Origin of the sequence: Taibaiella lutea (assembly GCF_008629695.1) — a bacterium.
GTDB classification, from domain to species: domain Bacteria; phylum Bacteroidota; class Bacteroidia; order Chitinophagales; family Chitinophagaceae; genus Taibaiella; species Taibaiella lutea.
The window spans coordinates 205332-263002 of sequence record NZ_VWSH01000001.1; the positions used below are offsets into that span (position 1 = coordinate 205332).

Consider the following 57671-nt stretch of genomic DNA (forward strand, 5'->3'; position numbering starts at 1 on the left):
TTTTATCATTAATCTCATTTATATGTGCGAGATTTACAAGTCCCATAGCCGCATGGAATTCTGAATTCTTCCCATTAATTCCCAGTTCAGCAAATGACTCTGGCCCATTAAAACCAAAGTTTCTTATAAAAGCTAACTTTTTTAATAATTCAGGGCATTTTGTAATTATGAGCCCGCCTTCACCAGAATGATATAACTTTGTTGCGTGAAGGCTACATGTAGAAATATCACCATATTCAAATATGGATTTACCATGAATTTTAACACCAAAGGCATGTGCTGCATCGTAAATCACTTTTAGGTTATATTTTTTTGCAATTTCCTCTATAGCAAGAACATCGCAGGGGTTACCATAAACATGAGTAGCTAAAATGGCACTGGTTTTATTAGTTATAGCAGCTTCAATTTTTGATGGATCTATGTTTAATGAATCTTTATCTATGTCAACAAAGACCGGTTGACAGCCTTCCCATACAATACAACTTGTTGTAGCAACAAAAGAGAATGGGGTTGTAATAATCTCACCTTTCAAACCTAAAGCTTTTATTGCCATTTGTAAAGCAATTGTACCATTAGTCACAAAAAGTAAGTGTTGAACATTTAGATAATCCTTCAACCTGAGTTCTAAATCATTTGCTAACGGCCCCATGTTGGTAAGCCATTGTCTTTGCCAAATGCCGTTCAGATATTCCTGATATTCTTCTTTAGGAGGTAAATATGGTTTGGTTACTGGTATCATTCTAAATTTGGATTATGCACGTTTGAGTATTAACTGTCTGAAATCATTCAAAGCAGCCATTTTACTAAAATAAGAATATAAAAAAAATAGTGCATAGTATAAAATTGTAAGTATTAGGACTGTTATCAGATTTGATAAATGCATGGGCACAAATAAGTATGTATTTATAAGTGTAACTATTGCTCCAATTATACCGGCTATTATTATTGTAGGCCCAATTTCTTTCAATTGCTCCCAACCGGAGTAGTCAATAAATTTACCACTATACCATGTGTTAACCACAAATGCAAAAATAGATGTAATAACCTGAAGAATTAATAAAGCATAAATACCCCAAAATACAGCAAAAAATATTCCAACAGTAATGAAAAGCTTCTTCACAATTTCAAGTCTCAAGAATAAATCTGATCTACCCTTTACTTTTAAAATATTGAGATTATAGGAATGGAATGGATACAAGATACCATTAATACATAAAAGCTGAAAAAAAGGAACAGATGGTAACCATTTTTTTGTAAGTAATAAAATAAATAACGGCTTGGCAATAATTATCAGTAGAACCATTAAAGGAGCAATCCAAAAAATCACCTGATGCATTAACATTTGATAGGCCTTCTTCAATTTTCCTTCATCCTTTATTGCAGAAAACATAGGATATGTTACTTTTTCCAAAGCACGTGACATATTACTTACAGGTAGCATTTGCAAACTTTGCGCTCTTGTAAAATAACCAAGCTCAGAAGCATTAAAAAAACGTCCGATAATTACATTATAAATATTGCTGTAAAAAGTATCTAAAAGCCCGGAAAAAGTTAGTTTATAGCCGAAATTAAGATGATATTTTAAACATGCTTTATCAATTTTCAAATCAGGCACCCACCCTGCAAAAATCCAATGCTGCAAAGCAAATAAAAAGGATTGAACTATTGTCATCCAAACCAGGCTCCAAACTCCATATCCATTTTTCGCAAGAAAAATGCCTACAATCCCTCCTAAAATAACTGATGGCAATTGCATATACATCTGAACTTTAAAGCGCATTTCTTTCGTCAATTTGGTAGTTTGCACACCCACAAAAGCTGTTATAATGAAGGTTATAGTATAAACCCTCATTATAGACGTTAACGCTGGTTGCTTAAAGAATAAAGCTATCAAAGGTGCACAAAAGAAAAGTATTACATACAACAAAATGCTAAATATAATATTGACCATAAAAACTGTAGAATAGTCCTTCTGGTCAGCATCAGATTTTCGAATCAGAGAAGATGTCATTCCGCTATCCATCAGGCTATTTCCCACGGCCATAAAAATAGTTAACATTCCAATTAGCCCAAACTCGGCGGGCATTAATATACGCGCAAGTATTAAACCTGTAATTACATTTATGCCCTGGACACTGACTTGCTGTGTAAATGTCCAAATAAGGCCGGATATGGCCTTCTTTTTAATGCTCATTTTGATATTTAATTCAGTTAGCATATACACATACCTATACGTGCATATGTAAAGATTCAATGCTTCAATTAGTATCTTAAACTATAAATCTTCTCAATAATATCAACCACTTTCAATCCTTCCAAGGCATTGGTAGATATTGCTCCCCTTCCCTTTAAAACATCCGCGACATTTTCAATAACATAATGATGGTTGGCTGCTGAACCTTTATAGGCGCCATAATCATTACCTGGATTTGTAGGCGCAAGTTTCGGCATTTCATAATCCCTGACATGACAATATTCCACCTTATCCATATATTGTCCTCCAATCTTTACAGAACCATTTTCCGCAATAATAGTCATAGAGCTTTCAAGATTCGTATTCCATACTGATGTAGAGTAGTTCAGACTACCCATTCCACCATCTACAAAGTCAAAGTTCACAAAACCACTATCTTCAAAATCTGTCAGATTACTATGATTGAAATCATTAAACTTACCTTGTACATTCTTAATATCACCAAAAAGCCAATACATGATATCGATAAAGTGCGAAAACTGGGTAAACAGTGTGCCTCCGTCCAAATCAGCCTTACCGTGCCATGAGTCGGACTTATAATATCTGTCATCCCTATTCCAATAGCAATTTAACTGCACCATATATATTTCACCCAATTTACCTGTTTCAATAAGTTCTTTAATCCAGACTGAAGGTGGTGAATAACGGTTCTGCATAACTGCAAAAACCTGACGATGTACCTGTAAAGCTTTAAAAATAACTTTTTCAGCATCCTGACGGTTCAATGCCATAGGCTTTTCCACCACAACATGCATTTTGGCATCTAATACTTTTAATGCCTGTTCTGCATGAAAACCATTCGGAGAAGCAATGTTCACGATGTCGCACGCTATACCTGATGCCAAAAATGCATCCAAAGAATTGAAAAATGGTACGTCAAAAATTTCGATTGCCAGGTTTTCTTTTGGTTTTACATCAATTAAGGCGACTAATTCGCTTTCCGCATTGCGGCTTATCATTTCAGCATGGCGCTTTCCTATATGACCGCAACCGATAACGGCATATCTTATTTTATTGGTTAGTGCATCCGGAATCCGTATTCCTTTCTTAACCTCAGGAATTAAAGTCAACGTATCCATAATGAAGCAATTTTGGTTTTGTTATTGGTATTCAGTTTATTTTATTCTTATCACCGCTTTATTTTCAGTAAAACGGTATTCCTGTCCCGATTCTTTACATGTTGCGATTCCTTCAGAGTTAAATTCAAGCCGATGCCCGTATTCACTCATCCAGCCTATTTGTTTTGCGGGGTTGCCCACCACCAATGCATAGTCGGGGACTGTTTTTGTGACTACTGCTCCGGCACCAATGAACGCATATTGACCAATGTCATGTCCACAAACGATAGTAGCATTTGCGCCAATGCTTGCACCTTTGCCTACCTTGGTACGACTATATTGCCCTCTGCGGTTAACGCCACTCCGAGGGTTAGTAACATTTGTAAATACCATAGAAGGACCAAGGAATACATCATCTTCACAAATAACACCTTCGTAAATAGATACATTGTTTTGCACTTTTACATTTTTCCCAAGAACTACGTTTGGAAATACGACACAATTTTGTCCGATATTACAACCTTCGTTAATAGTACAGCCTGGCATTATATGACAAAAGTGCCATATTTTAGCCCCGGCTTTTATATTGCATCCGTCATCGATAACAGCGGTTTCATGTACAAAATAATCCATGGGGTTAGTTTCCTTTTTTAAAGCTATTCAATGTATCAATGATATAAGTTAATTGCTCATCCGTCATTTCGGTATGAACAGGCAAGGATAAAACCTTGGTACAAAGATCTTCAGATACAGGAAATGCTCCTTTTTCTAAACCTTCCTGTTTGAACGCCGGTTGCAAATGAAGCGGCAACGGATAATAAATCATAGAAGGTATTCCTGCCATTTCAAGGTGTGATTTTAGCAAATCTCTGTCTGATGCATTTTTCAACTTTAATGTATATTGATGAAAAACATGATCAGAATTCATAACACGGGCAGGTGTTTCCAGCCATTCGAGTTCTTTGAATGCCTTATCGTATGTCTCTGCTACAACATTTCTGGTGCGCGCATAATCATCAAGATATTGTAATTTTATCCCTAAAATTGCTGCCTGTATTGTATCCAATCGTGAGTTGACGCCCACTATTTCATGGTAATATTTTTTTTGCTGACCATGATTGGCTATCATTTTAATTTTTTCAGCCAATGTTTCATTATTGGTAAACAAAGCACCACCATCTCCATAACAACCTAAATTCTTTGAAGGGAAAAAGGAAGTACAACCAATATCACCCATTGTTCCGGCTTTTGCTATTCTGCCATCAGAAAAAGTATATTCAGCACCTAAAGCCTGAGCCGCATCTTCAATTACATATAAATTATACTTTTCAGCAAGTTTTAATAAAGGCCCCATATCCACGCATTGACCATATAAATGCACCGGAACAATTGCTTTTGTTTTTGGTGTAATAGCCGCTTCAACTAATTCTGCCGTTATGTTAAATGTATCCGCGTCCACTTCTACCATTACCGGTTGCAACTTTAATAGTGCTATGACTTCCGTAGTTGCAGCATATGTAAAACAGGGTACAATTATCTCATCTCCAGGCTGTAAATCCAATGCCATTAGAGCAATTTGCAATGCATCGGTTCCATTGGCACAAGGAATAACATTTTTCACACTAAGATAAGCGCCTAACTGCGACGCAAACTCTTTTACCTGTGGCCCATTAACAAAAGCTGCAGAAGCAATAACCTTCTGAATACCTGCATCCACCTGTGCTTTGATCTTATTATATTGACCTACAAGGTCCAACATCAGAATATTCATAACCTTACAATCTTGCGTCTACCAGGTTTCGATCCAAACAAGATTTAATGTCATAAATAATACTATCTTCTCCTTTCTTTAGCTCATTGAAATCATAAGTCAAAAACTGATCATGAGAAACAGCTAAAATAATCGCATCGTATTTGGATTCAATAGCATCTATTAATTGAACACCATACTCTTCCATTACTTCATGCTTATCAGCATTAGGATCATAAACATCTACATCCAGGCTCATTTGAACCAATTCTTTGTAAATATCAATTACTCTGGAATTGCGGATATCCGGACAATTTTCTTTAAAAGTGAAGCCTAACAATAATGTTTTAGCACCTGCTACTTTATGTCCTTTACTAATAAGCAGTTTTACAACTTTATTGGCAACGAACATTCCCATATTATCATTCACCCTACGCCCCGAAAGAATAACCTGAGGGTGGTATCCTAAAGATTCTGCCTTATGCGCCAGATAATAAGGATCAACTCCTATACAATGCCCACCTACCAGACCTGGTTTATATCTAAGGAAATTCCATTTCGTAGCTGCTGCATCAATCACATCATTGGTATCAATACCGATACGATCAAAAATGAGCGCTAATTCATTTACAAAAGAAATATTGATATCTCTCTGCGCATTTTCAATAGCTTTACTTGCCTCTGCAACTTTCATGGAAGGAGCCAGATGGGTACCTGCAGTAATTATAGAAGCATATAACTCATTTACTACCTTGGCGATTTCAGGTGTTGAACCAGATGTTACTTTTTTTATTTTGGTAAGCGTATTTACTTTGTCACCGGGATTTATTCTTTCTGGAGAATAACCACAGAAGAAATCTTTATTATACGCCATACCACTGAACTTTTCCAAAACAGGTACACAATCTTCCTCTGTACAGCCGGGATATACAGTGCTTTCATAAATAACAATGTCTCCTTTTGAAAGTATTTTACCAATCATTTCCGAAGCCTTCTTCAAAGGCATCAAATCAGGGCTTTTGTATTCATTAATAGGAGTAGGTACTGTTACAATATAAATATTGCAATCTCTAATGCCTTCGATATCGGCTGAAAATCTGAAAGGATTGGAAGCATTACTTATTAATGACTTTAATTCAGCCTCATCAGCTTCGAGCGTACGGTCATAACCTCTTGACAATTCGTCAATTCTTTGCTGGTTTATATCGAAACCGACAACAGAGTATTTTTTTGCAAACTCAAGCGCTAATGGGAGCCCAACATATCCCAGTCCGATAACGGCAATCTTATGGTTCATTTGTGATTTTGGTTAAAATTGATTATTGGTTTGATTTTTTGCTTTTTTTTCTTCTTTTGAAAATGCTACGCCTTTTAGTATTAGAATCATCAATGCCATATGATCCATAGCCATAACCATAGCCATAACCATAGCCGTAACCATAGCCATAACCATAATAGCCCCCCCCATATCTTTTTGCAGTAATATCATTAACTATAATATTTAGTTTTGGCATTCTATTGTCTTGCTGAAGATTATTAGGAACATTAAGTTGATTTTTCTTGGTAAAATTAAGTCTTACTAAATATAAAGTAACATCAACATACCCACTCAAAACTTGAGGATCAGTTACAAGATTTGGAGTAGTATCAACAATTATATAATCGAACCGCTCTCTTAACTCTGTAAAAAGCGTACTTGTAACAGCATTCATTAACAATTCGGTAGGATTGGGTGGAATTGGACCTGCTGGAAGAATATATAAATTAGAATCGATACCAGATGGGTATATAATCTCATCAATTGTAGCATTTCCAATAGCATAGTTACTGTAACCTAAGGTGTACTGCAATCCAACTGTAGATGCTACTTTTGGTTTCCTTAAATCCATTTCTATCAGTAAGACTTTTTTTCCGGTAATAGCAAATGTAACAGCTAAATTAGCCGAAATAAAGGATTTACCCTCCCCGCTTTCAGTTGAAGTTACAAGTATGACCTTTTCACCTTTATCAACTAATAAATATTGCAAATTAGTCCTTAATGCTCTAAACTGTTCAGCTACAATCGTTCTTGAAGTCCTGGATATTACAATAGTATTTTCTTCATTGCTGTGACCAATCTCTCCTACAATCGGAACAGTAGTATTTACTTCGATATCTCGTTTGCTTAAAATTTTTGAATTTAAAAGTTCTTTAAGAAAAACTATTAAATAAGGTAATATTAATCCAAAGACAAAAGCAAAACCGATAGTCAATGGTCGTTTAGGTTTTGTAGGACTTGTATTTGCTCTGGCAGAATCTATAATTCTGGCATTAGCGATTGTTGATGATTTCGAAATTGCTGTCTCTTCTCTCTTTTGTAATAAGAATAAGTACAATTCTTGCCTGATAGATTGTTGACGACTATAATCTAAATATACCCTTTCCTTCTCCGGAACTTCCCTAATACGTCCTTCCATCACTGCAATATGGGATTTCATAACATTAAGGGCAGTTTGAGCACCAATTCTAACAGAAACGATACCATTAAGTAAATCAGCTCTCAGATTTCTGATTTGGTCGTCCATATTCAAAATCATAGGATTATTTGCAGTAGTTGCCAACATTAATCTGGAACGCTGCATTAATAAGCTATTATATTGCGCTATTATGGAATTTAAGGTTGGATCTTGTACGACCAAAGAGGCCGGCACTATTCGAGGATTTTCTTGATTATCACGTATGTATTTTTCAAGTGACTCAATTACTTCCACCAAAACCTGTTGTTTCGCTAAATCATTAGCATTTTCACTTGAACTTTGTACCAAAGCCTGTGCTTGCTGTGACAGATCCGTTAACTCATATTTCTGCTTAAAACCTTGTATTGCTTTTTCAATATTTGATAATTGATCTCCTACTACTACTAAGCGAGAGTCAATAAAAGCCATAGAACTATCCGCAATTTTATTATTATCGTCAACATTAGCCTGCATGTAGACTTTTATCAAATCATTTATTATCTGTTCACCTTTTTCAGGAACAGATTCTTCGATTGATAATGTAATGGCGTCAGATTCCTTGTTTGTTAATTCAGCCCCAATTCCTTTTACATAACTATTGGCTACACCTTCTGGATTGTATATTTCAATCGAATATTTATCAAAACTATTAAATCGCTGTAAATTCCCTTTTGCAATAACCACTTTTCCAACAGGCAATAAAAGCGAATCCCCCCATTTTGCACGATAAACAGTTTCATTTTCGTCTGAAAATGCAATTCCGTTTTTGTCATAAGAGATTTCATACTTCGCTACTCCATCTTTTAAGCCTTTTGAACTAAAAGTTACGAAAGAAAACAAAAATGGACTTTGTTTTCCATATATCTCTACAGATTTGAGGCTACCATGTTTGAATAATTTAATATTTAATTGTAAATCGCTAACAACTTTTCGTATTAAAGAATAACTTTTAATTATTTCAAGCTCATTATTAACATTACCAGCACTAGATAATAGACCTATACTTTGAAGCATGCTTGTCTGGCCATTATTACTACCCCCAAGCTGACTTTCATCCTTTATTAGTATTTTAGCATTTATATCATATAACGGAGTACTAAAATATAAATAAATGTACGATAAGAAAACAGTGCAAAAACAACAAAAAAGCATCCAAGGCCATAGCTGTTTTATTTTATATATTATTTTACTAAAATCTATTCCTTTTTCTTCATTTAGGTCATCCCATTTTCGGAATGATGAAAGTTTATCTTCCATTTTAAAAATCTATTGAGCTTCTTTTAAAAAAACGTAAAACTATAGTCGGGCAATCAGAACAACAATTAAAGAGAGAGTTGATGTAAAAAGTGCATAATATCGCAACATAGCAGTATCATTTGCTGAAGCCTTACCTTTACTTGGTTGGACATATATTACGTCGCCTTGCTTTAAATAAAAATATGGAGACTGATATATATTTGAAGATGTCAGATCAAAACGAACAATTGTCTGTTTCCCGTTTTCCTTTCTAGATAATAGGACATTATCTCGCAAACCAAAAATTGTCAAGTCTCCTGCTTGTCCAATGGCATCTAAAATACTGACTCTTTCTCCATTAATTAAATAAGAACCGGGTCTACCCACTTCCCCAATAACAGTAATTTTGAAATTTGCGATCTGGACATTGACAATTGGATCTTTGTAATAACTTTTTGCTTTCTCTCTGATAGCTTCTTTTGCTTCAGCCGTGGTCAGGCCCCCTACTTTAATTTTACCTGCTATAGGTAATTCAATTATACCGTCATCATCCACTAAATATCCAAATACAGCATTTGTATTGCCATTAGGAGCAACTGAAGCAGAAGCCCCTTGTTGAGGCGTCGTATTATAATTATTTCTTAAAGAGGCATTTAAATCAGGATCTATAGTTTGTATTGTAACATTTAATATATCACCATTTTGAATTGTTATATCCTCAATTTTAGTGACAGGGATTTGTATGCCGTTTTTATAAACAATATTGGAGGAATCAGAAGATATATCTTGAAAATAGGATATTCTTTTATTGCTGACGCATGATGAAATAGAAAATAAAATTACAAATAATAAACTAACTAAATAAAAGTTCTTGATGATACGGCTTTCAGTAAAATAATTCACTTGCTAATGATTATATTTTTATTAAAATATAGGCTCTGTCGAATCAAATAGTTAATTGACAGAGCCTTAAAATAATTCATTTGAAATTTAAATAAATCAATTTCAAATTATTGACAGAACGTCGCAATCTGATCTTGAGGAACTACTATTGTCCTTTGATAATTTACAGCATCTACATTGCGAGTCTTAAGGAAAACCTTATTACCACCCCAGATAACTTTAAAATCATATGTTGAATTCAAGCTTAAATTGGTAGTTGAAAAATAACCTTGCTGTACCTGACCTAATAATTGATAAGCACTACCAGAACCTGTAGCACGATACCAAACATCCACTGTAGGCCTAACAATAGGATTAGTAGAGTTATTAGGACATTGTCCCTGAATATCAAAATTGATTGGAGTCAATACAGGAATGCTCAATGTAATCGTTGGTGTGCTACCACACAATGCGCCGGAATAAACACCAACCGGATTACCATCTCTCACCATGAAATTTGACTGGCTGTTAGCAGCAGTATTTCTATATACTTTAACATTCAAATTGCCGGTAGGTACATTATCAAAAGTAACTGTTCCGCCATTTGCAACCTGAACAAGGAATCCTGAAACAAGAGGAATATTAGGTTCATTCGCAGCAAATATATCCACTAAAAAGCTCTCTGATGATGCTAAACCCGTGTTAAATACAATTGAAGAACTGTTACAAATATCTTCCATTACAGCTAAGTTGTAATAAGTAAGGTGGGAAGTAGGAAAACTTGCTTCCAAGCCGTTTGCACCATTCGTAATTGTTGCAACCTGCTCATAACTCCATTGACCAGTTGCAATCTGATAGCTCCAAACCGGTATTGTCTGGCCTGCAGCAAACAAAGTCCCGGTAGCTGGGTTAATTTGTGTGCCATCAATACCCATATGTAAAGTAATAGGTTGTGAAAACGTTTTTACATCCGTGTTACCTACAGCCATTGTAATATCAGCAAAACCTGCAGTACGGAAACGGCCTGCAACTGTATTACCACTTGCATCTTTAATATTATCAGAAGCTGTTCCTCCGGGGAATGCACTTAAAGATCCAGGATCTGTAGAACCAAAACTTACAACAGTACTTGTTAAAGTTGAACCGGTAATAACATTACCTGCTTCATCCTTGAAAGAAGTACCTGATGGAATATCAATGGACACGACCTGATCACCCGGTTGAGCATCTGCAGGAGGAGGAATCACTACATCTGTAGCTGTACTACCACCTGTCAAAGGAGTACTTGTTTGTTGTACATTTACACCACTTGGCGGGTTATCAATATTAACCATGCTTACGTTAACCAATTTGATAGGTTGACCCGCTTTAATTGTAATAGGAATAAGCGCTGTTAAATAACCAGGGGCTTCTGCTTTAACTGTAAAAGTAGCAGGGTTTCCTTCAGTTGGATTTGCTTTATACAATAAACCTAATGATATAATTCCATCAACTACATTGTAAGTTTTTACACCGCTAATCTCGTAAACATCATTTGCATTCTGACCGGTAATTGTAAGTGTAATATTGGCAGGCGCTTTAGCTGTTTTCGGATCATAGAAATTCATAGTAACCGTGTGGTCAAACGGTTTAGGATTAATACTGAATGTAAAATCCTTTGTAGGTTTGGTACATTGCGTAAAACAAACACTGAATAATGCTACTGCTATATATAATATTTTTTTCATCTTGTATTTTTGTTAGATTTATTAAGTCGTTGGTTTTATACTTAAAATTTGTAATTAAATCCTAACTGAAGTGTCGGCAACCAACGATAATTTTTAAGGTTATCTGCCAATTGCTGACGATTTGTTTCATTACCTACCAGATAACCGGTAGTTGACATATTTACTTCAGGGCGTGTTAAAGCATAATAAGTACCCAAATCAAGTGATAAACCAAAATGATTGGTGCTGATCAGATTTTGCCAGCCTAATCCGGCATATAAACCAATTGTATTCAAACTAACTTTACTTTCAACATATCCCATACGTTCAGGATCATCGTTGATATTGATATCACCATAATAGTAATCTCCGACAGGAATAGATCTGGCTGTACTTTTACCGCCCATATAACCTGCAACACCCGCAGTAAGGTGGAAATTAGGACCGAAAACAAACCAATCTCCAAAGAAATGAAGCTGGAACGCTTGAGTTTTATAGTCTGTTTTTACAGTGTATTGACCAATTTCATCAGTTTTACTGTAATTGAATTTTGGGATATAGCCAAAACCTGCTCTTAAATTAAATCGTTTGTTCAGGTTACCGCAAAACTCAAGACCAACTCCTGAAGTTCCTACTGACAGTCCTACAGATGTCGGTTGAATGAAAAAGCCTTTCTTTTCTTTTTCAACTTTAGCTTCACCTTTTGCACCTTGCATAAGGTCATCCTGTGCTGAAGCAGTATTGAAGCAAAATGCCGCTGCAAGGATTGTCATAGCCGTTAAATAAATTTTTTGCATAATTGGAGTTTTAATAATTGCTGATTTTGGATTTAATGATAAAGTTTGGTTATGGTTTTATTTATAGAACAAAAAAATTATTACAACACAATAAGTGCAGCCTCATTTCCGATCTGCACTCTACATCAGTGTTTAAACTTTCCCGAATATCTCTTTATTATTGTCTTTAGCTAAAGACAATAAATCAAACATAAACCATTGGGAAAATGGCAAAAATTTTGGCATATTTTCAAATTTAATTGACTATAATATGGGTTTGATATTATCTGTCAATGATATAAAAATAAAACGATACGTCATTCCGTCTGATAGAAAAACAAACCGTAAAGAACAAATCAAAAATGATTTATTATGTATCCAAAAACGAAATTAATCTGAAACACTAGTTGATGTGATTTCACTACAGTGAAAGGATTAAATCTTGTATTCTGGTCAATTGGCTTCAGGAGTGGTCAATTCCCGCTATTGGTCTTCTGCAAATAAATAAAAACAATTACATTATCAACAGAATCTTTCAATTTCAGCACAAATGTACTACAATATTCCAAAAGAGCAAACTTTTCAATTTTTCTTTACAGAAAGAAAACAATAGAGTAATATAAAATTCCATTTAATATATTTAAGTGTAAATTTTTATTATAAAAACAAATACAAATAATAAAATTAAATATTTTTATTTAAAAAAGGATATGCTTTTAAAGTTTGTATAACCGAAGGCTGATAGATACTGAGTAAAGCCCCAAGATGCCGCTCATGATGAATATCGGTACCTGCAAATTCGTATAAACCTTCTTTCAATATTTTTTCGGCAAATAACTTGATATGCTTACCGTAATATCCTGACAATGCAATTGTATTTAACTGAAATAAACAACCTGCATCTTTTAGTTTCTGCAAAGTGTCAATAGATGCATCAATATAAAAGTTATAACGTTCCGGATGTGCCAACACAGGTTTATAGCCTCTTGTCTGCAATTCAAAAATCACCTGCATTAAATTACGATCCTCTTGTACAAAACCCATTTCAAACAAAACATGTTCTCCATCTAAAGTCAACAATTGCTCATTTGATGCAAGTTTTTTCATTAAACTTTCGTCAATCATGTATTCGGCAGCAGCATGTACTTCCAGATTAATACTATTTTCTCTTACTGCATCTTTCAAATTTTCAAGACCGGTAAGTATTGTTGATTCTGCATTTGGAAAATAATCGAGACTTATGTGAGGTGTTGTGACAATTTTTGAAAATCCGGCTTCTTGCAGCTTTTGCAACAATGATAATGATTGTTCCATATCTGCCGTACCATCATCAATGCCCGGAATCAAATGAGAATGCATGTCCGTTTTAAGGAAAGACCAATTTACAGAAGGTATATCACTGGGTTGTTTTTCTTTTTTTTTGAGGAAGCCGAACATTATAGTATTGTGTAAATTGGTTAAATCTAAATTCAAAATTAATCAAAAATAGACAGTGAAAATAATTTGTGATGATATAGCTTCAAAATAAGGAGTCTCTCTAATAATCATAAACGATAAAAAAAAGCAACACAACCCAAACATGTGGCTTTCTTGTTGGATTATAAAAAATAACGCTTATTTTTATCCGCATTTAATCATTAATGCGATAATCCAATATTTAACCTTGTATGAAAAGATTTTTCAAGCTTCTTGGAATTATTATTTTGCTTTTGGTCATAATTATATTGGTAGCCGGCTTTTTTATCTCTCCAAAATTTCATTTCGAAAAAAGCATAGTTATAAATGCCCCAAAAGAAGAAGTATGGAAAAATATAAGCACATTTTCCAATTTTGAAAAATGGGATCCATGGAGTATTCAGGATCCGAAAATTCAAAAATCTATTTCCGGAACAGACGGAACACCCGGCGCAACATATAGTTGGATCGGCAATGATGATGTCGGTACCGGAAGCCAGACTTTTATAGAGATTGCGCCATTCGATCACATCAACATCGATCTGGAATTCAAAGAACCATTTGAAAAGAAAGCTGCAGTAAAATATATCTTATTGCCTGATGGGAACAAAACAAAGATTACATGGTCGTTTGATACAGAATTCAGTTATCCATGGAATGCAGTTAGTAGCTTGTTTATGAATCTTGATAAAAGAATGGACAAAGACTTTTCGACAGGCCTTGCAAATCTTAAAAAGCTTTGCGAAAGCAACGTAACATACATTACTTACAATTGTAAAGAATCGGTAAAAACACTTCATTAAAAGAACACAATCATCGATTAATTTTCAGACCATATCGTCCGATTTTATTTTTTGTCAGTCAGTAGCAACTAATGAAAATATTAGTACATTTGTTATACATCCATTCTTAACTCCAAAAAAAATGTAATCATGAACAAAGCAGAACTAATAGATATGCTTGCTAAAGATGCATCGCTTACAAAGGCACAAGCGAACGAAGCGCTTGATGCGCTGACAAATGGCGTAGTGAATGCCTTGAAAAAAGGTGATCGTATTACACTTGTTGGTTTTGGTACTTTTTCTGTTTCAGAGCGAAGTGCTCGTAACGGACGTAACCCACAAACGGGTGCGGTTATAAAAATTAAAGCTAAGAAAGTTCCCAAATTCAAGGCAGGGAAGGAGTTTTCTACAAAAATTGGAGGAAAAAAATAAAAATCTTACTATATAAGTATTAAGAACCCATGATTATTTCATGGGTTTTTGTATTTTCGCGCATTATTAATTTCAATTAAAAACAGATTACCATGGGTAGAGGTGACAATCGCACTAAAAAAGGAAAAATCTTCAGTGGCACTTTCGGTAACGTTCGTCCGGCTAAAGTAAGAAAAACAGCAGCAGCTAAAAAAGCAAAAGCTTAATAAAAAAACCTTCCTAATCCGGAAGGTTTTTTTCATTGGAAGCAGTTGATATTTATACGTTAAGGACTTTATTAATAGTTTATGGTACGCAAAAACTAAATATCTTTGTATTAGAGTAATCAGAACTCTGTAGCATTTATGAAAAGCCCTTTGTACAAAATAAAAAATTATATTGAATGGCAAGCCTTTGGCGTATGCAGTGCTTTAGGCGAAAAACTCGGCATTGCCACTTCCCGCATAAGGTTATGGTTTATTTACATTTCTTTTCTTACGTTAGGTTCACCGCTTATCATTTATATGATTCTTGCTTTCTGGATGAATATTCAAAATTACATCTGGCAGCATAAGCGCAATCCTTTGCGTTGGAGATAATAATACTTATGATTAAACGGAAAGCGTCCTTTGTAATAAAGGACGCTTTCTGCTTAATTTAACTACTGATATAAATTTGACAACTACCAAATTTTCACTCTTAAACTATCGGCGATAAACATACCATCACCTTGTTTAACATTATACACTTTATAAAAAGCATCGACATCAGAAAAAGGCCCGTTAACTCTGTATTTCGCCGGAGAATGAACGTCGGTAAGTAATTGCTTTGCCATTGATTCTTTTCTGATATTATACAACCAACCTAACGAATAACCCATAAAGAAACGCTGACCTGGAGTTAATCCATTTATTGATTCACCTTTCTTATATTGTTCTTTCTTTGTAAAAGCATCCCAGCCAAGCAATATACCACCAAGATCGGCAATATTTTCACCTTGCGTGGCATTCCCGTTTATATGCATGCTATCAACAGGAATATAGCCGTTAAACTGGCGAATTATCAAAGCAGCACGGTTATTGAATTGTATTTCATCTTCTTTAGTCCACCAGTTTCTTAAGTTACCATTTTCATCGTATTGACGTCCCTGGTCATCAAAGCCATGTGTTATTTCATGACCAATAGTTGAAGCAGCTGCATAACCATAGACCAATGCATCATCCAAATCTTCATCTCTCATACCAGGAACAGTAAAGATACCGGCAGGCAACACTATTTCGTTATTGGAAGGGTTATAATAAGCATTATAGGTTTGCGGCGTCATATCCCATTCATCTCTGTCAACAGGTTTGCCGAGTTTATTGACACTATAGTTATGCCACCATTCATTGGCTGCAATAACATTTCTGACATAAGGCTGGTCTTTAATTTCCATAGCAGAAAAATCTTTCCATTTATCTGGATAACCTACTTTCTTTTTCATTTTCTCCAGCTTAACCAACGCCTTTTGCTTGGTAACTTCACTCATCCATGTAAGATTTTTAATTCTGTCTTTCAAAGCACCTCTGATATCTTCAACCATATCACTATATCGCTTCTTTGCTTTTTCATTGAAATATTCTTTTACAAAAAGTTGGCCCAACGCCTCTCCTATTGCACCTTCTTCTGTATCCAAAATCCTTTTCCAACGTGGCTTTTGTGCTTTTGTACCATTCAGCAACTGATCATAGAAAGCAAAGTTTGCATTCTCGATATCTGCATTTAAATAAGAAGCCGTCGAATTCAATAAACACCATTTAAGATAATTTTTCCATGTATCTATGCTTTCTGTTTTTAATGCAGCATTTACAGCCTTAAAAAACTCAGGCTGGCCCACAATCACAGTATCGATGCCTTTTACATTCAACAATGGCAACCAACTGTTCCAGTCAATATCAGGTGTTATACTTTTCAGATTGCTTACAGCATATTTGTTATAGTTTTTATACGGGTCACGAAGATCTTCCAGCTTCCTGCTTGCCTTTGCCAGCGTTGTTTCCAGCTTCATGATGTCATTGCTTATCTGTTTTGAATTCCCGGCAGAAGCAAGGCCCGCAAGCATAAACATCTTTTCAATGTGTGCAGGATACGCTTCCCTGATTTTTTTTGTCCGTTCATCATTATTAAAATAATAATCCCTGTTTGGCAAACCTAATCCACCCTGGCCTAAATTGAAAACCATCTTTTCGCTATTCATTTCATCCTGCGCAACACCATCGTCAAACATAGCTTCAATGCCTTTCTTTTTCAAATCAGCAACTACTTTCAATACGTCTGCTTTTGTTTGTATAGCATCTATTTCATTCAATTCTGGCCTTAAAGGTTCAATACCATTTTTGTTAATCGCTACAGTATCCATGCCGCTTTTCCAGAAATTGGCAATCTTTTGCGATGTAGCATCATTCGGTTTTTTAAGCGCATCTTCATTTATGACTTTTTTTCTTTCATATAAATCTTCATCAACTAAATGTGCTATCCCCCAGCTTTTCTGATCGTCCGGAATCGGATTATTTTTCAGCCACCCTCCATTTGCATATTCAAAGAAGTCATTTGCAGGATTGACAGTCGTATCCATATTGGAGACCAGAATATCTTTCTTCCCTTCGTGACTTTGATTCTGATTATTGGAACAAGAGGCGGCACCAATTGCTACAAGCCCCAAATACAATGATTTTTTAACGCTAAGCATTCAATTAAAATTTTAATTTTGAATAAGATCTGAATTTGAATTCTCAAAGATAAATTTTAAGAAGTTAAATTTCATTTTTTAATGTTGGTCTGAAACTAATTTCAATAAGCCCATCCATGTTTTTTAAAAGAACAACACTTTTTATATTATTCCTTCCTTTATTTCTGAATGCACAGGAAAACTATTCCAACCGATGGAAAGAAATAAGCAGAACAGACCGCAAAGATAAATCTGTGGCCTATACCGATACTATGCGGATAAATAACGTAACTAAGGAGTCTTTAAAAATGCGCAGAGGTTCTTTCGAATATAGTGGTACCATAAGTAATGATCTTTTAGAAGTAGGCGAAGAACAATATCAAATTATTAAACAAGACGAAAAAGAAATAAGAATCGGCGATGAAGATTACATTCACATATTTGCAAGAGAATCCAAAGACTTGAGTGCAGCAGATGCAACGGCTGCCATTAATGAAAGAACTTTACCATTAAAGCCGGTAAGCTCAATAGATACATTTCTTTTAAAAGGTGAATGGCAAGCCTATAGCAGAAAAAGGAAAGATGGCCCCGGAAAAATAAATTATAAAGAGCTTATAAAAACCCTTTCCTTTCATCCTGATTTAACCATGAATAATTATGGCATAGTCACAATAAATAATGGCATTTCCATGTTTCCAATCAGAGCATTGAAAGGTTCTGATATAATTATATCGGATGATAATAATAAGGAACATCGTATTATAGTATGGAAGCTTACAAAAGATGAATTGATCGTCGAAGACGATAGCGGTATATTGTACTACATGAAACAGTTTTAAATTCTATTCTAAAAATAAAATACGACCATGAAGGTCTTAACCGGCATAGCGAAACTTTTTACACTACTATTAATCTTTGGCAGTTGCGCCGTTACAAAAAAACAAGTAGTCTCTTATAATACCAGTTATACTATCATTGATAGTAGCATCCATCGTGACACTACATTTGAAACATTTCTGAGTCCATACAGAAAAAAGATGGATACCATCATGAATGAAATTATTGGCTACAGCGATGTGCCTTTATCTAAAGCACAACCTGAATGTACTTTAGGCAATTTCATGACAGATGCACAATTGCAATATGCACAAAAAAGATATCCGAAGGTTGTCATATCTGTTATTAATTACGGCGGCATTCGTTTACCGTATGTTGGGCCCGGTGCTATTTCCAAAGGGAAAATTTATGAAATAATGCCATTTGACAACATGCTCACGATAGTGGATATTCCGGGAAAGACATTGAGACAATTTTGTAATCACATGGCATCTTACGGAGGTTGGCCAATTACAGGTCTTACTTATTCTATTAAAGGGAAAGAAGCAGAGAATATATTGGTAAACGGGCAACCTGTAAATGATCAGATAATTTACGAAACAGCATTATCTGACTACATTGCCAATGGAGGTGACAACTGCGATTTTCTGGCTGATTGCAAAAAAGAATATCTCGATGTTTTTATCAGAGACATTTTAATAGAGCACATAAGAGCATTACAGGCAAAAGGACAAAAGCTTCATGTAGAACTTGAAAAAAGAATTCGATATGCAGAATAGAAGAGATTTCATAAAACAGGCCACAATAGGTGGAGGATTACTAATGGCCGGAGGTTTTCCGTTTCAGGCACTGGCAGGAGCGACTGAAACAAGGTTAACAATTTTACATACCAATGATGTGCATAGCAGGCTCGATCCTTTTCCGATGGATGGCAGCAAATATCAGGGGCTTGGAGGAGTAGCTGCAAGAGCAAGCGCTATAGAAAAAATAAGATCGCAGGAAGAACATGTACTGCTTTTGGATGCCGGCGATATTTTTCAGGGAACACCGTATTTTAATTTATATAAGGGCGAACCTGAAATTAAAGCAATGAGCATGATGCAATACGATGCAACTACAATGGGGAACCATGATTTCGATGCAGGCATTGAGGGCTTTGCTTTGCAGTTACCACATGCAAATTTTCCTATTCTTATTGCTAATTATGATTTCAATAATACTCCTCTGGAGGGTAAAACCCAGCCATATAAAATTTTCAAAAAGGGAAATTTGAAAATCGGAGTGTTCGGTCTTGGGATTCAATTACACGGCCTGGTTCCTACAGAGGCTTACGGCCAGACAAAATATATGGATCCGATTGAAAAAGCAAAAGAATATAGTGAGCTATTAAAGAAGAAGAAAAATTGCGATTTTGTTATATGCCTTTCCCATCTTGGTTTTCAATACAATGGCAATAAAGTAAGCGATTGTATAATTGCACAGGAAACCGAATATATTGACTTAATCATTGGCGGGCACACGCATACATTTTTAGATACCCCCACTATAATAAAAAATAAAAAAGGAATTGACGTAATTGTCAATCAAATGGGTTGGGCAGGTGTCAGATTAGGCAAACTTGATTATGTATTCGACAGCAAAAAAAATGTCAAACTCTCCAATGCCCAAACTGTAATTCTAACCAAACAAACAATAGGTTGATAATTTTTTTTTTCAACAAAATGTTGAGAATTTCGCATTGAGGATTCAGGAATAACGAAAGAAAAATTTGGCTTGCATTTATTGAATATTATTTCATATTTTCAACCAAGTTTTACGGAGAAAAAATCATTTTAAATTTACAGATTTTGGTATGTCTTTTGATTAAAAATACAATCAGAAGCAAAAGCCGTCTTCGTTATTTTTTGAAAAAACAAAACCATTATACCGAAAAAAGCATTAAAACAACTTTACCCCCTTTAATAATTTAAATGACTCCATCCCAACAAAACATTAATACATCTAATACAGACGCGGTTACAGCCTGGGAGAAATGTCTTGGTATCATCAAGGACAATGTAAATTGGCGGGCATTTCAAACATGGTTTGAGCCTATAAAGGCTGCGGCTCTTGTAAATGGCGTTTTAACGATACAAGTACCGAGTCAGTTCTTTTATGAGTGGCTTGAAGAACACTATGTAGAATTATTGGGTAAAACGATTAAAAGAGTTTTAGGACGCGAAGGCCGCTTGGAATACCGCATCCAAATGGAAGCAAACGCACAGCAACGTCAGCAACAACCTGCTACAATGCAGTTGCCCGGCAGTGCACACCCTAAGGCTCCTAAAGATAATAATTATGTGAATCTGGACTATGTAATGGAAGATCCATTAAAGATCAAAAATCCATTCATTATTCCGGGAATGAAACGGGTACAGATTGATCCCCAGTTAAATCCTAATTCTACCTTTGATAATTATATTGAAGGCGAATGTAACAGATTGGCAAGAACTGCCGGTGTGCATATTGCTCAAAAACCCGGTGCTACTGCATTTAATCCATTAATGATCTTTGGAGGAACAGGCTGTGGAAAAACACATTTATTGCAGGCAATAGGTAATGAAGTACGCAGGCTTCATCCTAATAAATCCGTTTTATACGTAAGTACAGAGAAATTCATCAATCAGTTTATTGATCATTCAAAAAATCAGGAAGTCAATGATTTTATTCATTTCTATCAATTGATTGATGTGTTGTTGTTGGATGATATTCATTTGTTTGTTAGTGCAACAAAAACACAGGATGTATTCTTTGCAATCTTTAATCACTTGCATCAGAATGGCAAGCAAATTGTATTGACAAGCGATACGCCCCCTAAGGATTTGGAAGGCATGCAGGAACGTCTTTTAAGCCGTTTCAGATGGGGATTACACGCCGAAATCCAATCACCTGATTATGACACACGCAAAGCCATTCTGGAAATGAAAATGCGCAATGAAGGATTGGAAATTCCGGAAGAAGTGGTGCAATATGTAGCATACAATGTTCAAAACAATGTGCGCGATTTGGAAGGAACCGTTATCTCGCTTTTTGCACAGGCAACTTTGAATAAAAAAGAGATTGACCTCGAACTGGCAAAACGTGTGTTGAAGAATTTTGTAAAATCTTCTTTCAAGGAATTGAGTATTGAAGATATTCAAAAGATGGTATGCAATTTCTACAACGTTACTTACAATGATCTGCTGTCTAAAACACGTAAACGCGAAATAGTACAAGCTCGTCAGATCACAATGTATCTTGCAAAAAAATTCACAAGAAACTCATTAAAGTCAATAGGAGAACACTTTACAGGTAAAGATCACACAACGGTTATTCACTCTTGTCAGACTGTTGAAAACCTTATGGATACTGATTCTGCCTACAAAGAGAAGTTGCTGGAAATTCAACAAAAAGTACAGCTGGCGGCTATGTAAAGAACATTAAAGAATTTATACGAAGAAGGGAATTGCTTACCGCAATTCCCTTCTTCGTATAACAGAACCTGATATTACACTGTTATGGTTTTCCTTTTCCAGCAGACAATAAATTCATCATAAGTCTTATTGACCCTACATTTCCTGCAGGTAATTCTCTGAAAAAAACCAATGGTGAATAGATATATTGCCCTTTTCCATAAGGAGTGTAAATAACCGCGCCATTCAAAGGTTTTTCATCACCATCATGCATAGAGAATAAGGATTTATAATTGCTTTCAAATCCGGAAGGAAAATAAATGCCCCTTTCCTGAACCCAATCTTTAAAATCACTTTCTGTTATCTCATTCGGAAAATGCATCAGCGAAGAAGTTGTATCTGTAAAAGTTACTTTCGCCTCTTCATCGGTCACTCTGTCTCTTGAAATAATAAACGGATAAGGACCATATTGTTTGGTTTGCAGATTGCCATTAGTATTATATTGCATCAGAACCGTACCTCCTTCTTCGACATATTTCATTAAAACAGGCATCCATGCTGCACTTTGTTTATCAACATTCAATGCGCGTACGCCTACAACAACGGCATCATACTGCGCTAATGATTGTGCATTGCTTAACGAACTTTCTGGAATTATTTCTACTTGTAACCCTGCTAACTTCAATATATCATCTACATAATCACCTGCACCTTCTATGTAGCCAATTTTCTTAACTGCCACATTCCAGTTTTTCTTAACCAAATGCATCCAGGAAGCTGTAAAATATTGTAAGTCGGGCAGATGCGGGTATTGAATTAAATGCTGTGTTTTATCATAAACCTTACCTCTGGCTTTTACTGAAACCATGATGTAATCATCTTTGGCAGCATCAGTAAAAGTGGTGGTGGGAATGTCCAGCGTATAAGTAGTATCCTGACCTTGAACCAGGTTACTTATTGCCTTTGAGATGATTACTTTATCTTTATATGTAACCTGAAGGATTGGGCTATCAACAGCTTTGAATACCTTAAGATGTACCCATACTTTTTTACTCTTACCCTTTTCATAAATAAAAAGATTATGATAAGGTTCAACAGAAACGGCAGGAACAATTCTTAATTGCTGTACAACATCGCCTTTTACGGGATCTAATTTCTTGTAAGAAACCGGAACAGATGCACCAAATTGCTGGCCATTTATTTCGAAAAAAACACGGGCATTAGGGTTAGAAACAGCTTCCGGCAAACCGTTGTATTGAGGCTCGTACTGATATGCAGAATTAGCTGCACCATATTTCATCCAATAAGGTTGTGTAAGCTGTTCCGGGTCGTTAATTGTCATTTTGAAAGAATACTGATACAAAGAATCCGAAACCATCTGAATTGCAGGCATGCCGTTTCCGTCTGCAATTCCGCTCAAACTAAAAGATTGCAATTTTACAGGAACAGCGCTTCGTGCAATAACATTCATTTTTACAGGAATAATCGCTCCTTCAGTTTGCTCCTGCTGATCTGTAAGTGCTTCTACCATTATACCCGCACAAGAAACGATGATATCATTTAGTTCTTCAAGTTTTTTTCGTTTCCAAAAATCATCTTTTACATTACTTCCAATCTCTTTATATATTGCTGTAAGTTTTGGAATGCTTAAAGATGGATTATTAAAGTCGAAATCAGTAAGAACCTGTTGGATATGCTGCCCTATTTCAGGATGCCCTACCCTGTTCCAGGTGATGTCAATATCATCGTATAAACTGTTTGCAATCGGGCTGCCACCTAATAATTTAAAGTAATCGTTAGCAACACCTACCGTTTGCGGCGTACCTGCACCCTGGCTTTTATGAACACTTCTGCTTCTTCCCGCCATTTCACCATAACCTTCGCCAAGCAAAGGATCGTATTGGTTTATCGGAAGCTTGAATTGGTCTTCGCTTGTAGTATTATTATCACCAAATCTGAAAGAATTAAAGAGTAATCTTTTAGGCAACCAGATTTCTTTATCATCCGGATGTTGCTTTTTGTTTGCCTCCAATTGTTGATAAACATCCCCTGCAACAATAGCGGAAACCGTATGTTGCCCATGTCCGCCTTCTCCTGTTGTCGGAAACCTGCAAATCACAACATCCGGCCTGTATTTCTCAATCATTTGCTTTACGTCAGCATCCAGATCTGTCCGGTTCCAGAATTTAAAAGTTTCTTCCGGAGACTTTGTAAAACCAAAGTCAATAACATGGGTGAACAACTGTTCAGCACCATCAATTTTTCGGGCTTCCATTAATTCGTGGGTACGAATCAATCCTAAAACGCTGCCTTGTTCATTTCCTAAAATATTCTGGCCGCCATCGCCTCGTGTCAGGGAAAGATAGATGGTCTGCACATGATCGTGATGCACTAAATAAGACAACAACCTTGTGTTTTCATCGTCGGGATGCGCGGCAACATACATTACAGTTCCCAACACATTTAGCTGTTGCAGCTTTTGAAAGATTTCGGAAGAAGGCATGGGCCTGTATTGCTGTGCCTGAATAGCATTACCAATAAGCGACAACAAAAAGAGTGAAAAGATTTTTCTCATTAATGGTATAAATTTAAGAACCCCAAAGCAAAGCTAAGGGGTTCAAAGGTCTTAAACAAAGATGCTTGTAAGCATTGATTTTTCTTATCGCATGATGTAAAGCTTGCCATATCCGTTTTTGAAAAATTTATCAACGGTTGCATTGGCTCTATGCTCAACATCTTCACCTCTGATGGACGTAATGACTCTGTACAAATACACGCCATTACCAAGCATTTGCCCATACTCGTCTTTACCATCCCAACGATAATCTGTTATATTTCTACCCACATGCAAATTACCCAGCTCTGCCTTCTTTATTTCACGTACAACTTTACCTGTAACAGAAAGTACCTGAATTTTAAATTGAGAAGGTACTTCGGAGCCCGTCAGTGTAAATACAAATTGAGTTGCTGTTGAAAAAGGATTCGGATAATTCAACACATTTGTAATGGAGGGTGTATTTTCAACTGTAAAATTAATTTTATAAGCAAGAGAAGTGTTACCTGCTACGTTTCCTATTCTGTCTTTACCTGTAACCACAAGCTGATAAACACCATCTTCTGTTAAATTAGGCCTGTATTCTATCCTGGCTTCGTTCTTTGTGCCATTGACGTTTGTGGCCGGAATAAACTTACAAGTGTTGCCATCTATTGGTATTTCAACAGGAGTAGATTGATCAGGGTATAATAACTGAACCTTTAACAAGGAAGAATCATCCAATGGAAGAAATTTATTTTCATCTCTGAGCAGCACACGAATGAACGGTTTTGCAGAAACAATGTCTTTATCCAGAATATGAATGCCATCAAAAGTTACATCCAGCAATGGATTTTGTTTATCGGCAACAACATATTGGCTCAAATAACCCAGATTATTGGGATGATATTGTTCCGGTTGGTCATTATCAGGATTAGCTTCTACCAATAAGAAGTCTTTGCCATGGTAATTGGAAATATCATAATTCAACGTCACGATTAAAGTGTCATTTCCTGATAACGGCTTATATCTGCGTGGTGTATCTAAGTCGTGTTTAATGCCCGATGCGTCAATCAACTTATATTGCACCAACATGCTATCCATAGGATAAGGAGTCAGATTTTCAATTGCTATCTCAAACTTACTTTTCTGACCTTCACCTGTTGTATCATTATGAACAAAGTGGGCTGCGGCATTTAAAGCTGCTTCAGGAACAGGTGAATATAATACTCTCCAATAATCCAGATAAGGAGCTGAGCGCGCAAAACTATCGCTATTATGCCATACCAATTTCAAATTAGGATAGATTGCGGCATTGATAAAAGCCAAAGAAGTATCTGTTGATGAGCCGCGATATAACAATGTTTCATTACTGATCGTATCAAGGCCAATTACATCTACAAAGCTTGAATCATATTGAGGAGCATTGTCGGTTGCTGATGTTTTCCATTTTAAAGCTTGCCATTCTTTTGCCGGGCCTACAATTTTAGAAGTTACATTCCCACTGTCCGTATTACTCCTGAAAGTAGCAGTGAATTCAATTTTATCGGTTCCACCATTACTGATTTCCTGCGTTACAGGGTAACTATTATCTCCCTTTTTTCTAAAAAACGCAAATGCTCTTTTGAAAGTAAATTGGTCTATCATGTCAAAACCAAGATTCTTTATAGCATGATAAAGTGAATTCCCTGCTCCATATGTAGCAGTATCTGCCTGCCATTTATCAGCAGTTTGCTGATCCCATATCGCACCCGGAGGTCCATCATAAATCAAATTTTTAATCAGTATATAATCTCCGGCCGGAATACTTTCTATAAATAACCTGGCTCTGTTTCTGCTGGCAGAATCACTGGTTAAGTATTCGAAAACATAGCGGGGAACAGGAGCACTACAATATATAGAACCCTGGGAACCTTGTCCTACGAAAGAGCCCTGTCCTATGCCAGGCTGTCCGGGAAGCGGGTAATTAGCCATTAACTGTCCTGAAACGGAATCAATAACAGCAATCTGCACAGAACCTGTATAACCACAACCTACTCCACCAAATCTGACATCATTTAGTGATTGATCCATATTTTGATAATCGTTCAATAAAGGACTAATGACCTTAGCAGACACTTTCAGCGTATTGATTATGCCATCATATTTAAATTTCCTGGTTTGGGGAACCAATGCCAGGCCTGTATATGGTTCGTCTTTCAGATATTGGAAATAATGTGATTGATTCCAACCATCTGAGCCATTAGCCAGATAGACAAAGGAACTATAGTTCCAATTATTAACTCCATTAACCAAAGAGTCTGGTGCAGCCCTCCAGTAATATACAGTACTGTCTTTGTAAACAAGATTTGGTTTCCATTTTATAACGCCACCCATACTTGTAATAGTAGTGCTTTGCTTTAAAAAGCTATTAAAATTCTCTGTTGTATCAATTTCCAGTTTATAGTTTCTTATTGGTGCAAAAGCGTTGAGAGTGGAAGCTTTTAGTGTAATGTCCTGCTGATGCATTATCGCAAATTCTTTAGGATAAACAGGGATGATACTTTCAGAATAAATATACAATTGGTAAATAACTTCGTTATTATCCTCCGACAGTTCGTCGTATTGCTCTTTTGAATCAATCTTTATGGCATAATTGTTTAAACCGATATCAGTCGTCTCATTCAGAGGAACTTTAAACGTAATAGTATCTGTGTTGAACAGATTAGTCACTCTTATAGAATCCTGAAACAAGACATTATTATTTCCCGGAAGCGTATGTCTTAATCTAACCCAAACACTATCTTCAGTTGCTTTACCAAGGTTATACAAAACAACTTTTAAATCAAAACTATCAATTGCCGTAGTCACATTTGCCGGTATTGTATTTACGCCTGATTCTTCTATAGCAAAATCAGTTTTATCAGGATTATACGTCAATAAGCCGGGGTCTCCTTGATAGAGCTGGCATTGTGTATGAATGTCCATAAAAACATCGTTACCCAAAGTTTGCAGGTATGCTATATTATCTCTGTATTGCATACCCATTCTTTTACCATAGCTTTTATAAGCCATTGAACGATAAAGTCCCGTCATGTAATTGGGTAAAGTACCTGTGAAACCGGTATTGTCGGCTGCTATCATTGCAATGGCACCACCGTTAACTGAAGTAATATATTGCTCACTTATTGTCTTTATAGAGCTATTGGAAAAAATATATGCAACCTCACAGGCATAAGCTCCAAACACCGGGAACTTCGGACTGGAATGATACACATCCGGAGAGTTAAGATTATAATCAAAACCGGCAGTGGAACCATGACCATAAAATGATATAAAGCTGACACCGTTGCTAATTAAACTATCAACTACGGGATTATCAACATTTTCAACAGGATCGGTTGTTGTCTTTTTTATAGTTGTAACTGTCGCTCCAACAAGTGTATCTTCAATAATACCTTTACAATTATTCAAAGCAGGCAATAATTGCTGTTCCTGTAAATTCAGATCAGATGAACCTGCAATATGCAATCCTCTTTTTTTCCATAGGTCATGTTCTACTGTCGGTTTGGGTAATCCCGGTTTTATAGCCGTCTCATAGTCCTTTACTTTCGATAAATAATTGCCTATCTCCTGGTTACTCCAGGCCGATAATCTTCCGGTAGCTAAAAGAGGGGTCTGATCATTATTAAAACTTGAAAACAAATTATCAGAACCGGGATTTCCCCACGTCGGAATACTTGGATAATTGACGGCACTGACCTGAGTTGTCACATAATCAGATCCGCGCCCTATTATAAACAAATATTCAGGTTTTACTGTCCAGACATTATTAGCAAAATTGATGAAGTTGCGTATGCTCAAAGGATGTTGATCATGACCATAGGCAAATTGATCATACAATTCTGTTACATCCACTACTACTGACTGAAAAGAGCCGCCATCAGAACCATTTCTGTATTGTTTGTATTGATTAACGTAGTCAGGCGAGGCATTTATATAATCTTTATGGCTAAGGATAATATAATTTCCCTGATTAGCGGTAAGAGCATAATTTTTGAATGGAACGCTTTTCAAGTCTAAATTATCTGATATGGATGCTACATTAGTAAGGAATACATCTCTTGGCATTATAGATATATCCAGATAGAATTTGAGTAAGCCACCCGACTCTGTCCCGATATAAATCTTATTATTTGTCCTGTCGTACAGACGTGGCGATTGCCCCCCTGTAGAAAATCCGCTTATTTCAATATATCGGTCAGATGAAGGTATCTGAAACGATGCCTGTGTGGAAAAATTCCCGGAAAAATCATATGTTCTCGGGTATTTTATTTTTCCCAAAAAAACGTAAAATGTACTGTTATCAGAAAAAGTCAAATTATTGGAACCCGATAAACCGGAACTTACAAAGCTTTTAACTTTCTTTACTAATTGAAAATTACTGACAAAGGAAGTGTCGAAAAGAGCATTGCCATTAAGAGTGATATGCTTATTTAAGGATTGTCCTACACTGGCTTCTGCAAAATTAAAAGAAACTTCTGAAGCCGGACCTGATGCATAAACATTAGGTGTATTTAATACCAGATTACCGGAGGTACTGCCAAAATATGCCCATCCTTCTCCCAAATCAAAATCCGAGGAGTAAAATCCTCCGGAATAATACGACTGTCCGGGATCGAAAGAATATTTTGAAAGATTGGAAGGATAAACAGTTGTCCAACAAAATGAAGCGGCAGGAGGCGGCACTCCCGGAATAGCATTATTTATCAGGCTGTAACGAAAATGTGTAGAAGCATCATAAGTAAGGAAATAACTAATCGTATCCTTCACGGAGATTACTGTGCTTTCGATATCAGGTTGAAAAAAAGGCCCGGAATACAAAGCCGTATCAATGATACCATCCACTTTTGTACCATAAAATTCTATATAATCATTTACTCCCAATGTTCCATTTGTTGAGACATATATGGGTAACTGCTGACCATCACGATATAAAGCAAACTGACTTCCTGTAACAGCACTCATATTATTGGCAGCGAGCTGAGCTTGCGTAATCCTGTATATTCCTTCTTTGGTTATTTTTAATTTGTAATAAGTGTTATCAAAATTGATCCAGCTATTGCTATATTGCGCATGAACATTTTGTATAAATAAACCTGCAAAGAAAAACAGGATAAGGAGTGAAATATTTCTTGATATAATTTTTCTCATCTGGTAAAATTGAAATGAATAGGACTTGAAATTTAATTTGTTCCTTTTACATCCGGTTTCGGAGTAACAGGTAACGGACTTGAGTTACTATCCGCAGGCTTTTTCTTTGCCTTCATAATATCCAAACGAATAGAAATCACATGTGACATCAGCGGATTGTCCTGCATCTGTAAACTTGTAAAGGCATAGTCAATAGCAAAACTTTTTACTTTAAAACCAACACCAATGGAAGGTTGAAAAACAGTATATTTCTTCACATTTAAAGTATCGGAATTATCAAGCGCTCTGTAAAAATTACCAACACCCGCACGCAGGAAAATAGTATTTTTATAACTGGCCTCCACACCCATTTTGGGGTCAATACTAATAGGATTACTTGCAATAAGCGTGCTTCTTTTACCATCCGTGGTTACATCAAAACCTAACTCAGCAAGAACCTGAAAATCATTATCCGGTTTCAGGAAAGTATGCGCCACACCAAAATTCAATCTTGGCATCATCACTTCATAGGATTTAATAGGAATTTCGTTACCGGTTTTACCAAAAACTTCTTTTTCGTGATCATTTAAATGAAAGGACCATGCTGTATAACTTGTTGTAATATCTTTCGCCGTTAACCCAAACCGCCAGCTTTTATATTTCATCTGAAAACCCAAATCCATTCCGAAACCCCATGCATTTGCCATGCTTCCCACGTTTCTGTATATAATTTTTGCATTGCCGCCTATGCTTGTTTCAATCAAAGGGTTTTTCTTAAACAAACTCAGTTTTTGAGCATAAGACAGAAAAACAGCGTAATCTCCTGCAGAAAATTCTTTAAGTTTGCTATCATCAAATGAACCATCGGGCTGCACATAATCCAATGTATAAGGAATATTATCTGTGGCAAAACGAATAAAAGAAATACCGATTGCGCGTTTTTTATCTTTTAAAGGAATAGCAACTGCGCCGTAATCATATTTAAAAATACCTGCAAAATACTCTGCGTGCATCAAACCCGCCTGAACATCAGATTCCATTCCTGTAAGACCTGCAGGATTCCAGTAAGCAGAATATACATCTGAAGTGGTAGCAGACGTTGCCCCGGCCATACCCAACCCTCTCGCACCGACACCAATATTCAGGTATTCATTTACATAAATACGCTTTTGGGCAAAACTCGAAAAACATGCAATAGAACTAAATAAAAAAAGTATTGTTTTCTTCATAATCGCTGACTATTGATTCAAGGGTTATTCTTCTAAACGTAAACAAGTAATAAAAATTGCTTTTATATATGCCTGCATAAAATAAATGCTCTCCAAAGTTAACGAACAACACATAGCATTCCAACTACTATTAATACTATGTCCATCAAAATCTTGCCAATTATATAAAACACCCCTATTTTTGCTAACAACCAGTATTTTTGATAACATAAATACCATTTTAAAAAGAGAAGTTTTGGCTACAAATTTTATTCCCGAATTACAAAAGAGAGGTTTATTACAAGATATCATTCCCGGCACAGAGGAACAATTGGCAAAAGAAATGACTTCCGGTTATGTGGGTTTTGACCCGACATCCGACAGTTTGCATATCGGAAGCATGTTACCTATCATTTTATTAATGCATCTGCAAAAAGCAGGCCACAAACCTTATGCTTTAATCGGAGGTGCAACAGGCATGATTGGCGACCCTTCGGGAAAATCGGCCGAGCGTAATTTGTTGGATATGGATACCCTGAGTAAAAACGTAGAAGGCATAAAGAAACAATTATCCAGATTTCTGAACTTTAACGACAATATTCCTAATAAAGCCGAACTGGTAAACAATTACGATTGGTTTAAAGATTTCAATTTCCTTGATTTTATCCGTGACGTGGGTAAGCACATTACAGTGAATTATATGATGTCTAAGGATTCCGTTAAAAACAGACTGGAAGGCACGTCAGGAATGTCGTTTACTGAATTTACCTATCAATTGATTCAGGGTTATGATTTCTATTATCTTAATAAAGAAAATAATATCAAGCTTCAATTTGGCGGTGCCGATCAATGGGGCAATATCGTAACCGGAACAGAAATGATCCGCAAAAAAGGCGGTAGCGATGCTTTTGCATTTACGTGTCCGTTGTTGAAAAAAGCAGATGGCGGTAAATTCGGCAAATCCGAATCAGGTAATGTATGGCTTGACAGAGAAAAAACTTCGCCTTATGCTTTTTATCAATATTGGTTAAATGTTGCAGATGAAGATGCGAAGAAATTAATTAAAATTTTCACGTTTCTGCCTTTATCTAAAATCGATGAATTAATTAAAGAACACGAAGGAGCAGAACAGCTAAGAATATTACAAAAGAAGCTGGCGGAAGAAATTACAATTATGGTTCATAGTAAGGCAGATTTTGATGCAGCAATAAAAACCACTAATTTCCTTTTTGGGAAAAACACCAATGAAGATTTGAATGCACTTTCAAAAGAAGAATTTATAGAACTAATGACAGGAGTTCCATTTGTTAGTTATAAAAAGGACTTATTAAACGAGAGTTTGGATATCATTCAATTCCTATCAGATACCGGAATTTTTCCGTCAAAAGGAGAAGCAAGGAAAATGATTCAAGGTGGCGGAGTGAGTATCAATAGAACGAAAATAAATAAGGATATAACTTCTTTAGACAAATCCTATTTATTAAAAGATAAATTCATGCTGATTAATAAAGGAAGAAAAGAAGTACATCTTGTAACTTTTGAATAATAATTATAAATGCGGAATTTAAACGTTCCGCATTTTTTATAAAAACCAGGTCTATGAAAATATTCACTGCTGCACAAATAAAAGCTTTGGATGCATTTACCATTCAGGAGCAGAATATTACTTCATCAGAATTGATGGAACGTGCAGCTACAGCTTGTTTTCAATGGATTACATCCCATTATCCTATTCAGAAACCAATTTTGGTTTTATGTGGCATGGGCAATAATGGAGGTGACGGGCTGGCACTTTGCCGGATATTAATCCAACATGGTTTTTCCGCAAAAGCAGTTATTCTGAAACACAGGGAAACTTTTTCTGATGATGCAAGTCACAACCTGACATCATTGCATCACCAGGCTCCTGATGATATCCAGATACTTGAACCCGGTTCTTTTGTAACAGGAATCGATGAGAATATCCTCGTAATAGATGCGCTTTTTGGAACAGGTTTGAACCGCGCTTTGGATGAATGGACTGCCGAATTCGTTCATGAAATCAATGAATTGCCAAACGAGATTATCAGTATTGATATTCCCAGCGGATTACCTTCCGATGTTTTGCCGACAAAGAATGCAGCCGTTATTGAGGCAAATCATACTTTAAGTTTTCAGTTATACAAACGCAGCTTCCTGCATCCTGAATCTTCAAAATTTACCGGCAAAATTCATTTACTGCATATTGGCCTGAATGAAAAATTTATAGAAGCGACACACTCTCAATACAAGATTATTGATAAACAAGTTGTGAAAGAGATTTATAAACCCCGCAATTCATTCGGGCATAAAGGAAATTTCGGAAGGGCGCAGGTTGTTGGCGGTAGCTATGGCAAAATCGGCGCTATAACATTAGCAGGCAAAGCATGCGCAAAAGCCGGAGCAGGATTGGTTTTCACACTCGCCCCATCCTGTGGCAACAATATTATTCAGACCACAAATCCGGAAAGCATGTTTATTGCTTCGGGTGAAAAATTCATAAATGAGATTAAAGTTAACAAATCTATAAATGCTATTGGAATCGGACCGGGATTGGACACGGAAGCTGCTACTAAAGAGGCTTTACTACAATTTTTAGAAACAAATGAAAAGCCCTTGGTAATAGATGCAGATGCGCTTAACCTGCTTTCTGAAAATGAAGAACATTTACTGAAACTGAAATATGCTGCAATCCTTACGCCGCATCCAAAGGAATTTGAACGATTATTCGGTACTGCGGTCGATACTATGTTTCAGGTTGAAATAGGCAGGGCTAAAGCCATGAAATACAACATTCACATCATTTTAAAAGGTCATCATACAGCAGTTCTGACTCCTTCGGGAGAATGCTGGTACAATATGACCGGTAACGCCGGAATGGCTACCGGTGGCAGCGGCGATGTCCTTACCGGCATTCTTACAGCTTTATTAGCTCAGGGATATACAACTAAAGACGCTTGCTTATTAGGTGTTTATTTACATGGCCTGGCAGGAGATCTGGCTGCCAATGAACTTTCAGAAGAATCACTAATTGCCGGAGATATTATTGATTATCTGGGAAAAGCATTTTTGACATTCAAAGATTAATCATTGCAAGACTATCCCTTATACAAGAAAGCAGCACCTGATAGGATGCTGCTTTCTTTACGAATTGTAAAATTATATTTTCCACGCATCCATTCCTGCGTCATCATCGTCGGCAGTAATAACGGAAGCAGTTTCTGATACGGTATTAGTAGTGGGTTCAGAAATGTAGCTTGTAGCAGGTTCAGCAGCAGCATACGTTTTTTCTCCTGTGTATTCGCTACCTTCTTCATTTTCATCATGATTGAAAGCATCGAAATCGAAATCAGGCATCAAATCAGTTTTAACATACTCAACAGTTTCAGTCAAAGCAGCTAAAAATTTATTGAAATCTTCTTTGTAGATAAACATTTTATGACGATCATATCCATCATCATTAAAACGCTTCTTGCTTTCGGTAATAGTGATGAAATAATCGCTTCCACGAGTTTCGCGAACATCAAAGAAATAAGTCCTTCTTTTACCGGCTTTTACTCTTTTACTAAAAATGCTTTCAGCATTTCTTTTCTCGTCAAAAGGTTTGTTGTTTTCGTACGCCACAGTTCAAATTTTTATAGTTAGTAAATTTTTTAGATTCGCAAAAATAAGGAAGTTAAGTATGTAACCAAATTATTTTATAGTAAAACTTTTGTAATTAATTAGACGATTCAAAACAAAAGGCGGCTCTTTGGAGCCGCCTTTAAAATCAATTTAGTAAAATTAGTTATTCAAAGCCTTTTGAACCAGGTCAGCAGCTTCGCTTAAAAGAGTAGCTGATTGAACTTGCAATCCGCTTCCCTCAATCAATTTCTTAGCTTCTTCAGCGTTTGTACCTTGCAAGCGTACAATGATAGGAATATTGATAGTTCCCATATTTTTGTATGCTTCAATTACACCCGCAGCAACACGGTCGCAACGAACGATACCTCCGAAGATATTAATCAAAATAGCTTTTACGTTAGGATCTTTCATGATGATACGGAAACCCGCTTCAACAGTCTGAGCATTTGCAGTACCACCAACGTCAAGGAAGTTAGCAGGTTCACCGCCGGCCAGCTTAATCATATCCATTGTAGCCATAGCCAGACCTGCACCGTTAACCATGCAACCAACGTTACCGTCCAGTTTCACATAGTTAAGGTTATGTTCTCCTGCTTCAACTTCTGTAGGATCTTCTTCTGTTTTATCGCGAAGGTCAACAAGGTTTTTATGACGCATTAAAGCATTGTCATCCAGACCCATTTTGCAATCTACAGCAATGATTTTATCATCAGCAGATTTGAACAATGGATTGATTTCCAACATTTCGCAGTCAAGGCCAACGTATGCGTTATATAAATTGGTAACAAACTTAACCATGTTTTTATGTGCTTCACCACTCAAACCAAGGTTAAAAGCAATATTGCGTGCCTGAAAACCTTGCAATGAGTAACCCGGTTTTACCCACTCTTTGAAAATCAATTCAGGTGTATTATGTGCAACATCTTCGATATCCATACCACCTTCTGTGCTGTACATGATTACATTTTGCTTTTTAGCACGGTCCATCAATACAGACATGTAAAATTCTTTACGCTCGCTCGGTCCGTCATAGTACATATCCTGAGCAATAAGGATTTTGCTTACTTTCTTACCGGCTTCGCCAGTTTGAATCGTAACCAAAGTATTTCCTAAAAGATTTTTAGCAACCGTTTCAACATCTTCAGCACTCTTCACCACCTGAACACCATGTTGACTTGGCACTTCTTTAAGTGTACCTTTACCACGGCCACCGGCATGTATTTGCGCTTTCACTACTACAAACTTACTTCCGGTATCCACAGCTATCTGCTTGTAGGCATTCACTGCTTCATCAACATTGTGTACTGCAATACCTTCCTGAGTAGGTACATTATATTGTTTTAAAAGTTCTTTGGCTTGATATTCGTGAAGATTCATTTTTTGAAAAATTTTGGCGAAGATAATGGATAATTCAAAAAATTTAACTTTTTTTCGCTTTTCATCCTAAGGATAGTATTGATTCTAATCTCAGAGAGGCATACATTCATGATATTTATTATAATTACCATTCTGTTATTCCTGAGCTATGCTATACTTATGCTGGTTTATAGACGAGGATGGATCCGATATTCTATGCCATTGCATGAAACTTTTCCCAATTCCGCGCAGAAAATATCCATTATAATCCCTGCCAGAAACGAAGCAGATAATATCGGAAAATGCCTGCATTCCATATTATCAAATGAATTTCCTGCTGCATATTTTGAAATAATCGTAATCGATGATTTTTCGGAAGATGAAACAGCTTCTGTCGCCGGTAAAATACTAAACAATAAAAACGGCCGTGTAATTGCATTAAAAGATTATCTGAGCAAAGATGAACGCATTAATGCGTATAAAAAGAAAGCGTTGGAAATAGCGATAATCATAGCTTCCGGCGATTGGATAATTACAACGGACGCCGACTGCATCGCGCCCAAAAATTGGCTGAAACAAATGCACCGGGCTATGCAAAATGAGCACACGCAATTCATTGCTGCTCCTGTTTCATTTATTCCTTTCAGTCGTCGCAACTGGCTATACTATTTTCAGTCATTAGATTTTATGACTATGCAGGGCATTACAGCCGCAAGCATTGCAAATAATATGGGCAATATGTGCAATGGCGCCAATCTTGCTTTCCGGAAATCAGCATTTAATGAAGTAGGCGGTTATAAAGACATAGATCACATAGCATCGGGAGATGATATGTTGCTGATGCACAAAATTCAAAGTAAATATCCGGATGGGATTTATTATTTAAAATCTGAACAAGCTATTGTTGAAACACCTGTTCAAGCCAATTGGAAAGCATTCTTAAATCAAAGAATACGCTGGTCTTCAAAAGCAGATAAATACAATGACAAGAAATTAACTGCGGTTCTTGCGTTGGTTTATCTTTTTAATTTTAATATTTTAGTATTAGTTATTGCTTCTGTTTGGAATTATAATTTGGTATTTTTATTATTTGGCACGGTTTTTGCTAAGGTTATAGTAGAACTTCTTTTTCTTATTCCTGTTGCAAAGTTCTATGGTAAATCAAATGAAATGATATATTTTACAGTATTGCAGCCAATACACATTTTATATATCGTCATGGCCGGTTTTTTAGGGAAGTTTGGAAAATATGACTGGAAAGGAAGAACAGTAAAATAACTTAAATACTAATTTTTAAAAATTCATTTCTATGCGAAAATTCATCTTCTTCTCCGTATTGATTATACTTTTAGCCGTTATCGGATATGTCTATTTTTCCTATTACAAAGTTTATGATTCCGGAGGAAGAGAAGGTGTATTATATAATTTTTCCATAAAAGGAACTGTTTTTAAAACTTATGAAGGCATCATTTTACAGCCGGGCATTCGTTCTGCCAAAGCCGGAGGACTAAACACGAATGAGTTTCATTTCTCTGTTACCGATGAGGTGGTTGCTGACTCGCTGAAAAAATGTATAGGCATGCAGGTATTGGTGCATTACAATAAATATTCAAAAAACCTTGCATGGCGCGGGGAAAACAATAATCTTGACAATAAGGAAGATGGCCAGTATGTGGTTGATAAAATAGAATCGGTAAAACCGTCGACAAATGCTTACAATAATTTTTAGGACAAATCCATATCATTAAAAATGGCTGCAACCTTTGTTGCAGCCATTTTTCTTACCGGAACATAGGATTATTGCGGAGGGTCGTATATTTGTGCGTTCAAAGAACATACGGCAAATACACTAAATATTTTGATGAAACATTTATTCAACGAGTTTAATCCTGCAAGTGCCTCTGAATGGAAAGTCCGGTTAGAAAAGGATTTGAAGGGCATTACTTTTGAAGAACTTTCTGTTAAAGACAGAAACGGCATAACGATACATCCTTTTTATACAAGCGAAGATGTAAATGTTGAATATAGCGTGGTAACCTCAAATCCTGATTGGAGTATATGCGAACAGATTGTTACCGAAGACGCTTCCGTTGCTAATAAACAAGCTTTAGAAGCATTAAATAATGGCGCTTCAGGTATTTCTTTCATTATTAAAAATGATGTAGAAATTGCTGCCCTATTACAAAATATAGAACTGCCATATATCTATTGCAATTTTAAAATTAATAATTCTGAAACATTTTTGACCAAATTTCAGGACTATCTGCAATCAAAGAATTGGAAATTGAATTGTTTTATCAGTAATGATTTCGTTGGAAACTATCTGGAAACTAATGAATGGAACAAAGAGCCTGAAACAAATGCTTTCCTTTCAACTTTTGAGACAACCAAACAATTGAGTATTGATGCATCTTTGTTTCAAAATGCAGGCTGCAACAGCGTTACAGAGCTTGCATATGCTTTGGCGCAAATAAATGAGTATCTGAACATATTGAATGAAAACAATAAGGTTTCATTACTTCAAAAAGTACATATCAGCATTGCAACCGATACGAATTTCTATGAGCAGATTGCAAAGCTTCGCGCTTTAAAAAATGTATTGCATCTTTTACTGGAACAATACGGGCTAAAGAATATCCCGGTGCATCTGCATGTCGAAACCAGCAATGTTTATCGTTCGCCATTTGATAGTTACAGCAATCTTTTGCGAGATACTTTAGCCGGCATGGCAGGCGTATTGGGCAGTTGCGATAGTTTATATATCCATCCTTTCGATGAAACTCTGCGAACGTCAACTGATTTCAGTAAGCGCATGAGCCGTAACCAGCAACTGATTTTCAAAGAGGAAAGTTATTTAGACAAAGTAGCAGATATAGCAGCTGGTTCCTACTATCTGGAAACGCTGACGGCACAATTATCTGAAAAGGCATGGAGTTCCTTTAAAGGAGTTGAAGCAAATGGCGGCCTGATTGCAATCTTTGAAAACGGAGATTTAAAGAAAACAATTGAAACGCAGGCACAACAATTAATTCAGGAATACAAAGAAGGGAAACGTATCTTAATTGGTGTCAATAAATTTATCAATGCAACAGATTCGCCCAAGCCTTTAGTAGTTGAAAACCATAATGCCAAAGGCATTCAGCGCATTTTATTATCAAGTGAAATTTTATAGAAATGGCATCTTCAAATATTATAGAAACGCCGAGATTATTGATTAGGATGGATACAGCTGCGGATTATATCCGGTTTGTAAAAGAATACGATGATGCAACTTTAAAACAATATTTCGGATGGGACGATGCATTGCTCGCTGCAGCTAAGGAAAAGGTCAGTGGCGGATTGCATACCTATCGTACCTCGGTTATGTTTGCTCATTTTATAGAGAAAGCAAGTGGTACTATCATAGGAGACTTTGCATTTCATAATTGGTTTCCGATGCATAATCGTTCGGAAATAGGCTATGCAATGCGAAACGATGTATTCAAAAACAAAGGCTTTATGAAAGAAGCCATCAGGCCATTAATTGATTATGGCTTTGAGCAGTTGAATCTGAATCGTATGGAAGCCTTTATTGGTCCCAATAATATTGCATCGCAAAAGACAGTACAAAGTGTTGGCTTTAAGCAGGAAGGAGTTTTAAAAGAACACTTTAATGTGAATGGAAAACTACAGGATTCATTAGTATTTGCACTTTTAAAAAGTGAATACAAATCATAATTCAGACAATAAACAACCTTACAGTTCAGACAGATAATAATGCGAAAAGACTTTTCAGATATTGAATATAAAACGGTAATCAATCAGTCGCAAAGACAGCCGGAACAGCAACCCTGGCTTACGGCTGAAAATATAGAGGTAAAGCCTTCTTATTCAAAAGAAGATATTCAACGAAACTCAAACCTGAATTTTGTTGCGGGCATTGCTCCTTTTTTGCGTGGCCCTTACAGTAGCATGTATGTTCAAAAGCCCTGGACTATCAGGCAATATGCCGGTTTCAGTACGGCCGAAGAAAGCAACGCATTTTACAGAAGAAACCTCGCAGCAGGGCAAAAAGGTTTGTCGGTCGCATTTGACCTGGCAACGCACAGAGGTTATGACAGCGACCATGAACGTGTGGTGGGCGATGTGGGAAAAGCAGGTGTGGCAATCGATTCCATTCTCGACATGAAAATACTTTTCGACCAGATTCCATTGGATGAAATGAGTGTTTCTATGACCATGAATGGCGCTGTGCTTCCGATTCTTGCATTTTATATTGTAGCTGCTGAAGAGCAAGGCGTATCAATGGAAAAACTGAGCGGCACTATTCAAAACGATATTCTGAAAGAATTTATGGTGCGCAATACCTATGTATATCCGCCTGAAGCTTCTATGAAAATCATTGCTGACATTTTTGAATTCACATCACAAAAGATGCCAAAATTCAATTCTATTTCCATCAGCGGTTACCATATGCAGGAAGCAGGGGCCACTGCAGATATAGAACTGGCCTATACTTTAGCTGATGGATTGGAATATATAAGAACAGGTATTAAAGCAGGTTTGAAAATTGATGATTTTGCACCAAGGCTTTCTTTCTTCTGGGCCATAGGCATGAATCATTTTATGGAGATTGCCAAAATGCGCGCAGCACGTATGCTATGGGCTAAGATTGTAAAACAATTCAATCCCCAAAAAGAAAAAAGTATGGCTTTGCGTACGCATTGTCAGACAAGCGGATGGAGTCTTACAGAACAAGACCCGTTTAATAATGTTACACGTACCGCCATTGAAGCATTGGCTGCTGCAATGGGGCATACACAAAGTTTACACACCAATGCATTAGACGAAGCCATTGCATTGCCAACCGATTTCAGTGCGCGTATTGCCCGCAATACACAAATCATTTTACAACAGGAGGCAGACATCTGTCGCACAGTTGACCCCTGGGGCGGCTCTTACTATATAGAATCCCTTACAGCAGAAATTGCAGAGAAAGCATGGGCTCTGATTGAAGAAGTGGAAGCACTGGGAGGCATGGCAAAAGCTATAGAAACAGGTGTTCCGAAAATGCGTATTGAAGAAGCTGCGGCAAGGAAACAGGCAAGAATTGACAGCGGTAAAGATGTAATTGTAGGTGTAAATAATTATACAACCGATGAAGCTTCGAACATCGAAATTCTGGATGTTGATAATGCCAAAGTAAGAGAACAACAATTGGCGAGATTAAAATCGCTGAAAGAGAACAGGGATGAAGCTAAAGTAAACGAAGCCTTGCAAGCCCTGACTACAGCGGCAAGCACTAATGATGGCAATCTGTTGGCATTAGCTATTGATGCAGCAAGATTAAGATGTACTTTGGGTGAAATATCTTTTGCTCTGGAAAAAGTATATGGTCGTTATCAGGCACGTATCCGTTCTATTGCGGGTGTATATTCCAAAGAAATTGCTATGGATAAAAACTTTGAAGAAGCCAGAAAATTAGCAGATGAATTTGCAGAACTGGATGGCCGCCGCCCGAGGATTATGATTGCTAAAATGGGGCAGGATGGTCATGACCGCGGTGCTAAAGTAATTGCGACAAGCTTTGCTGATCTCGGCTTTGATGTGGATATTGGTCCTTTGTTCCAAACACCTGCCGAAGCTGCAAAACAGGCTGTGGAAAATGATGTGCACATTTTGGGCGTTTCCAGTCTCGCAGCAGGCCATAAGACATTGGTGCCACAGGTTATTGAGGAATTAAAAAAATATGGCAGGGAAGATATCATGGTTGTTGCCGGGGGTGTTATACCGCAGCAGGATTATGATTTCTTGTTTAATGCAGGCGTGTCTTTTGTTTTTGGACCCGGAACGATCATTGCTAAAAGCGCGATTGATATTTTGAAGAAGATGAGTCAAAATTATGCTAAATGAATGCAGCGAGTATATACATGCAGCAAAGGAACCAGGATTGCTGAAATTTCAAATTAATGGTTTAAAGAGCTCATAAAATCAAAAGAACTTCGATGCTAAATGTAATTAAAGTTCTGAAGAAATCATACAGGAATTAGTATAATCATGGTGGTTGCATTATTAATATTTTTTGCTTTGGTTGTCTGCATCAGTAATCTATCTTATTTTAAAATATTAGGTAGTAATGCCAGACGTAGGAAAGATATTAAAAAACGAGACATCAGTCAATCAAAAAATAAAGACAATACAAAAGCATTAGGAGAATTAATTGAGGAATTGAATTTTCCATTAGTAACATTTGATTGTGATAAGACAATTGAAACTATCAGAAGTCGCTTTATTGAATGCAAACATGAATTAGAATTATTTTGTGTAATAATTGACATTTCTAACTGTTTTCACAATCAATTTGCTATAGTTGGAAACTTTGTGGGGACCGAGATTATACCTTCAAAACATGAGAATCATTCAATATCAAAATTATATTCGGCTAATATTCTTTTCAGAAAAAATGATGATGCACTAACCTTACTATCTACATTTCCTGAAGACAAAGACCATGATTTCTTTATAAAAGATTTTACAACCCGAATAAAAGAAATTTTAAAATGAACTTCTATACACGCAAACTTATAAAGCCCGAAGATCTCAATGCCAATAATACTTTATTTGGCGGAAGCCTTTTAAGATGGCTTGACGAAGAAGCGGCTATTTATGCTATTATACAATTGGGTACGAATAAATGTGTTACAAAGTTTATGTCAGAAATCAACTTCGTAAGCTCGGCCAGACAAGGTGATATTGTTGAATTAGGTATAAAAGCTGTGGCTTTCGGAACGACTTCACTGACTTTAAATTGCCAGGTGCGTAACAAGATTACCCAAAAGACAATTCTTACCATAGATAAAATGGTTTTTGTAAGTGTGGATGATGACGGAAAACCTTGCCCACACGGCAAAACAAGCATTACTTATACGGATGAAAGATTAAGAGAAGACTAATACTTATATTTTTGCCAAAGCAACTCGACATACAGGATTATATAAAAGGCTTACAAGACAGCAATATTGCTGTCTTAAGCCGGGCCATTACATTAATAGAATCAACAAAGCCGGAGCATCAGGCATTAGCGTCCCAATTAATTGACACTATTCTTCCATTAACCGGAAAGTCAATAAGAATAGGCATTACAGGTGTTCCGGGTGTAGGTAAAAGCACCTTCATTGAATCTTTTGGAATGTATTGCATTAACGAAGGAAAGAAAGTTGCAGTATTGGCTATCGACCCTTCAAGCAGCCTAAGCAAAGGAAGTATCCTGGGTGATAAAACAAGGATGGAGCAACTCTCTGTTCATCCAAATGCATTTATCCGTCCGTCGGCAGCAAGCGGCAGCTTAGGCGGTGTAACTTATAAAACCCGTGAAGCAACCTTGTTATGTGAAGCGGCAGGTTTCGATACTATTATAATTGAAACTGTCGGAGTGGGTCAAAGCGAAACCGAAGTAAGTCAGATTACCGATTTCTTTTTGTTGCTTATGCTGGCCGGTGCAGGCGATGAGCTCCAAGGCATTAAAAGAGGCATTATGGAAATGGCTGACGGTTTAATCATTACAAAAGCTGATGGAAACAATGTAACTAAAGCAAAGTCTGCCAGGACAGAATATGCAAGAGCTTTGCATTTCCTGCCACCGCAGCCTTCCGGCTGGATTCCCGAAGTGTTGGTTTGTTCGTCTTATGAAAATTCAGGCATTCAGGAAGTAGTTCAGATGATAGAAAAATTTGTTCAGCATCAAAACATAAACGGCTTTTTTCAGCAAAAAAGAAAAGAACAAAACCATCATGCTTTTCAACGATTGTTGCAGGAATACCTGAGAAGGTTTTTTCTTTTAAAACCTGACATCAAAGAAACGATAAATAAACTGGAAAGCGCCGTTGTATCAGGCGAAACAAGCCCCTACTCTGCTGTTCAGCAATTAGCTGCATTCATACAATAATCCACTTTTTTATTTTATACAACAAAGAGGAGATGAATTTAAAACCATCTCCTCTTTACATTTTTATTGTTATATCTTTTTATACTTGCCTGCGTAAACGGGCAACAGGTATTTCCATTTGTTCTCTGTATTTCGCCACTGTTCTTCTAGCTACATTAAAACCTTGCTCTGCTATTAATTCCATCAATCGTTCATCAGATAAAGGTTTTTGTTTGTCTTCTTCATTAATGAATTTTGTAAGAATCCTTTTTACTTCTCTTGTCGAAACCTCTTCTCCGCTATCATTTACAATAGCCTCGGAAAAGAAGAATTTCAAAATAAATGTTCCGTATTCGCATTGAACATACTTACTGCTTGCAACACGGGAAACTGTAGAGATATCCATGTTGATCTTATCTGCAATATCTTTCAAAATCATGGGGCGTAAAGAAGCTTCATCTCCGGTCAAAAAGAATTCCGCCTGATACTCCAGTATAGCATTCATCGTTACCAACAGCGTATGCTGCCGCTGTTTAATAGCATCGATAAACCATTTTGCCGCATCAATCTTTTGCTTGATAAAAACCAATGCATCCCGCTGGCTTTTACTTTGCTTCTCATTGGAATCGTAAGTCTTCAACATATCACGATACCCTTCGGAAACCCTCAACTCAGGGGCATTCCGGGCGTTCAATGTCAATTCTAAAATACCGTTATTATTATAGATAAAGAAGTCGGGAATGATATAAGTCCCTGCTTCTTCCGGGCCGCTGTAAGCGCTGCCCGGCTTTGGCGTCAGTTTCAGAATTATATTTATCGCATCCCTGAATTCATCTTCATCAATCTTCAGCTTCTGTATAATCCTGTCGTAATGCTTACGTGTAAACTCTTCAAAGAATTCATCCAGGATAAGCATTGCATTCGTGAGAGCCTGAGAACGGAAATCCAGCCTTTCGAGCTGCAGTAAAAGACATTCCCTCAAATCCATAGCCGCAACACCGGGTGGATCAAAATTTTGAATTTTCTTTATAAGCTCCTTCACCTCTTTCTCATCTGTCGCAATGTTCCGGTTGAATGCCAGATCATCTGCTATAGACACAGGATCCCGTCTTAAATAACCATCATCATCTATGCTGCCAATAATCTGTTCCGCAATCTCTGTCCTTCTTTCATCCAGATCCAACATACCCATTTGATTGGTCAGATATTCGGTAAAAGTTGTTTCCACCCTCACAGGATTACTCATGGGTTCGTCATCATCATCACGACCTTCATATAAATGATGATCACTTTGCATATCCCCTTCTTCTCTCAGGTATTCGCTTACATCAAAATTTTCCAGTTCATCATTACCTTCCTGGTGTTCCTCCTCGCCTTCATATTTTTCCTTATTCAGAATTTCATTTTCATTCAGTCCGTAGGGATCATTATCTTTATCGGAGCCGGTGTCAAGCGCAGGGTTATTTTCTAATTCATCTTTAATCCGTTCTTCTAAATTAGACGTAGGAACCTGTAGCAGCTTCATAAGTTGAATCTGTTGCGGCGAAAGCTTCTGCGTTAATTTCTGAGTCTGGGTCTGTCTTAACATAGCTATATCTTCGGTCGGTCGTCTGTCTGTTGGTTGGGTTTGGTTACAATTGCATCTAAAGATAAAATGCAGTTCTTATATTTCCTAAAGCTTCAATTTCTGTTCTATCAGGTAATGGTTTCTGTCGGGCGCGTTTCTTATAATCAATTCAGCTATAAAACCCGTAAGGAAAAACATAGTACCAAGAATAATACATGTCAGCGCAATATAAAACGGCGGACGGTTAGACAATGAATTTTCCGGAGAAATAATCTTATCGACAATCAGATAGCCACCCACTCCAAAACCGATTAAGAATATAATGGTACCTAACAAACCGAAAAACTGCATTGGCTTTTTACCATACCGGCCCACAAACATGATGCTTGCCAAGTCTAAAGGTCCGTTTACAAAACGGCTTAATCCGAATTTGGAAACACCGAATTTTCTGGCTCTGTGTTCCACTACTTTCTCACCTACTTTTCTGAAACCCGCCCATTTAGCCAATACAGGTATATAACGGTGCATTTCACTATATACCTCAATGCTTTTAATTACATTTTTACGATAAGCCTTAAGCCCGCAATTCATATCATGCAGCTTAATGCCACTCATGCGGCGCGTTACAGAATTATATATCTTAGAAGGTATATTTTTAGTGAGCGCGTTATCATAACGTTTTTTCTTCCATCCGCTTACCAAATCATATCCGTCATTCATCACCATTGCATATAACGCAGGAATTTCATCAGGACTATCCTGCAAATCAGCATCCATGGTGATTATAACATTGCCCTGTGCAGCTTTAAAGCCTTCATTCAATGCAGCACTTTTACCATAATTCCTTTGGAATTTTATTCCTTTAACGGCTGCGTTTTTATTACTAAGCGATTCAATAACTTTCCAACTTTCGTCCGTACTTCCATCATCAATAAAAATCAATTCGTAAGAAAGATTATTAGCAACCGCAACCCTGTTAATCCATTCGGACAATTCAGGAAGGGATTCTTCTTCATTTAACAAGGGTACTACTATAGACAAACAAAGCATATGATGTAAAGCCCTGGGGCATTTCTTTTAAAATTGGAGATTAAAAATATAAAATTAAGCTTTACTCTTTTTAAAAATACCAGCCCCTACCAATGCAAAAATCACTCCGTAAAATATATTGGTGAACACTGCGTTCATTACAATCATTAAGGTAAAATTATCACGTGCCAGTTTCATCGCACTGTCAATCTCTGCCTTTGTTTTCTTTGCGGCAACCAAAGCGGCAAGATTATTATCCATTATTTCCTTTTTTACCGAAGGATCAATAAAAACAGTTAACAATGCTGCTGTGAGTAACACAATCGTTACTATTGCAATCATCCTGAATCCGCCTTTAAACATACCACCAAAAGAAGTATCATGATTTTCATTCTTGCTGAAAATGTAGCAAAACCATAATACACCTACCAGGTAGATTACCAATACCATAAAATTCAACCATGAGGCATCCGGTACATGCATCATCCGGAGAATGAGATTATAAACCACCATTGATAATCCTGTTGCGAGGCCAAAAGTGATGCCCAATTTATTGGAAGGTAATATTGCTTTAGTTTCTGATGCCATTTTTTAAATTTCCTGTCTGCTGATTATTAAAACGTTTTCCCTTTCAAAATCTTGTCGAATAACGGAGAATTAATACCGAGGGATTTTTTATTGGATTTGGTATATGTCCACGTTGCTGTTGTATCAAAGACCGAGATATTTGCAGGCTGGCCTTCTTCAATTTTCACTTCCGGCAACCCGAATATTTTCCTTGGATTTACAGACATCAGTTTTACCAATTGCGTAGAGTCTAATTTCGGCGCAGCCTCCATAATCATCGCAAGACATGTTTCCTGCGTAATCATTCCCGGCGAAGCGTATTCAAACTCTTTCACCTTTGCATCCCAGTCCTGAGGGCGATGGTGCGTGGCAATACAATCAATTGTTCCATCCATCAAGGCTTTTACAAGTAATTTTCTTTCTGCTTCCGTACGTAAAGGCGGCTCCACTCTATAAACGCTGTCGTACATCTTCAGATTTTCTTCCGTATATAATAAATGGAATGGTGTAACGGAACAGGTTACCTTCAAGCCATCTTTTTTAGCCGCTTTAATTAAGGCCAGAGATTCAGCCGTAGTAACGCCGGTAAAATGAATGCGGCTGTTTGTATATCTCACCAATTCAATATCACGATGCACGATCAGGCTTTCCGCAATATTGGGAATGCCACTCATGCCAAGTCTTACCGAAGTCTCACCTTCGTTCATCAACCCTCCTGCCGCAAGAGAAGCCTGCACCGGAAGCTGAATAATGATACCATCAAACGCCGTTACATACTCCAATGACTTTTGCATCAGGCCTGCATTCTGCACCGGATGCCAGCCATCGCTGAAAGCAATGGCACCTGCATGTTGCATATCCATCATTTCAGCCAGATCTTTACCTTCCACATTTCTGGAAACGGCTCCCAGCACATGAAGGTTTACAGCATGGCCTTTCGCTTTATTCTGAACATATTCCAATGTTGTCTTGGAGGCAATAACCGGATGTGTGTTCGGTACTACAAAAACATCGGTGAAACCGCCTGCCGCCGCTGCATCCAGTCCGGTCAGCAAAGTCTCTTTATGCTCATAACCCGGATCGCAATAATCTGCAAAAACATCGACCCATCCCGGGCTTACCTGCAAGTCATTGCTTTCAATGACTTTATCCGCCTTATGGTTAAGGTTTTTACCTATTTCGGCAATGATGCCTTTTTGAATAAAAATATCAGCCTTCTTGCCATCCAAAGGCGAATCAGGGGCGGATATAGTTGCGTTTTTGATTAGGATAGACATACGAAACGCAAAAATAAAAAAGCATTGCCAAAAAGGCCGATTTATTTTTAAGGTGAGAAGGATATTTAAGAGAAGCAGGATTTTACATCCGAATCGCACAAATATTTAAAAAAACTACAAACCCTGTAAGCCGGATTTTGTACCCCGCATTGCTGCGGGGCTGCTGCCATTTATCTGGATGTTACATTGCTGCAACATTCTATCTGCCTACCCGCAGGCATCGGACGAGCAGTCCTCAAGCGCCTGCCTATTGGGCATTTCATCATGCAAGGTTTACCCGCAATTATAGTTACCCATAACTACCGTGCGCTCTTACCGCACATTTTCACCCTTACCGTTGCGCTTCGGCAAGCCTTGACGCTCCGGCGGTTATTTTCTGTGGCACTTTCTGTATTCTTAAAAAGAACCCCATCCGTTAGATGGTGCATCGCTCTATGCTGTCCGGACTTTCCTCCATTTCTTTCGAAACAGCGGCAGCACGGGTTTGTAGTGGCGCAAAGGTAGCTTAATTTGGCGGGATAAAAGAAGGGCTGCCATTTGCATAGCAACCCTTCCGGTATTTTAATAATCAAAATGCTTAGTTCTTCGCGCTTGTTGGTTTTGTCCAGCCCTGTACAGATTCGCAATTCTGGAAGTCAGGATCGATTCTTATAAAATAAGTGCTTACTCTTTCATTGATCCATTTATGCAGGTATTCATTTTGTTTCTTTGCCAATGCAACGGCCTGAATTTTTGCATAATCGTCTTTCAGGTTAAGCGTATGCGGCTCTGTCCTGCTTTTCATAAATAAGATACGTGTAGCGCGGCTACCTGTTTGCGGATTTTCGGTAAATATCTGCGGTTGAGAATATTCGCCCACTTTAAGTTCGCCTACGGCCTGTGACATTTCCCTGTCCATGTTTTCTATTTGCAAAATGGGGCTGTTGGTATTATAATCATATACCATACCACCTGTCATTTTAGACTGCTCATCCGTACTGTATTTACCTACAGCTTCTGCAAAGCTTATTTTTCCGCTTACCAAATCGGCACGTACGCTGTCCAGTTTTTTCATGCTCATCTGCAAATCCGCATTGGTAATTTCCGGAACAATAATGATGTGCCTTACACGGGCATCATCACCGGAACGACTGATCATCTGAATGATATGGTAACCGAACTTAGAACGGATAACCGGAGAAATTTCACCCGGTTGCAGCCTGTATGCCGCCGCCACAAATTGCTGATCAAGATTGTCTTTACGGTTAATGCTCAATTCGCCTCCGTTATCTTTGGTACCATCCATACTGTAGATACCGGCCATTGTAGCAAAGCTCTTGCCGTTTTCCACAATATCTTTACGGATGCCTTCCAGTTTTTCCCTTGCAAGCTGATCTACTTCCGTGCTTACTTTCGGTGTCACCACTATCTGTCCCATCTCAACGGTAGCAGGAAATGGCGGCAAGCTATCTTGCGGAAGGCCTTTGTAATAAGCATCTATTTCCTGAGGTGTGATTTTTACTTTTTCCATGATGATGCCCTGCATTTTGTTTGCAATGGCCTGATCCTTGAAAAAAGTGCGGTACTGATCTTTTAACTGATAAACGGTACGGCCGCCATTGGCTTCTTCAAAAGCTTCTTTACTGCCATATTGCTGTATCATATTTCTGATACGGTTATCCAGATTGCCTTCAATTTCATCATCGGCAACAATAACACTATCCCTGTCAGCCTGCTCAATCAGTATTTGTTGGGACATTAAATTAAAAAAGATGTCACATTTTGCATCTCCGGGCATAGCAGGATTATCTTTAGCTGCCTGATTATACATCTCATCCAAATCAGATTTAAGGATAATTTTATTGCCAACCTGGCCAATAATTTTATCTGCCACCTGAACCTGAGCCATAGCAGGTTTTACTGCAATGGATATAAAAAATAATAGTAGTGATTTACGAAACATAGCTTGCAAAGATAAGCGATTGCCTTATTGAATGTTGGCATACCCGCAATTTTCAGGTTCTAAAACTGAATTTTCTTTTTTTTAGTATTCAGGCCGGCCAAATATTTATGTTTTGGCAACTCTTTTACCAAATTCAAAAGACATGCTTTACCTTTAGACCCTGAAATTAAAAAATACATTATGGGATTTAATAAAGTAGTTGCCAATGCTGATGAAGCCATTAAGGACATTCCTGATGGAGCAACCATTATGTTGGGTGGTTTTGGCCTTTGCGGAATACCTGAAAACAGTATCAATGCATTGGTAAAAAAAGGCACCAAAGATTTGACTTGTATATCGAATAACGCAGGTGTGGATGATTTCGGTATCGGATTGATGCTGAAAACACGTCAGGTTAAGAAAATGATTTCCTCTTATGTGGGTGAAAATGCAGAGTTTGAACGCCAGTTGCTGAGTGGTGAGCTGGAAGTGGAATTGATACCACAGGGTACATTGGCTACCCGTTGCCTTGCTGCGGCTTATGGCTATCCTGCCATGTTTACGCCTGCGGGTGTCGGCACCGAAGTTGCGGAAGGAAAAGAGGTGCGCAATTTTAACGGTAAAGATTATCTGGTTGAAATGGCTTTTGAGGCTGATTATTCTATTGTAAAGGCATGGAAAGGTGATACTGCAGGTAATGTGATATTCAATAAAACTGCCAGAAACTTCAATGAAGTAATGGCAAAAGGTGCAAAAATATCTATTGTAGAAGTAGAAGAACTGGTACCTGCCGGAGCATTGGACCCGAATGCTATACACGTACCGGGAATATATGTGCACCGCATTTTTGAAGGAAAAGATTACGAAAAAAGAATAGAACAGAAAACGGTGAGTAAATAGTTGATAGTGGTCAGTCGTTAGTTGATAGTGAGGCATGAATTGTGAAGAAGCAATTTATCGATCAAACAATTAAACAATAAATATTAAATGAACGAATACCAAAACTTAGTAGAAGAAGCATATACCAACAGGGCATTATTGAGCGAAGAAAAGTATGAAAATGCAGTGCGTGCTGTGATTGAACTGGTGGACAAGGGGCAATTGCGCGTATCTGAACCAACTGCTGCCGGATGGCAGGTAAACCAGTGGGTGAAACAAGCCATACTAATGTATTTCAGTATTCAGAAAATGAAAACCTGGGATGTGGCTCCTTTTGAATTCTATGATAAAATGGAATTGAAGAAAGGCTATGCCGAATTGGGCGTACGTGCCGTACCGCATGCCGTAGCACGCTATGGCGCCTATATTGCGCGTAATGTAGTATTGATGCCTTCTTATGTAAATATCGGCGCTTATGTGGATGAAGGCACGATGGTAGATACCTGGGCAACCGTTGGTAGCTGCGCACAGATTGGCAAAGGTGTGCATTTAAGTGGCGGCGTAGGCATTGGCGGTGTGCTGGAACCATTACAGGCTTCTCCTGTAGTGATTGAAGACGGCTGTTTTATTGGTTCACGCTGTATTGTTGTGGAAGGCGTGCGTGTTGAAAAAGAAGCAGTTTTGGGTGCAAATGTGGTATTGACCCAAAGTACCAAAATCATTGATGTAAGCGGCGATGCGCCTGTAGAATATAAAGGTGTGGTTCCTGCAAGAAGCGTCGTGATTCCGGGTAACTATACTAAAAAATTCCCTGCCGGAGAATTTGGTGTGGGTTGTGCGTTAATTATTGGTAAGCGTAAAGAAAGTACCGACCTGAAAACCAGCCTGAATGATGCGCTGAGAGATTTCAATGTATCGATATAATATTAAAGCAGTGCGGTTGCACTGCTTTTTTTTGCTCCTGCAGTTGATGTACTCTTAGCCATGCTTTACTTATTGTCAAAATCCTATGAGATTTTGAAACCTCATAAGATGTTACTATCTACCGAAGGTATCCCTACCCTTTTCTGCTGATAAGCTCCTTCAGTAAATCATTTTCCCATTGCAGCTTTTTAATCTGCTCTGCCTGTTCGGCCAGCAGTTTATCTTGTGGCGTATCAGCAGCAGAGGCATAATCTGTCGGCAATCTTAGCGCTATGTCCTTAAAAAAATTGTAACGCAAACCGTGGCATAATTTCAAAAGGCTGTGCACGTGCAGGGAACTCCTTTTTTCATATGCATAGACGGCCGTTTCAGACAATCCCATTTGAATACCCAGTTGTGTGCGTTTTACACGCAATGCTTCGATACGATGACTTAACATGCTGCCAATATGCACTTTTGTTTCCATAATGATAATTTTATTGAAAATTTATACAATCAATAAAATGATTACTGCAAAAAGTATGCCAAAACATATGTTTTGAGGAAAAAAATTAATCGGGACTATAAAATTCTTATTGAAAATCAGAAAAAATTAACTCCAACAACAAGTTGCTTATGGAGGGACGGAAAATATTAACCTGTACGATAAGCCGCTTATGTAGGGATAGAAAAAATTAACCACGACGATAAACTGCTTATGTGGGGGCGGAAAATGTTAACTTGAACGATAAGCCTCTTATGGAAGGATAGAAAAAATTAACCACAACGAGAAGCTGCTTATGGAGGGATTGAAAAAATTAACTTTAACGATAAGTTTCTTATAGAAATACAGAAAAAATTATCGAAATCTATAATCAGGCTCATGTCTTAAGCCAGCAAGCAATGATATTAGCATGCTTTCATGAAATTTTATTAAATTCGTAAAGCTATAAATACGTGATTATGAAAATCTTATTGCTGCTGCTATTTTCATTATACCTGCCTATTTCAATGTCCGGGCAAAATGTTGTGGTGGCTAACGACGGAATGAATGTGGCTTACGCGGGCGTTCCCAACCCTATAACTATCGCAGTTGAAAACTACAAAGCCGAACAGGTTATTGTTTCAACCGATAACGGAACACTGGTAAACAATGGTGATGGGAACTATTATTACACACCTCTAAAAGCGGGGGAAGCCATTATAAAGCTTGAAGTAAAAACTAAGAATGGCAACAGGGAAATCGGACAAACGGGTTATAGGATTAAAGAAGCGCCGGCTCCTACTGCAAGTATTGGAAGGGAAACGGGCGGGCAAATTAGTAGAGCAAAATTAATACCTCAATTAGGTATCCTAGCCACTATGCAGAATCTTGACATTGAAATGAGTTCAAAGTTTCAAAATTTAAAGTAACGATTATTAGGAATGGCTCAATTAAATTCACTAAAGACAACATAGGTAATCGATTTAACGATGATATAAAGAGTGCATTTCAGTCGCTTATGGCCGGAGACCTTGTTTTATTTGAAAATATATTTTGCTCCGCGCCTGATAAAAAGGAGCGGGCTTTAGAATCTATTGAATTTACCATAATTCCATAATTTGAAATCATGAAAATACCTTTTTTCGTTTTTTTGATATTATTATCTGCAAACTTGTTTGCTCAATCCTTTGTCATTTCAGCCGATAAGATGAACATCGCATACATAGGTATTGACAATCCGCTAAGCATCGTTTCAGATAATTGCAGTTGCAAAGATTTATTTGCCACAACAGATAATGGAACGCTTATAAAAAAAGATAGTTGTCATTTCTTGTATGAGCCCTCGCAAGCTGAAAAAGCAACTATCATCATTCAAAAGAAACAAAACGGGAAGCTTGTTAAGATTGGAGAACAAGTACTGAGATGTAAACGTATTCCTGATCCATATCCGGTTGTTGGCAATAGGCATAGTGGATCTTTTCCGTTGGCTCAATTTAAAGTGCAGCAAGGAGTAGTCATGACATTTGGCGAATCATTTGATTTAGACTTCAAAGCAATAGTTATATCTTTTAAAATAACGCTATTAAGTAATAATCAGGTTTTCCATACTCAGGAAACAAACGGCAATCGTTTCACTTCCAATACCATAGTTGCTTTTAGCCAACTAAAAACTGGCGACATAGTAGCAATCGAAGGTATAAAATGTATCAGAAGCGGCGGTTGTCCTAAAGGAGCAGGAACTTTAACTTTTGTTATGCGCTAACCAAAAACCTTACCTTTGTTATTCATTTTTATTAATCAAAAATCAATAACCTTGAACTTGTCTTTTCTGCAACAGGAGTATTTTGGAAACAGTCTTAAAGCCTATCTTTTATTTGTAGTCATTCTCTTGCTCGCATTAATCCTGAAGCGTTATATCTCTTCCATTCTTGCAAAGCTATTCTTTACAGTTTTCAAAAAATTCTCCGCAAACTTTTATGGTCAACAGTTTAAAACGCTTGTATTACAACCTATTCAGGGTATCATTGTAAGCATCGCTTTTTATATTGCTTTTTACCAGCTTGGCAGTTCTTTGGAAAATATCATCCTGATTCATCGTATGAAACCCGATGATTCCGGCCATCCCGTTACTTCTATGATGGTAACTGCAATGGATGTGGTTGACCACCTGTTTTTTCTCTTCCTGCTGTTTTATTTTATATTGTTGCTGTCCCGCCTGCTTGATTTTGTGTTTCTTGTATTAATCAATAAATCTATTGAAAAAGGAGACAGGGAGCGTCAGCAGATTCAGCCTCTGATAAGAGATGTCATCAAGGTGGTTATATGGTCTTTTGGTATTTTATCGGTGCTGGGCGTGGTCTTTCATGTGAATGTCGGTGCATTGATTGCGGGCCTGGGCGTAGGTGGAATTGCCATTGCTTTTGCAGCGAAGGAAACACTGGAAAACCTGCTGGCATCTTTCATGGTATTGCTCGACAAACCTTTTACGATTGGCGACTGGGTTAAGATGGGCGGCGTTGAAGGACATGTTGAAAAGATTGGTTTCAGGAGCACGCGCATCCGTACTTTTGACAAATCGCTTATTGCTATACCTAACAGAAAGATGATTGACGATAATCTTGAAAACCTTTCGGAACGCGGCATGCGCAGGGTTGTAATGACTGTGGGCGCAATATATGGTTTATCCAGAAAAGTATTGGAACAGTTGATGGATGAGATAAAAACGGATGTTGCAAAAGTGGAGGGCACAACAGGGAATACGGTGGTTCATCTTGACAGCTTCGGCGATTCATCTGTCAACATACAAATTGTATATTTCGTAAAAGTAGATGCGGGCATAGATTTCGGGAATGTAAAACAACAGGTGCTGTTTAGTATTTATGAAAGCATGTACCGCCATGCAGCCGGCTTTGCTTATCCTACGCAAATGCAGTTAAACGGTAGGGACAGGAATGAAGTATTGACCCCCGAGCCGTCAAATGGCCCTTCTGCCTGATAAATATTAATTATTTTTTGGTAACAATTTCGTAATGTTAACATACTGTGCCTGAACGTAATTTTGCACAGAAATCAAATTTGATATAATGGAATCCAACTTAGGAAAAATTCTCGTGGTGGACGATGAACAGGATATTGTAGAGTTTATTGATTACAATTTACAAAAAGCCGGTTATGATACTTTGACGGCTAACAATGGTGACGAGGCTATCAGAAAAGCTTCTTTGTTTAATCCTGATTTGATTTTGCTTGATGTAATGATGCCTGAAAAGGATGGTTTGCAAACTATTCAGCAATTGCGCCGTAACCCTGAACTTGACGGAACTATCATTATCTTTCTTACAGCGTTGAGCGACGAAAAATCAGAAATCGAAGGTTTGAAAATGGGTGCAGACGATTATATTGCCAAACCTATTAAACCTGAATTATTATTGACTCGTTTACGCACTGCGCTGCGCAGGGTTAAAAAAGACGAAGAGTCTGATAACAAGATTGTCTTCGGCGACCTGGAAATCAACAAGTATAAATTTACGGTAAGTTACAAAGGCGAAGAAATCATTCTTGCTAAAAAAGAATTCGAATTATTGAATTTACTGGCAAGCAAGCCTGGCAGGGTATTTTTAAGAAATGAAATTCTTCAGAAAGTGTGGGGAACAGAAGTTATTGTAGGTGACAGAACAATTGACGTTCACATCCGTAAAATCAGACAAAAATTAGGTATCGACGTAATTACTACCGTTAAAGGTGTAGGTTATAAATTCGAAATGGAATAAGGATTATACATTCCCTTCCGATAAGAAACTCCAATCCAAACTCCAAAATTCAACCACAAAGCCCGATGATATTTCATCGGGTTTTTGTTTTTTTATTCTACTATTAGATTTGACAACTTTTGAAAAATCTTAGGTTCTGTATTTTGTATTAAGATTTGACAACTTTTGAAAAATCGGCACCCGCTTTTCCGTTTACAAATTTGACAACATTAAAAAAGCATGAGTTCTGCATATTAAGATTTGACAACTTTTAAAAAGTTGTCAAATCTGTAAATAAAAAATTAGCTCTTAATTTTATATTTATAGCTAATTTTTTTCTTTTTGGCACGAATTTTGATCCATAATGTTATAAACTAATAACAATGGCTCTTACAGAACATTATTACACACAATTTGAAGCAGGTAAATTCTATCATGTTTATAATCGTACGGTAGATCTCAAACCCATGTTCAGAACTAATTCAAATTATATCTTCTTTCTAAAGAAATACAATGAATATCTTTCTGACGTAGTTGACACGTATGCTTATTGTCTTTTGGGAAATCACTTTCATCTGGCAATTAAGATAAAAAGCCAGGAAGAACTTGACATATTTCAATCAACAAGGGATTATAAGAATATTCCGGACAATCATGAAATAGTGAGCCATCAGTTTCGTAAGTTCTTCCAATCTTACTCTATGGCATTTAATAAATCATTTGAAAGGGTCGGAACACTTTTTCAAACACCATTTAAAAGAGCGTTAATAGATAATCCTGTTTACCTGAAAAGGTTGATCTATTATATTCATTATAACCCGCAGCACCATAATCTTGTTGATGATTTTCGGGATTGGGAATGGAGTTCCTTTGAAAGATTTCTGATAGAGCGACCAAGTAAATTGAAAAAAGAAGATGTTTTTAATTGTTTTGATGGCAGGAATGGTTTCCTTGAATATCATGATTTGAAACATTCTGATAATTTTCCGGAGCCTGTTTTTATTGATGATATTTATTGAAATGTCATCATTTCAGAAGATTTGACAACTTTTAAAAAGTTGTCAAATCTCAAACCTTAATATCAGCTGCTTAAACTTAATACACATTCCACTCCGTTTCCGCGGCAACACCGCGAGAAGGTATGCCACACTGATCAATCATTTTTAGTTTTTACTTTCAACTTTTCATCATTAAGCATTCTTTAATTTGCTTATATTGCATAAAAAGAAAGCAGGTATGGAAAGGAAAATATGGAAGACAGCGTCTTTAGGATTTTTGATCGGAACTATATTCGTAGCAGGTCTGTCATTTGTGGCAAAAGACAGCAACAGTCCTGTGGAAGTTACCGAGGACGGCAGCATGCAATACAAATGGTATCCTCCCAAAGTGCCTAAAAGCATGAGCTTTGCAGGTGAAAAAGTTCCCTTGGAGCGTTGGGAAATCAAAGAACGGCTGGACAGGGAATTGCTTATTAATTATTATGCTCATGGCGGCACGCTTTACGTCCTGAAGTTAAGCACCCGCGTATTTCCTATTATAGAAAAGATATTGAAACAACAAGGCGTTCCTGAAGATTTCAAATACCTGTGCGTAGCTGAAAGCTCTTTGCAAAACCCGACTTCTCCTGCCGGCGCCATAGGTTACTGGCAGTTTATGACTGCCACAGGAAAGCAATACGGGCTTGTAATTAATGATGAAGTG

Annotated in this window: 50 protein-coding genes and 1 other RNA gene (2 of these 51 cut by a window edge); 27 read left to right on the forward strand and 24 right to left on the reverse strand. The window is 37.2% G+C overall.

Going from position 1 to position 57671, the window contains the following annotated elements; all coding sequences use genetic code 11:
• From F0919_RS00885 to F0919_RS00935, 11 genes are all read right to left on the reverse strand, one after another.
• On the reverse strand, positions 1–739 hold the 5' portion of the coding sequence (locus tag F0919_RS00885) for a DegT/DnrJ/EryC1/StrS family aminotransferase (RefSeq protein WP_150030826.1). 344 nt of this gene lie to the left of the window's left edge; the window shows 739 of its 1083 coding nt (coding positions 1–739); the start codon lies at positions 737–739; its stop codon lies beyond the left edge, outside the window.
• Between the two features lie 12 nt (positions 740–751).
• Positions 752–2194, reverse strand: coding sequence for a lipopolysaccharide biosynthesis protein (locus F0919_RS00890; RefSeq protein WP_150030827.1), 1443 nt, complete (start codon positions 2192–2194; stop codon positions 752–754).
• Between the two features lie 68 nt (positions 2195–2262).
• A complete protein-coding gene (locus F0919_RS00895; RefSeq protein WP_150030828.1) occupies positions 2263–3333 on the reverse strand; it encodes a Gfo/Idh/MocA family protein in 1071 nt (356 codons plus the stop codon).
• A gap of 36 nt (positions 3334–3369) precedes the next feature.
• Positions 3370–3945, reverse strand: a complete 576-nt coding sequence (locus F0919_RS00900) for an acyltransferase (RefSeq protein ID WP_150030829.1) — start codon at positions 3943–3945, stop codon at positions 3370–3372.
• A 4-nt stretch (positions 3946–3949) separates the two neighbouring features.
• Positions 3950–5083 (reverse strand): DegT/DnrJ/EryC1/StrS family aminotransferase, encoded by a 1134-nt coding sequence (locus F0919_RS00905; RefSeq protein ID WP_150030830.1) that lies wholly within the window; start codon positions 5081–5083, stop codon positions 3950–3952.
• 4 nt (positions 5084–5087) lie between these two features.
• Positions 5088–6359, reverse strand: a complete 1272-nt coding sequence (locus F0919_RS00910; RefSeq protein WP_150030831.1) for a nucleotide sugar dehydrogenase — start codon at positions 6357–6359, stop codon at positions 5088–5090.
• Positions 6360–6381: 22 nt separating this feature from the next.
• Positions 6382–8814, reverse strand: coding sequence for a GumC family protein (locus F0919_RS00915; RefSeq protein ID WP_150030832.1), 2433 nt, complete (start codon positions 8812–8814; stop codon positions 6382–6384).
• A 39-nt stretch (positions 8815–8853) separates the two neighbouring features.
• On the reverse strand, positions 8854–9696 hold the full coding sequence (locus tag F0919_RS00920) for a polysaccharide biosynthesis/export family protein (protein WP_150030833.1): 843 nt from the start codon (positions 9694–9696) through the stop codon (positions 8854–8856).
• A gap of 107 nt (positions 9697–9803) precedes the next feature.
• On the reverse strand, positions 9804–11402 hold the full coding sequence (locus F0919_RS00925) for a hypothetical protein (RefSeq protein WP_150030834.1): 1599 nt from the start codon (positions 11400–11402) through the stop codon (positions 9804–9806).
• 41 nt (positions 11403–11443) lie between these two features.
• A complete protein-coding gene (locus F0919_RS00930) occupies positions 11444–12178 on the reverse strand; it encodes a hypothetical protein (protein WP_150030835.1) in 735 nt (244 codons plus the stop codon).
• Between the two features lie 663 nt (positions 12179–12841).
• Positions 12842–13516: a tyrosine-protein phosphatase gene (locus F0919_RS00935; RefSeq protein WP_190277218.1), complete on the reverse strand. Its 675-nt coding sequence runs from the start codon at positions 13514–13516 to the stop codon at positions 12842–12844.
• Positions 13517–13824: 308 nt separating this feature from the next.
• Between F0919_RS00935 and F0919_RS00940 the strand changes: the two genes are divergently transcribed.
• The 4 genes from F0919_RS00940 (at position 13825) to F0919_RS00955 (ending at position 15404) form a co-directional block, all read left to right on the forward strand.
• Positions 13825–14415: an SRPBCC family protein gene (locus F0919_RS00940; protein WP_150030837.1), complete on the forward strand. Its 591-nt coding sequence runs from the start codon at positions 13825–13827 to the stop codon at positions 14413–14415.
• A gap of 129 nt (positions 14416–14544) precedes the next feature.
• Positions 14545–14826: an HU family DNA-binding protein gene (locus tag F0919_RS00945; RefSeq protein WP_150030838.1), complete on the forward strand. Its 282-nt coding sequence runs from the start codon at positions 14545–14547 to the stop codon at positions 14824–14826.
• Between the two features lie 92 nt (positions 14827–14918).
• Complete coding sequence (locus tag F0919_RS00950; protein WP_150030839.1) at positions 14919–15032, forward strand: 30S ribosomal protein THX; 114 nt, start codon at positions 14919–14921, stop codon at positions 15030–15032.
• A gap of 138 nt (positions 15033–15170) precedes the next feature.
• Positions 15171–15404 (forward strand): PspC domain-containing protein, encoded by a 234-nt coding sequence (locus tag F0919_RS00955; protein ID WP_235903429.1) that lies wholly within the window; start codon positions 15171–15173, stop codon positions 15402–15404.
• Between the two features lie 83 nt (positions 15405–15487).
• Here F0919_RS00955 and F0919_RS00960 read toward each other — a convergent pair whose 3' ends face one another.
• Positions 15488–17533, reverse strand: a complete 2046-nt coding sequence (locus F0919_RS00960) for a M13 family metallopeptidase (protein ID WP_150030840.1) — start codon at positions 17531–17533, stop codon at positions 15488–15490.
• Between the two features lie 116 nt (positions 17534–17649).
• Between F0919_RS00960 and F0919_RS00965 the strand changes: the two genes are divergently transcribed.
• The 4 genes from F0919_RS00965 to dnaA all read left to right on the forward strand — a co-directional run bounded on the left by F0919_RS00965 (position 17650) and on the right by dnaA (position 21801).
• Positions 17650–18351 (forward strand): hypothetical protein, encoded by a 702-nt coding sequence (locus tag F0919_RS00965; protein ID WP_150030841.1) that lies wholly within the window; start codon positions 17650–17652, stop codon positions 18349–18351.
• Between the two features lie 27 nt (positions 18352–18378).
• On the forward strand, positions 18379–19128 hold the full coding sequence (locus F0919_RS00970) for a 5'-nucleotidase C-terminal domain-containing protein (protein ID WP_150030842.1): 750 nt from the start codon (positions 18379–18381) through the stop codon (positions 19126–19128).
• Positions 19118–20050 (forward strand): metallophosphoesterase, encoded by a 933-nt coding sequence (locus tag F0919_RS00975; RefSeq protein ID WP_150030843.1) that lies wholly within the window; start codon positions 19118–19120, stop codon positions 20048–20050. The genes F0919_RS00970 and F0919_RS00975 overlap by 11 nt, the downstream gene beginning before the upstream one ends.
• A 269-nt stretch (positions 20051–20319) precedes the next feature.
• Positions 20320–21801: a chromosomal replication initiator protein DnaA gene (gene dnaA / locus F0919_RS00980; RefSeq protein WP_150030844.1), complete on the forward strand. Its 1482-nt coding sequence runs from the start codon at positions 20320–20322 to the stop codon at positions 21799–21801.
• An 82-nt stretch (positions 21802–21883) separates the two neighbouring features.
• Here dnaA and F0919_RS00985 read toward each other — a convergent pair whose 3' ends face one another.
• The 3 genes from F0919_RS00985 to F0919_RS00995 form a co-directional block, all read right to left on the reverse strand.
• Entirely contained in the window at positions 21884–24355 is a 2472-nt protein-coding gene (locus tag F0919_RS00985) for a PIG-L family deacetylase (RefSeq protein WP_150030845.1), read from the reverse strand.
• An 84-nt stretch (positions 24356–24439) separates the two neighbouring features.
• The gene (gene porU2 / locus F0919_RS00990; RefSeq protein WP_150030846.1) at positions 24440–29506 is read right to left on the reverse strand and encodes a putative type IX secretion system sortase PorU2; all 5067 of its coding nucleotides are present in this window, start codon (positions 29504–29506) and stop codon (positions 24440–24442) included.
• Positions 29507–29538: 32 nt separating this feature from the next.
• Complete coding sequence (locus F0919_RS00995) at positions 29539–30714, reverse strand: putative type IX sorting system protein PorV2 (RefSeq protein WP_150030847.1); 1176 nt, start codon at positions 30712–30714, stop codon at positions 29539–29541.
• Between the two features lie 235 nt (positions 30715–30949).
• Between F0919_RS00995 and tyrS the strand changes: the two genes are divergently transcribed.
• Both tyrS and F0919_RS01005 read left to right on the forward strand, forming a co-directional pair.
• The gene (tyrS, locus tag F0919_RS01000; protein ID WP_235903430.1) at positions 30950–32239 is read left to right on the forward strand and encodes a tyrosine--tRNA ligase; all 1290 of its coding nucleotides are present in this window, start codon (positions 30950–30952) and stop codon (positions 32237–32239) included.
• A 53-nt stretch (positions 32240–32292) separates the two neighbouring features.
• On the forward strand, positions 32293–33798 hold the full coding sequence (locus F0919_RS01005) for an NAD(P)H-hydrate dehydratase (RefSeq protein ID WP_150030849.1): 1506 nt from the start codon (positions 32293–32295) through the stop codon (positions 33796–33798).
• A gap of 72 nt (positions 33799–33870) precedes the next feature.
• On the opposite strand, the gene F0919_RS01010 is transcribed toward F0919_RS01005, so the two are convergent.
• Positions 33871–34335 (reverse strand): DUF3276 family protein, encoded by a 465-nt coding sequence (locus tag F0919_RS01010; protein ID WP_150030850.1) that lies wholly within the window; start codon positions 34333–34335, stop codon positions 33871–33873.
• Positions 34336–34494: 159 nt separating this feature from the next.
• A complete protein-coding gene (sucC, locus tag F0919_RS01015; RefSeq protein WP_150030851.1) occupies positions 34495–35712 on the reverse strand; it encodes an ADP-forming succinate--CoA ligase subunit beta in 1218 nt (405 codons plus the stop codon).
• A 108-nt stretch (positions 35713–35820) separates the two neighbouring features.
• Between sucC and F0919_RS01020 the strand changes: the two genes are divergently transcribed.
• The 8 genes from F0919_RS01020 (at position 35821) to meaB (ending at position 43615) form a co-directional block, all read left to right on the forward strand.
• Positions 35821–36969, forward strand: coding sequence for a glycosyltransferase (locus F0919_RS01020; protein WP_150030852.1), 1149 nt, complete (start codon positions 35821–35823; stop codon positions 36967–36969).
• 31 nt (positions 36970–37000) lie between these two features.
• A complete protein-coding gene (locus F0919_RS01025; RefSeq protein WP_150030853.1) occupies positions 37001–37420 on the forward strand; it encodes a hypothetical protein in 420 nt (139 codons plus the stop codon).
• A gap of 132 nt (positions 37421–37552) precedes the next feature.
• Positions 37553–38863 (forward strand): methylmalonyl-CoA mutase family protein, encoded by a 1311-nt coding sequence (locus F0919_RS01030; RefSeq protein WP_150030854.1) that lies wholly within the window; start codon positions 37553–37555, stop codon positions 38861–38863.
• 2 nt (positions 38864–38865) lie between these two features.
• Positions 38866–39408, forward strand: a complete 543-nt coding sequence (locus F0919_RS01035; RefSeq protein ID WP_150030855.1) for a GNAT family N-acetyltransferase — start codon at positions 38866–38868, stop codon at positions 39406–39408.
• A gap of 39 nt (positions 39409–39447) precedes the next feature.
• Positions 39448–41583, forward strand: a complete 2136-nt coding sequence (gene scpA, locus F0919_RS01040; RefSeq protein ID WP_150030856.1) for a methylmalonyl-CoA mutase — start codon at positions 39448–39450, stop codon at positions 41581–41583.
• A 144-nt stretch (positions 41584–41727) separates the two neighbouring features.
• A complete protein-coding gene (locus F0919_RS01045) occupies positions 41728–42234 on the forward strand; it encodes a hypothetical protein (RefSeq protein WP_150030857.1) in 507 nt (168 codons plus the stop codon).
• Positions 42231–42623 carry an acyl-CoA thioesterase gene (locus F0919_RS01050; RefSeq protein ID WP_150030858.1) on the forward strand — a complete coding sequence of 131 codons (393 nt, stop codon included), beginning with the start codon at positions 42231–42233 and terminating at the stop codon, positions 42621–42623. The genes F0919_RS01045 and F0919_RS01050 overlap by 4 nt, the downstream gene beginning before the upstream one ends.
• Before the next feature lie 11 nt (positions 42624–42634).
• Complete coding sequence (gene meaB / locus F0919_RS01055) at positions 42635–43615, forward strand: methylmalonyl Co-A mutase-associated GTPase MeaB (protein WP_216629350.1); 981 nt, start codon at positions 42635–42637, stop codon at positions 43613–43615.
• Positions 43616–43694: 79 nt separating this feature from the next.
• On the opposite strand, the gene rpoN is transcribed toward meaB, so the two are convergent.
• From rpoN to F0919_RS01085, 6 genes are all read right to left on the reverse strand, one after another.
• Positions 43695–45182, reverse strand: a complete 1488-nt coding sequence (gene rpoN, locus F0919_RS01060) for an RNA polymerase factor sigma-54 (protein ID WP_150030860.1) — start codon at positions 45180–45182, stop codon at positions 43695–43697.
• An 84-nt stretch (positions 45183–45266) separates the two neighbouring features.
• A complete protein-coding gene (locus tag F0919_RS01065; RefSeq protein WP_150030861.1) occupies positions 45267–46211 on the reverse strand; it encodes a glycosyltransferase family 2 protein in 945 nt (314 codons plus the stop codon).
• A gap of 54 nt (positions 46212–46265) precedes the next feature.
• On the reverse strand, positions 46266–46778 hold the full coding sequence (locus F0919_RS01070) for a DUF4199 domain-containing protein (protein WP_150030862.1): 513 nt from the start codon (positions 46776–46778) through the stop codon (positions 46266–46268).
• A gap of 26 nt (positions 46779–46804) precedes the next feature.
• Positions 46805–48034 carry a dihydroorotase gene (locus F0919_RS01075; RefSeq protein ID WP_150030863.1) on the reverse strand — a complete coding sequence of 410 codons (1230 nt, stop codon included), beginning with the start codon at positions 48032–48034 and terminating at the stop codon, positions 46805–46807.
• A 110-nt stretch (positions 48035–48144) separates the two neighbouring features.
• Positions 48145–48524, reverse strand: an RNA gene (gene rnpB, locus F0919_RS01080) — RNase P RNA component class A.
• An 87-nt stretch (positions 48525–48611) separates the two neighbouring features.
• Positions 48612–49976, reverse strand: a complete 1365-nt coding sequence (locus F0919_RS01085; protein ID WP_150030864.1) for a peptidylprolyl isomerase — start codon at positions 49974–49976, stop codon at positions 48612–48614.
• A gap of 180 nt (positions 49977–50156) precedes the next feature.
• Between F0919_RS01085 and F0919_RS01090 the strand changes: the two genes are divergently transcribed.
• Both F0919_RS01090 and F0919_RS01095 read left to right on the forward strand, forming a co-directional pair.
• Positions 50157–50855 (forward strand): CoA transferase subunit A, encoded by a 699-nt coding sequence (locus tag F0919_RS01090; protein ID WP_150030865.1) that lies wholly within the window; start codon positions 50157–50159, stop codon positions 50853–50855.
• A gap of 87 nt (positions 50856–50942) precedes the next feature.
• Positions 50943–51758 (forward strand): 2,3,4,5-tetrahydropyridine-2,6-dicarboxylate N-succinyltransferase, encoded by an 816-nt coding sequence (locus F0919_RS01095; RefSeq protein ID WP_150030866.1) that lies wholly within the window; start codon positions 50943–50945, stop codon positions 51756–51758.
• Between the two features lie 133 nt (positions 51759–51891).
• On the opposite strand, the gene F0919_RS01100 is transcribed toward F0919_RS01095, so the two are convergent.
• Positions 51892–52224, reverse strand: a complete 333-nt coding sequence (locus F0919_RS01100) for a hypothetical protein (RefSeq protein ID WP_150030867.1) — start codon at positions 52222–52224, stop codon at positions 51892–51894.
• A 476-nt stretch (positions 52225–52700) separates the two neighbouring features.
• On the opposite strand from F0919_RS01100, the gene F0919_RS01105 reads away from it, so the two are divergent.
• From F0919_RS01105 to F0919_RS01130, 7 genes are all read left to right on the forward strand, one after another.
• Complete coding sequence (locus tag F0919_RS01105; RefSeq protein ID WP_150030868.1) at positions 52701–53150, forward strand: GldM family protein; 450 nt, start codon at positions 52701–52703, stop codon at positions 53148–53150.
• Positions 53151–53170: 20 nt separating this feature from the next.
• Positions 53171–53338 carry a hypothetical protein gene (locus tag F0919_RS18800; RefSeq protein ID WP_394349704.1) on the forward strand — a complete coding sequence of 56 codons (168 nt, stop codon included), beginning with the start codon at positions 53171–53173 and terminating at the stop codon, positions 53336–53338.
• Positions 53339–53347: 9 nt separating this feature from the next.
• Positions 53348–53983: a GldM family protein gene (locus F0919_RS01110; protein ID WP_150030869.1), complete on the forward strand. Its 636-nt coding sequence runs from the start codon at positions 53348–53350 to the stop codon at positions 53981–53983.
• Positions 53984–54034: 51 nt separating this feature from the next.
• Positions 54035–55216, forward strand: coding sequence for a mechanosensitive ion channel family protein (locus tag F0919_RS01115; protein ID WP_150030870.1), 1182 nt, complete (start codon positions 54035–54037; stop codon positions 55214–55216).
• 88 nt (positions 55217–55304) lie between these two features.
• Positions 55305–55991, forward strand: coding sequence for a response regulator transcription factor (locus tag F0919_RS01120; protein WP_150030871.1), 687 nt, complete (start codon positions 55305–55307; stop codon positions 55989–55991).
• 362 nt (positions 55992–56353) lie between these two features.
• Positions 56354–56989 carry a hypothetical protein gene (locus F0919_RS01125; RefSeq protein WP_150030872.1) on the forward strand — a complete coding sequence of 212 codons (636 nt, stop codon included), beginning with the start codon at positions 56354–56356 and terminating at the stop codon, positions 56987–56989.
• A gap of 217 nt (positions 56990–57206) precedes the next feature.
• Positions 57207–57671, forward strand: the 5' portion of a protein-coding gene (locus tag F0919_RS01130; protein WP_150030873.1) for a lytic transglycosylase domain-containing protein. It continues 459 nt past the right edge of the window; only the first 465 of its 924 coding nucleotides appear in the window; its start codon is at positions 57207–57209; the stop codon falls past the right edge of the window.

Excerpts from the sequence above, each read along its gene's own strand:
- F0919_RS00890 (WP_150030827.1), bottom strand. The coding sequence starts at position 2,194 with ATGAGCATTAAAAAGAAGGCCATATCCGGCCTTATTTGGACATTTACA.
- F0919_RS00895 (WP_150030828.1), bottom strand. The coding sequence starts at position 3,333 with ATGGATACGTTGACTTTAATTCCTGAGGTTAAGAAAGGAATACGGATT.
- F0919_RS00900 (WP_150030829.1), bottom strand. The coding sequence starts at position 3,945 with ATGGATTATTTTGTACATGAAACCGCTGTTATCGATGACGGATGCAAT.
- F0919_RS00905 (WP_150030830.1), bottom strand. The coding sequence starts at position 5,083 with ATGAATATTCTGATGTTGGACCTTGTAGGTCAATATAATAAGATCAAA.
- F0919_RS00910 (WP_150030831.1), bottom strand. The coding sequence starts at position 6,359 with ATGAACCATAAGATTGCCGTTATCGGACTGGGATATGTTGGGCTCCCA.
- F0919_RS00915 (WP_150030832.1), bottom strand. The coding sequence starts at position 8,814 with ATGGAAGATAAACTTTCATCATTCCGAAAATGGGATGACCTAAATGAA.
- F0919_RS00925 (WP_150030834.1), bottom strand. The coding sequence starts at position 11,402 with ATGAAAAAAATATTATATATAGCAGTAGCATTATTCAGTGTTTGTTTT.
- F0919_RS00930 (WP_150030835.1), bottom strand. The coding sequence starts at position 12,178 with ATGCAAAAAATTTATTTAACGGCTATGACAATCCTTGCAGCGGCATTT.
- F0919_RS00935 (WP_190277218.1), bottom strand. The coding sequence starts at position 13,516 with ATGCATTCTCATTTGATTCCGGGCATTGATGATGGTACGGCAGATATG.
- F0919_RS00940 (WP_150030837.1), top strand. The coding sequence starts at position 13,825 with ATGAAAAGATTTTTCAAGCTTCTTGGAATTATTATTTTGCTTTTGGTC.
- F0919_RS00945 (WP_150030838.1), top strand. The coding sequence starts at position 14,545 with ATGAACAAAGCAGAACTAATAGATATGCTTGCTAAAGATGCATCGCTT.
- F0919_RS00950 (WP_150030839.1), top strand. The coding sequence starts at position 14,919 with ATGGGTAGAGGTGACAATCGCACTAAAAAAGGAAAAATCTTCAGTGGC.
- F0919_RS00955 (WP_235903429.1), top strand. The coding sequence starts at position 15,171 with ATGAAAAGCCCTTTGTACAAAATAAAAAATTATATTGAATGGCAAGCC.
- F0919_RS00960 (WP_150030840.1), bottom strand. The coding sequence starts at position 17,533 with ATGCTTAGCGTTAAAAAATCATTGTATTTGGGGCTTGTAGCAATTGGT.
- F0919_RS00965 (WP_150030841.1), top strand. The coding sequence starts at position 17,650 with ATGTTTTTTAAAAGAACAACACTTTTTATATTATTCCTTCCTTTATTT.
- F0919_RS00970 (WP_150030842.1), top strand. The coding sequence starts at position 18,379 with ATGAAGGTCTTAACCGGCATAGCGAAACTTTTTACACTACTATTAATC.
- F0919_RS00975 (WP_150030843.1), top strand. The coding sequence starts at position 19,118 with ATGCAGAATAGAAGAGATTTCATAAAACAGGCCACAATAGGTGGAGGA.
- dnaA (WP_150030844.1), top strand. The coding sequence starts at position 20,320 with ATGACTCCATCCCAACAAAACATTAATACATCTAATACAGACGCGGTT.
- F0919_RS00985 (WP_150030845.1), bottom strand. The coding sequence starts at position 24,355 with ATGAGAAAAATCTTTTCACTCTTTTTGTTGTCGCTTATTGGTAATGCT.
- porU2 (WP_150030846.1), bottom strand. The coding sequence starts at position 29,506 with ATGAGAAAAATTATATCAAGAAATATTTCACTCCTTATCCTGTTTTTC.
- F0919_RS00995 (WP_150030847.1), bottom strand. The coding sequence starts at position 30,714 with ATGAAGAAAACAATACTTTTTTTATTTAGTTCTATTGCATGTTTTTCG.
- F0919_RS01005 (WP_150030849.1), top strand. The coding sequence starts at position 32,293 with ATGAAAATATTCACTGCTGCACAAATAAAAGCTTTGGATGCATTTACC.
- sucC (WP_150030851.1), bottom strand. The coding sequence starts at position 35,712 with ATGAATCTTCACGAATATCAAGCCAAAGAACTTTTAAAACAATATAAT.
- F0919_RS01020 (WP_150030852.1), top strand. The coding sequence starts at position 35,821 with ATGATATTTATTATAATTACCATTCTGTTATTCCTGAGCTATGCTATA.
- F0919_RS01025 (WP_150030853.1), top strand. The coding sequence starts at position 37,001 with ATGCGAAAATTCATCTTCTTCTCCGTATTGATTATACTTTTAGCCGTT.
- F0919_RS01030 (WP_150030854.1), top strand. The coding sequence starts at position 37,553 with ATGAAACATTTATTCAACGAGTTTAATCCTGCAAGTGCCTCTGAATGG.
- F0919_RS01035 (WP_150030855.1), top strand. The coding sequence starts at position 38,866 with ATGGCATCTTCAAATATTATAGAAACGCCGAGATTATTGATTAGGATG.
- scpA (WP_150030856.1), top strand. The coding sequence starts at position 39,448 with ATGCGAAAAGACTTTTCAGATATTGAATATAAAACGGTAATCAATCAG.
- F0919_RS01045 (WP_150030857.1), top strand. The coding sequence starts at position 41,728 with ATGGTGGTTGCATTATTAATATTTTTTGCTTTGGTTGTCTGCATCAGT.
- F0919_RS01050 (WP_150030858.1), top strand. The coding sequence starts at position 42,231 with ATGAACTTCTATACACGCAAACTTATAAAGCCCGAAGATCTCAATGCC.
- rpoN (WP_150030860.1), bottom strand. The coding sequence starts at position 45,182 with ATGTTAAGACAGACCCAGACTCAGAAATTAACGCAGAAGCTTTCGCCG.
- F0919_RS01065 (WP_150030861.1), bottom strand. The coding sequence starts at position 46,211 with ATGCTTTGTTTGTCTATAGTAGTACCCTTGTTAAATGAAGAAGAATCC.
- F0919_RS01070 (WP_150030862.1), bottom strand. The coding sequence starts at position 46,778 with ATGGCATCAGAAACTAAAGCAATATTACCTTCCAATAAATTGGGCATC.
- F0919_RS01075 (WP_150030863.1), bottom strand. The coding sequence starts at position 48,034 with ATGTCTATCCTAATCAAAAACGCAACTATATCCGCCCCTGATTCGCCT.
- F0919_RS01085 (WP_150030864.1), bottom strand. The coding sequence starts at position 49,976 with ATGTTTCGTAAATCACTACTATTATTTTTTATATCCATTGCAGTAAAA.
- F0919_RS01090 (WP_150030865.1), top strand. The coding sequence starts at position 50,157 with ATGGGATTTAATAAAGTAGTTGCCAATGCTGATGAAGCCATTAAGGAC.
- F0919_RS01095 (WP_150030866.1), top strand. The coding sequence starts at position 50,943 with ATGAACGAATACCAAAACTTAGTAGAAGAAGCATATACCAACAGGGCA.
- F0919_RS01100 (WP_150030867.1), bottom strand. The coding sequence starts at position 52,224 with ATGGAAACAAAAGTGCATATTGGCAGCATGTTAAGTCATCGTATCGAA.
- F0919_RS01105 (WP_150030868.1), top strand. The coding sequence starts at position 52,701 with ATGAAAATCTTATTGCTGCTGCTATTTTCATTATACCTGCCTATTTCA.
- F0919_RS01110 (WP_150030869.1), top strand. The coding sequence starts at position 53,348 with ATGAAAATACCTTTTTTCGTTTTTTTGATATTATTATCTGCAAACTTG.
- F0919_RS01120 (WP_150030871.1), top strand. The coding sequence starts at position 55,305 with ATGGAATCCAACTTAGGAAAAATTCTCGTGGTGGACGATGAACAGGAT.
- F0919_RS01125 (WP_150030872.1), top strand. The coding sequence starts at position 56,354 with ATGGCTCTTACAGAACATTATTACACACAATTTGAAGCAGGTAAATTC.